This is a genomic window from Corynebacterium sp. CCUG 51687, assembly GCF_024453995.1.
In the GTDB taxonomy this organism is placed as follows: Bacteria; Actinomycetota; Actinomycetes; order Mycobacteriales; family Mycobacteriaceae; genus Corynebacterium; species Corynebacterium pseudogenitalium.
In genome coordinates, this window is record NZ_JAGPYT010000013.1 from 1 (window position 1) to 55,808 (window position 55,808).

The window sequence follows — 55,808 nt, forward strand, 5'->3', positions numbered from 1 at the left end:
CCCAACCCCTGAAAAAGCACACATTTTGTCACTTAAGTCGACACGCCGAGAAAAGCACACATTTTGTCGCTTAACCCACAAAACCCCAGGCCGCCAACGACCTGGGGTTTTACGGAACTGTGGAGCTAAGGGGAATCGAACCCCTGACCTTCGCATTGCGAACGCGACGCTCTACCAACTGAGCTATAGCCCCTCGCTGGAGAAGACGTTACTCCTCTTCTCCGCTGATGCTAAATCGTCCGGTTACCCAGGCGATTTAGCTCGCTCGTGGGGCACGGTTGTCATCCTCGCCGTATGGGTAGTGGGGGGAATCCGTGTGGTCCTCGAAGATTGCGGAGGATGCTTCGGGGAGGTCGGTGAAGTCGGGGTGGGCGTCGTCAAGGTCGAGGGCTACGGATTCTCCGTATCGACGCGGCCACTCCTGCCTGGGGTGCGTCGAATCTGCAGTGGCGACGCCGAGGCGCGCGCGGCGCAGCTGGCGCATGCGGCGGCGATGCAGCGCACGCTCCTGACGGACGACGCTGCGCAGCACAACCATGAACCAGGTGGTCAGGGCGACGGAGGCCGCAGGCAGGATCCATGTCCAGCCGCCTGCGACGAACGCGATCACAAACGTGACCACGCAGGCGATGATGAGGCCCAGGAAGGTGCGCTGACGGCGCATAAAGCGGTCTTCGCGTGCCCGGCGTGCACGGTCTGGGTCCCAGCCGCCACGGCCGCGGCGGGCCTCTGCAAACGCGAGATCTTCGTCGGTGACTGCGACCTCTTCATCTGGAGCGTCCTGCTCGTCCTCGGTTTCCTCGGCAGTGAGCTCTTCGGCGTCCATCTCTGCCGTCACGCCAGTGTCGTATCCGAAGTCAGCTGCGGAGTAGTACGAGTCGGGGATGCTTTCGGCTTCTGCTACCGAGGCCTCCGGATCCTCCGCAGTCTCGAGTGCTACCGCATCGGCGTCGTCTGAAGAATCGTCTGAAGCCTCATCCACTTCATCGGCGGACTCAGTCTCAGCCTCAGCGGACTCCGCTTCAACTGCCGCATCCTCGACTGGCTCCGCTTCGATGACCTCTCCCTCAATAACGTTTGAGTCGGCATCTTCTTCGGAGCCAGCGTCTTCCTGGTTCTTCGAGAAGAAGTTTCGGATGACCGCACTGTCGTCGATGAGCACTTCGCTGGCAGCTGGCTCGTGTTCGACGGCTTCGACGAGTTCCACGTCCGCAGCGTCCTCGTCGTGCAGGTGCACGTCCGCAGCGGTCACGCGTGGGCGGCGACGAACCTCCATGGGTTCCGTACCACCGGTGTGCAGGACCCTCGTCTCGTCGTACCCTTCGCCGGAGCGACGAATTGGTTTGTTGTTGCCAAATACGAGTGGTGCCAGCACGATGACCCACACGACGATCATCAAGATAATGATCAAGCTCGGGCTACCCATACAGCGAAGCCACCTTCCTAAAACTACCCTCGAAACTGACCTTTAACGGTAGCGAGCAATCCGCTCTTCCTGCCCGAGCCACGCCGGGGCCGCGTCATCGAATTCGGCCGGAACGCCGCAGCCTGTCTACAGCCGTGGTCGGGTAGTCATCTTCGGTCATTGCGACGAAGTAGTGGTCACGCCAGCGGCCGTCGATATGAATGTTTCCCCGCATGAATCCTTCTTCGCGGAAACCCACGGTCTGCAGGACGTGGCCGCTTGCTGGGTTGTCTGGAAGGTACGTCGCAGTCACGCGGTGCAGGCCCACCCGCGCAAAGGCGTGGTCAACGCCCAAGGCGCACGCGGCCGTGGCGACGCCGCGCCCTTGATACGGGCTGTGCACCCAGTAGCCGATCCAGCACTCGTCGACGGTTCCGCGCTGAATACCGCCGAGGGTCAGTTGGCCGGCAAAGTGGCCGTCGACCTCTATCACCATCGGTACGACGGTGCCATCTGCAGCCATTTCTTTGAGCATCGTCCACTGCCCCGCCCAAGCGCTCTTGGTGTGAGCAGCTTCCCATGTGGAATGGATCGTTGGTTCTACCGGCTGCAACCACTGCTGGTCAAGCAGGCGGGTACGGCACCATTCCCCGCCATCCTGCAAGCGTAGGGGCCGCAGCGTGACGGTTTCCCCGCTAGGAAGTCTCACGAACGGAGTGCGTTCGGGCCAACCAGGTGTGGGTCCGTGCAGCCAAGTTTCAATCCTTCGCAGCAGGCCCAACGTCTATCCCCGCTGCTGGAGGAATTCGACGTCCACCACGTCGCCTGGGCGGATCTCCGCGGTGGACTCCGGCAGGCGAATCATGGCGTTGGCTTCCGCGAAGCCTGCGAAGAGGTGGGAGGTTTCGCCACCGGCACCGCCGAGGCCTTCGACTAAGTAGTCGCCGGTCTCCGTGTCTCGCATGAGGCGTGCACGGATGTAACCACGCCGCCCCGGCTGCGAGGTAATTGCCCGCATCGAGCGTGCGCGAACCACCGGGCGCTGCCAAGACTGCTTGCCCAGCGCTTGGCGGATTGCCGGTCGCACGATGGTTTCGGCGATCACGAGCGCGGCCGTCGGATTGGACGGCAGCAGGAAGACCGGCACATGTTCCTCACCCAGCGTGCCGAAACCCTGGACGGACCCGGGGTGCATGGCCACTCGAGTGGTGTCGATTTCCCCGAGGTCATGCAGCACTTCTTGGAGTGTCTGCGCGCCTGAACCACCAACAGCGCCGGTGATCACGATCATCTCGCTGCGCCCAATGTAGCCAGCCAGGGTTTCCCGCATCTTCCGCGGCTCAGCGTTCATGATGCCGACACGGTGTACATCTGCACCCGCTTCCTCGGCGGCAGCAGAAACGACGTAGGAGGCGACGTCGATAACTTGGCCCAAGCCTGGCTCTCGTTCGATGTCAACGAGTTCCATGCCGAAACTCAGCACGGTGACTCTCGGCCGGGGATACACCAGTACTTTTGTGCGCCCAGCAGCGGCTAGCAGCCCAATTTGTGCAGGTCCGAGGACCGTGCGGGGGCGCACTGCGATGTCGCCTGGCTGGATATCAGCCCCCGGCTTACGTACGAACTCGCCACTTGCAACTGGGCGTTGCGGCGTAACCCGCTTGGTGCCCCGGTCGCTCCATTCCAGTGGCAACACGGCGTCGGCAAGTGTGGGAAGCGGGGCACCTGTTGCAACCCGCACCGCTTGGCGTGGCTGCAGGCGCAACGGCTTCTGGGAACCGGCGGGAACCTCCCCCACCACGGGTAGAGCACGATCGGCGTTGGTGCGTGGGCGCGAATCGCGCTCCGGCTCGCCGTCTTCTTCCGCCTGGCGCGGCTTCACCCGCAGGCCTGCGGATCCTCCGACGTCGACCGCGCGGACGGCGTAGCCGTCGATGGCTGCTTGCGAAAAGCCGGGCAGCGCGCGTGTCGCTACGACTTCCTCGGCGCACATCAGCCCCAGCGCGTCGTCGATCCCCACTCGGATCGGCTCGGGGGTCCGGATTGCGTCGCCAATTATGGCAAGCTGCTCATCAACACCGCGCATCAGCCACGCCTCTTTCTACGCCTTCGTTAGCGTTGTTCATCACCCGTGAGTTCGGGGTGTTCGGCCTCAAAGTCGTTCATGATCTGCTTGAGTGCCGTGTACAGTGCAGGTCCGTACTTCGGGTCGTGCAAACCAAAGTCCACATTAGCGGGAATGTAGCCGCCCGGGTTGCCCAAATCGTGGCGCTTGCCGTGGTGCACCACGATGTGCACTGGATGACCTTCCTGGATCATCAGCTCGATCGCATCGGTCAGTTGCAGCTCCCCGCCCTTGCCCGGCGTAATGCGACGCAGCGCATCAAAAATTGCCCGGTCAAGCAGGTAGCGTCCGGTGGCCACGAGCGTCGACGGTGCGTCTTCCACGGCCGGCTTTTCCACCATGCCCTTCACGCGCTTGACCTCGACGCCCTCAATAGTCTCGTCGACGTCTTCGACATCAAACACGCCGTAGTTAAAGACTTCCTCCGGCGTCACGTTGAACGCACACAGCACGGAGCCGCCGAGCTTCTCGCGGGTGCGCACCATTTTCTCCATCACGCCGGTAGGAAGCACAAGGTCATCTGGCAGCATGACGGCAACTACGTCCTCGTTTTCGTCGAGGGCAGATTCCGCACAGCTCACCGCGTGGCCAAGGCCCAACGGCTTCTCCTGCGTCACGGCGACTGCATTAATAAGGTCCGCGGCGCGGGCGACCTTCTTCACCTGGTCGTCTTTCCCGCGCGCCGCGAGGGTCTCGCGCAGCAGCTCGAACTCGCCGAAGTGGCGCATGATTTCTTCTTTTGCCGGAGCTGTCACGATCACCAATCGGCGAGCGCCGAGCTCTGCCGCTTCCTCGGCAATCAGCTCGATACCGGGTGTATCCACCACGGGCAGGAGTTCCTTAGGAACAGTCTTCGTAGCTGGCAAAAACCGTGTACCCATGCCAGCTGCCGGCACCACGACGGTCTTCACGCCACGCGACGCAGGCTGCTGGGAGGTTTCTTCATTAGACTTCCGCATAAAGATCTACTTTACCTCTGTATGGCCCGACTACCGTTTCCGACTCGTGAGGAGGCTCCCCCACTTGCACACCAAGCAAACTATCCGCGAAGCACACACTACTTTTCGACGCCACCTCGCCAGCAAACCAGACGAAAAGCGTCAACGCGACGCCAGCATCCTCCAGCACACGCTCAAGGCTCTCGATCACTTCGACGCCTTGGGCAGTGAAATCAGCGCCTACCACCCGCTGCGCACGGAACCCGCTGCCGCTGACTACCCGCTGCAGCTCGCCCAACACGCAAGAACGGTGTGGCTGCCGATTTCGCTTCCTGGCGGTGTGCTGCAATGGGCCGCGTGCGCAGAAGAACAGCAGCCCGGCGCGCTTGGCATCGCGGAGCCAGTCGGTTCCCGGTTCTCCAGCGAAGTGCTCAAAGGTTGCGCTGCACTGGTGATCCCGGCGCTCGCTGTGGACCGCCGCGGGCAACGTTTGGGTAAGGGCGCCGGCTATTACGACCGGGCGCTTGAGCAGGTCCGCGACCACCGCATCCCTATTGTTGCGGTGGTGTTTGACGAAGAAGTCGTCGACACGCTGCCAGCGCAACCTCACGATGTGCCCGTCGATGCAATCGTGACAGACCGCGGATTTTTCCAACTCTAGGGAACCTTCCGGGCCACACCCGCGTCTAAAGACGCATGAAGCCCGCCTCATTCCTTCGCGACCTCCGCATGCCCGGCTACCACCGCACCGTCACAGTGCGCCGCACGATCGCCGTCGTGTTACTGCTGGTAGCAGGCGCAAGCATACTTTTCGACGCCCGCTCCGCCGACCCACCCGCTGTTGTCTTCGCCCGCGACGTTGAGGCCGGCACAGTGCTCACCACGGCGGACGTGGAGCTTCGCAGGCTGCCGCCCTCTGTTGTTCCCGCAAACGCCTTGGGCAGCACAGACCTCGCCGTCGGACAGGTCCTCGCGGCTGGCGCATCCGCGAACGAAGTAGTTACCAACACCCGTCTTGTCGGACCGGACCTTAAAGCTTCGCTGATCGAAAGCGATGACGACCCGCACGACTTCACCATGGTTCCGGTCACGCTCGCGGAACCGGAGCTCATCCCGATGCTGCATCACGGCGCCGGCGTAGACGTAGTCGCGCCAGGCCCGCGAGTTATTGCGCGTGGCGGAAGGGTGGTCACGACGAACGAGGAGGGGTCAATCCTGGTACTGCTGCGCAGTGTCGATGCAGCCAACGTTGCGGCCGCATCACTGACGGACCCGTTAACAGTTGTATTGACCACACGATAGTTTGTTGCCTATAGTTTTTAGGTCCAAATCCAAACCTTACAAAGGAGACCCTAATGCTTGAGGGCTTTAAGAACTTTATTCTGCGCGGCAACGTTATTGACCTCGCAGTCGGTGTTGTTATTGGTGCTGCGTTCACCGCAGTTGTTACCGCTTTCTCCGACAACATCATCAACCCGCTGATCGCTTCCGTCGGTGGCGCTGATTACTCCGGCCTTGGCTTCCACATCATTTCCGGCAACGACGCAACTTTCCTCGACTTCGGCGCGCTGATCACTGCAGCGATTAACTTCCTGCTGATCGCGGCAGTCGTCTACTTCGTGATCGTCGCTCCGATGAACAAGCTCGACGAGATGCAGAAGCATAAGCGCGGCATCCAGCCAGACGCCCCGGCTCCGACCGAGACCGAGCTGCTCACCGAAATCCGCGACCTGCTCTCCGAGAAGCCCGCGCAGCAGTAGTACTGCTATTCTCCGTAATGGGGTGGTCGCTCGTACTCATAAAAGGCTTTGCCTGTGAGTTCTGGCTCGCCGTCGCCGTCGATATCGACGCTGCGCCCGGCATCATAGCCCGTCCGCCCAGAAGCCGCGTCACCAAATAGTTGCGTGCGTTCAGGACTACGGTCGTACTCTGCTTCCGACCGTCGCTCCACGCGCCTCCGCTGGTGGCGCGGCTTTTTCATGCTCGCCATCGTTCCTGATTACGCCTGTACGGAGTAGGTATTCAGCTCGCCGATCAGGTGCTGGACTAGTGGTGCGATCGTCGATACGCCGTCGCGTATCGCTTGGCGGCTTGCGGCGAGGTTTACCACGACGGTCGAACCAGAGACGCCACACACACCGCGCGACGTGCAGGCATCCACCGCTCCACACGCCTGGCCCGACGAACGAACCGCCTGCGCTACACCGGGCACGTTCTTGTCGATCACGGCCTTCGTCGCCTCTGGCGCCGTATCACGTGGCCCGACGCCAGTGCCACCGACGGTCAGCACCAGGTCAACCCCACCAACGACACCGGTTTCGATCGCTTTGCGGATCTCCGCCTCGCTCGAATTGACGTGCACCACCGCGTCAACGGTAAACCCGAACTCGCTGAGCAACTCGACGAGCATGTCACCCGTGGTATCCCCTTCTGAGCTGTATCGGCGGTCCCCAACCAGCACTGCGATGGCCGCAGGAGGCGTCGGAGTCTGCTCGGCGAGCTCTGCGGCCTTCAGCGATGCTTCGTCGGGCTCCCCAACCGTGTCAAGCAATACTTCTGTCGTTGGCATGCCAGGTCTCCTGTCGTGTCGTTGCGAAATCGCACAGTTTCATTTTCATTGTTTGCTTCAAAACTTACCCGTTGCTCAGGGTTACATCTACGGAATGAGGAGCTTCTTCTCCCTCCCGCAAGACTTCAAGCTGAACGACCTGCCCGAAGTCCTTCGACCGCGTCGCCGCAATCAACGCATCCGCTGAGTCAATCAGCCGACCGTCCAGCTTGGTAATCACATCACCTTCTCGGATACCGGCCTTTTCTGCTGGACTACCAGGCTCAACTCCGGCGACCACGGCGCCGTCGATACGAGTGCCGCGAATCGAAACGCGGACGCCCAACATCGGCTGCGACGCCTTGCCGGTTTCAATGAGCTGCTGCGCGACACGCTTGGCAAAATTCGACGGAATCGCGAACCCGAGACCAATCGAGCCCGACGACTGCTCGCCACCAAAGCCGCCCGCCGAGAGCGAAGCAATAGCCGAGTTCATCCCGATCAGGTGCCCCTGCATATCCACGAGCGGACCACCCGAGTTACCAGGGTTAATCGCAGCGTCTGTCTGCAGCCCGTCCATCAACGAGCTCTCCCCACCGCCCTGGGCCGCACGCACCGGGCGGTTCTTCGCCGAGATGATGCCACTGGTTACCGTCGCCGAGAGCCCAAGTGGAGAACCAACTGCGACAACCTGCTGGCCAACCTTCAGCTCGTCCGAGTTGCCGAAGTCAAGCACAGGGAGATTTTCGACGCCATCAACCTTCAGCACGCCAATATCAGTGTTGACGTCCGACGCTACAAACGTAGCCGAGTGCTTCGAGCCGTCGTTGAACACCACCTGAATCTCGGACCGTTCGGTCGCCGCAGCGCCGATCACGTGGTGGTTCGTCAAAATGTAGCCGTCGGAGGAAATAATCGACCCCGACCCTTCCGCGATACCATTCGGCGTCGCCACAGTGATGGATACAACCGAAGGCAGCACTGCGGCCGCAACCTGCTCAACGGAGCCATCAGGCGCAGTCTCTGGCGATGCGAGGCTCGGGTTCTCAAGTGCGTTGTAGTGCTGCTGTTCGCCGTTATCGTTCGCAGCGACGACTGCGTACCCGGCGCCGGCGCCGGCCAACAGCGAAAGCACTACGGAGCACGCCACTGTAGCCGCCCCCAGCCCACGCCGCTGCTTTTGCTGCGGTGCAGACTGCACGAATGCGGTTTCCGGGGAGGCCTCCTGTGGATAGGAGGCCTCGTACGGGTTTTGTTGTGGCGTATTTGATTGTGGTGAATACGGGTTCGTCATGTGCAGTAGTATGCACGACGCCACTGTGGTAGCACTAAAAAGTAAACTCGTTCTCTCGCAATGTTTCCTGAATGTTCACTGTGTTAGCTGAGCTGGGATTTGTTCGGCAATCGCGGAATTTCGATGCCTTCTTCTTCCAGATAAAAATCCTCATCAGCATCCGGAGCCTTCCCCGGGAAGACCACACGGAAGCGCGCCCCGTGGTCATCCGACTCCTCCACGAAGATCCGGGCACCATGCCGGTCCATCACCTGCTTGACGATCGCAAGCCCCAAGCCCGAACCAGGCATCGAACGCGACTCCGCCGAACGGTAGAAGCGCTCAAAAACCCGCTCGCGCTCCTCCGGAGCAATGCCCGGGCCGGAATCGTCGACAACCAACACTGCGTACTTCTTCGCTGCCTTCAACGAAATCCTTACCGTTCCGCCTTCTGGCGACCACTTGGCCGCATTGTCGATCAGGTTGAGCGGAGCGCGGCCCATCGCGAACCGATCACCCATAATCAGCCACGGGTCAGCGTTGAACTGGAACGTAACGTCAGGCCGACGACGCTCAACACGGCGCACGGCCTCCTCCAGGATCACATCCAGGCGGATCTCCTCAAACTCAACGTTCGAGGAATCCTCCCGCGCGAGATCCACCAGGTCTCCGATAAGCGTCGACATTTCTGTCATCTGCGCCAGCACATCCCGCTCAAGATCGGCGCGGTCCTCCGCACTAATCTGATCCTGCCGATCAGCGGAGTACATCATCATGAGCAGCTCAATGTTGGTGCGCATGGAGGTCAGCGGCGTTTTCAGCTCGTGGCCGGCGTCGGCAACAAGCTGTGCCTGCCTGGTGCGCGAATCCTGCAACGAAGCCATCATGTCATTAAACGCGTTCGTAATACGCGCCATCTCATCATGGCCCTGCACCGGAAGCGGCTTCAGCTCCTTCGTCCTGGTCACTTCCTTCAGCGCAAGGTGCAATTTACGCAGCGGGCGCATACCGGAACTCGAAACCAGGAACGCCACCAGCGTCGACACTATCCAGCCCAAGCTGAGCAGCACCAACAGCGCCGCGGCAATACTGCGCTGCAGCTGACGCGTCGGGTCGACCGCCTTCGACAGGGCCACGACTGTTCCATCATCCAGCCTTGTAACCAGCACACGGTTACCGTGCAGGGTGTGTGCGGAGACGTCCGCTCCGTAGTTCATTCGAGCAAAGTCCCCACCCACGGGAATTTCATCTCCCACGAACCGGTTCGACTCCGCGCGTGAAGCCGTGGCGAGGATGTGAGGGTTGCGGCGTCGAAAAGTCTCGACCTCAGCCGCCAGCTCCTCATCGCTGGACATTTCCTGCGAGTCGTACGCGAGCATCGCGCCCTGCGTGCGCAGGTCGTTGTCCATCATGCCGATAATCGACGTCGACGACGCCCAGTAACTCACCGATGCCGTGACCAAAATCGTGAGGGCCACGAGCACGCCGGTCAGCACCGCGAGCTGCTGGCGAAGCGTCATCTCCGACCCGAGGTACGCACCACGAATATAGGTATCGAACAGGATCGTCGGCAGGTTCGGACGCGGGGGTTCCTGATCTTGCTCGGCTGCCGACACTTGGCGAACCACCCCCTCAAGGGACATGCCGGTAGTGCGCTCAAAGTGATCCGCCGACTGGCGCAAAATCACAGTGCAGTCTCCCGAAGCACGTAGCCAACCCCACGGACTGTATGGATCAGGCGAGGCTCCCCGCCCGCCTCAGTCTTCTTACGGAGGCACCCGATGTAGACCTCCAAGGCGTTGCCGGACGTCGGGAAGTCATATCCCCACACCTCTTCAAGAATCTGCTGGCGCGACAGCACCTTGCGCGGGTTCTCAATCAAAACGAGAAGGAGCGCGAACTCGGTACGGGTCAAGGAAATAGCGCGGTCGCCACGGAAGACGTCACGGGTATCGGTCTCTACAGACAAGTCCTCAAACTCGTACTTTGTTTTCGGAGCAGACTGCGACTGGATAGCGTCAGCCTGAGCGCGGCGCAGCAGCGAGCGTACGCGTGCCAACAGCTCCTCAAGCGCGAAAGGCTTCGGCAGGTAGTCATCAGCGCCGGCATCCAAGCCCGCCACACGGTCCGCGACACCATCTCGCGCTGTCAGCATCAACACAGGACGGTCGTATCCCGAGGAGCGCGATGTGCGGCACACATCGAGCCCATCGATCTTCGGCATCATCACGTCCAGAATCGTCAGATCGGGTTGTTCGTCACGGATGACGTCGAGCGCCTCTTCGCCGTCGGAAGCAAGCAGTACATCATACCCGTTGAAGCGAAGGGAACGCCGCAGGGATTCACGAACGGCTTGCTCATCATCGGCAACAAGAATCTTCATACGCCCATTATTGCCTATCTGAGAGACTTTTAACACCGGACTGTCAAAAAGATGAAAAAGCCGGGCCCGTTGGGCCCGGCGAACGCTTATAGTAAGGCGCTTTTAGAACTGCTCGACGTCAATCAAGCCAGCCTGTGCAGCCTTGAGCAGGCGACGTGGGATACGTACTTCCTGGCCGTCAACCTTCGCGGTGATCAGCGGCGCATTGTCAGCCTTCCACTGCGAACGACGCATACGGGTGTTCGCGCGGGACTTCTTAAACTTAGGGGTTGCCATTGTTGTTTCTCCTTACGCCCTATTTTGCGGTCTTCTTCTTGCGGCGAGCCATACCGCCGAAGCGCTGGTTGAACTTCTCAACGCGGCCAGCGGTGTCCATGAGACGCTGTGCGCCGGTCCAGAACGGGTGGGACTCAGCGGTCACATCAACGACGATGAGCGGGTACTCGTTGCCGTCTTCCCAGGTATCGGTGCGGTCGGAGGTCTTGGTGGAGCGCGTCAGGAACTTGTGGCCCGTGTTCGCGTCCTGGAAGATTACCGGGTGGTAATCCGGATGGATATCCTTTTTCATATGTGAGTTCGTCTCCCTCAGGATTGATACTTCAGGTCGGTTCCCCGCTTGGGGATCGTGCCTGAGTTGGGTGCGAATGATTCATGTCCGCCCAGCTGTTCACTGGACAACTTTGCACATATTACAGGGTGAATCCGGTTTTACATAATCAAGTTCCACCAACGCCACCGACAAACAACCGGTAGGTGTGCGAAATAGAATTATGCATTTCCTTGCTGGACGTGTATTGTTGACTCTCGCTGTTGTCGAAGTACACGTATACGCCTACGTCAACCGATTACTCAGATACTTTGTCGCGGACCCTCACTCCGCATTTCCGTATCTAACTTTTCAGTGATCAGTGCGTGGGCGGCAGAAGAGAAAGAAGTCAACCCATGTCGGCACATTGCCAGGTCACGGGACGGAAGCCGCAGTTCGGCAAGACCGTCTCCCACTCGCACCGCCGCCACTCGCGTCGTTGGAACCCCAACGTACAGAAGCGCCGGTTCTACCTGCCCTCCGAGGGCCGTACCATCACTCTGACCGTTTCCACGAAGGGTCTGAAGGTCATCGACCGCGACGGAATTGAGTCCGTCGTCGCTAAGATCCGTGCACGAGGTGAGAAGATCTAATGGCACGCAACGATATTCGCCCGATCATCAAGCTGAAGAGCACTGCGGGCACAGGTTTCACCTATGTAACCCGTAAGAACAAGCGCAACAACCCAGATCGCATCTCCCTAAAGAAGTACGATCCGGTTGTTCGCAAGCACGTCGAATTCCGCGAGGAGCGATAAGTTATGGCTAAAAAGTCCAAGATCGCCAAGAACGAAAAGCGCAAGGAGATCGTCGCTCGCTACGCTGAGCGTCGTAACGAGCTGAAGGCAATCATCCGCAACCCGGAGACCTCTGACGAGGACCGTCTGGACGCTCAGTTTGAGCTGAACCGCCAGCCTCGCGACGCCTCCCCTGTTCGCGTGCGCAACCGCGACTCCCGCGATGGTCGCCCACGTGGTTACCTCCGTAAGTTCGGTATTTCCCGTGTCCGTATGCGCGAGATGGCTCACCGCGGTGAGCTGCCTGGCGTCCGTAAGTCTTCGTGGTAAGGAGGATGACCAATGAAGCGCAATAATAACCATCGCAAGGCGCGCATGGAGCAGTCCCGCCGCCCGAAGAAGAACCCGTTGAAGGCCAAGGGCATCGAGAAGGTCGACTACAAGGACCTCGACACCCTTCGTCTGTTCATCTCTGATCGTCACAAGATCCGTTCCCGCCGTGTTACCGGTCTTTCCCCACAGCAGCAGCGTGAAGTTGCTACTGCGGTGAAGAACGCACGCGAGATGGCTCTTCTGCCGTTCACCAGCCGCTAAAGTTCGGTTGACGATAACAGCGTAGAGTCTTTCGACGAACTCCCGCCCCTGGTCTCCAGGCGCGGGAGTTTTTCATGCCCTGTTGAAGCTGACGCACGGCACGACAAAAGGCCCCCACGACCGTGGGGGCCTTCAGTATGTCTCGGGTTAGGCGATACTAGTGCGCAAAGTGGCGCGTACCGGTCACGTACATTGCGACGCCAGCGTCTTCTGCGGCCTTAATGACTTCCTCGTCGCGGATGGAACCACCAGGCTGCACGACGGCACGCACTCCGGCGTCCGCGAGGATCTGGAATCCATCTGCGAATGGGAAGAACGCGTCGGAGGCGGCGACGGCACCGTTGGTACGGTTGCGGCCCTCGTCGAGCGAGTTAGCGCGGTCGACGGCCAGCTTCGCCGAATCGACGCGGTTGACCTGCCCCATGCCGATGCCGACGGTAGCGCCGTCGTGCGCAACGAGGATTGCGTTCGACTTCACGCAGCGTACTGCACGCCACGCGAACACGAGGTCCGACATGGTTGCGTCGTCGACGGCTTCGCCTGCCACTAGCTTCCAGTTTTCTGGGTTATCGCCCTCGGCCTGGAACGCGTCGCGCTCCTGGAGAAGGAAGCCGCCGGAGATCTGCTTGATCTCTTCGGTGTCTTGGCCTGGCTCCACTTCGAGGATGCGAAGGTTCTTCTTGGTCTGCAGCAGCTCGAGCGCATCCGGCGCGTAGGAAGGCGCGATGATGACCTCGGTAAAGATTGGCTTGACCTGCTCGGCAAGCTCGAGCGTGACCTCGCGGTTCGTCGCAATGACGCCGCCGTACGCAGATACAGGGTCGCAGGCGTGCGCCTTTCGGTGCGCGTCAGCGATGGACACCCCAGATACTGCGACGCCACACGGGTTGGCGTGCTTGATGATTGCGACGCACGGTTCTTCGTGGTCCCAGGCTGCGCGCCACGCGGCGTCGGCATCCTGGTAGTTGTTGTAGCTCATTTCCTTGCCGCCGTACTGAGTGGCGTCGGCAAGGCCCCAGCCCTCGTTGATGACGCTTGCCGCCTGGTGCGGGTTCTCACCGTAGCGCAGCGCACCGTCCTCGTCGTCGCCGAGCTGCTCCGCAAACCAGTCTGCAACGGCGGCGTCGTACTCTGCGGTGTGCGCGAACGCCGCAGCCGCCAGTTCGCGGCGCTGCTCGAGGGTGAATCCACCCTGCTCAACTGCTTCTTGCGCCAGCTGGTACTGGTCCGGGGAGGTCAGGATCGCCACTGATGGGTGGTTCTTCGCTGCTGCGCGGACCATGGAAGGACCGCCGATGTCGATCTGCTCGACGCATTCATCGAACTCCGCGCCGGACGCAACCGTTTCCTCGAATGGGTACAGGTTGACCACAACGAGCTCGAACGGTGCAACTCCGAGTTCCTCGAGCTGTTGCTTGTGGCTGTCCTTGCGGAGGTCTGCCAGGATGCCTGCGTGCACGTGTGGATGCAGCGTCTTCACGCGGCCTTCAAGTACCTCTGGAAATCCGGTGACTTCCGATACTTCGGTGACGGGCACACCGCTTGCGGCGATCTTTTTAGCAGTCGAACCAGTAGAGACAATTTCCACACCGGCCGAGTGGAGCGCCTTTGCAAGCGGCTCAAGATCGGTCTTGTCGTACACGCTCACGAGCGCTCGACGAATAGGTGTGCGTTCGTTGTTCATTCGAAAGTGACCTTTCCTTCATGTATCGAAGCAGTAGCTAGTAGCTCAGTAACCTGACGGCGCTCTTCTTGCTTAATCCGTTCGTGCAGCGAGGACTCCGTATCCCCTGGCTGCACCAGCACGGGGCGCTGCGCAATGATGCGGCCTGTGTCCATCCCGTCGTCGACAAAGTGGACGGTGCAGCCGGTGACCTTGACGCCGTAAGCGAGGGCGTCGCGCACCGCGTGCGCTCCTGGGAAAGCAGGCAAGAGCGAAGGGTGAGTGTTAATTGTTTTACCTTCGTAGACATCCAAGAATGGGCGCCCCAAAATGCGCATAAACCCTGCGGAAACAACAAGGTCCGGGCTGCAACTAGAGACGGTTTCCGCAAGGTGGGCATTCCACGCGTCGCGGTCCTTTTCCATTTCTACGATTGCAGTCGGGATGCCTGCGTTCTTCGCCCTCTCGATTGCCGGACACACTTGGTCCGCAACAACTAGGTCAACACGGTATGCACAAGGGTGGGCGTCCTGGTAGTCCATAATCGCCCGCAAGAGCGTTCCAGTACCAGAAACAAGGACGGCCACAGATAAAGCTTTATCAGCACTCACGGTTCATCAGTGTAGTCATTCTTCTTCCGCGTGTGAGCGGTTCAAGAAAGTTCGCACAAAGCGCACAAGCCACACCAATCCGCCCACGCCGACGGTCCATATAAAGAGGAAAAGCACTGCGGAAGCTAGGTCAGCGCCAACGACGCCGTACGCCCCCGCGTGCCCACGCGCGAGTAGGAGACAGACGGCGAACATCGCTGCACTCCACGAGCCAATGGCGGTCACTTCTACCATCGTTGACGTCCGCCGCACGAAGAACGCGCACAGGATGGTCACGGGCACGACGAGGAGGACGGCTGCCCACGGCGCGACTGTCGCAGGGATTGTCGCGAAGAGTGGGAACGGGGGTAAGGGGACGGAGAGGACGTCGAAAAGCGACACTTCCCCACTGCCGACGTGGAAGGAACCGCCGAGAAGCACTGCGAGCGTGCCCACGACAGCATTCGGAAGGTACAAGATGCTCAGGAGGAGCAGCATGATGGCGCTCCCCCACCCGGAGTTGGGGTATGCCGCGTAGGCTTCGCCAATGCTCTGGTAGCGCGCGGCGAGCACGAGGAGCAGCACAAGTCCGCTCCCCGCGCATAGAAAGAGGAGAAGCAGGCTCGCAGCGCGGGCCGTATCGACGGCCACCACCGGCACACGGACCGTGGTGGCGAGGGCCTGCCAAAGCACATGCCGAATACCAAAGAGGAAGCCGATGAGATGGATGCAAGGCGGTAGCACTAGCGCTTGCCATGCGGGTGGTGGTTCTATCGCGAAGACTGCGGAGGCGTCAGTCACCATGAACAGCGCCATCGCGCTTGCAAGCAGCGGCAGCACAATCACCAGGCCAGCGATCACCGCGAGATCCAAGATGCTGACCTGCTTCGCGGTTGCGGCACGTACTCGCCACGCCATGAGGGCGGCGATCCCAATGGCTGGAAGCAGCGGCACCTGAGACAAGTACACGCCGTCGATCGTGAGGGATACTCCGTGAAGGGCAAACCATGTTTGCCCGATTGCGGCGGGCAGGTACGCAGTCTTCCATCCACCAATCAGGAGCGTCGCGGCGCAGACTGCAACGATGCCAAGGATGACATCGAGCGTCGGGATACCTATATAAGGGAGGTACGTCCGAATACGCGTCTTCCAGGTGCGCTCCTCCGGCGGAACGGTGTCGGCATCAGGCTTTCTTTTCGACGCCCACTTCGCACCGCGCCGTGCATTACTCAGGAAACCGCGACCGCTGCCCCGCGAGGAGCGGTCCACCGGTGATGATTGAGGTCTTGTTTTCTTCGACATTGCGCCTTATATTGCCATTGGTTGACCGTTTTCTGCCGTTCGACACTACCGCATTCCACTCACTGCCTGGCGTTTTAGGCGATGTAACGTAATACGCAAAGAAAACGATTAAGAAATACTCAGGTTATAGCTTGCCTTAGCGCATTCGATTCATTACAGTTACCTCTCGTAGATAACAGGAAGGTTACAATCGTTACAGTTCTGTAACCAACGGGAAGTCTAAAGAGGGTCCATGCTCCACTCAACGAAATCAGCTGGCAAGCACCGCAAGCAGTCCCCTAACAAGGGTCGCGTCGCAATGGTTGCCGTTGCCACTGGCGCCGTCTCCACTGCTGGGCTCTCTGGCGCTGCCGCAGCTGCGCTTCAGGGCGATAGCTCCCAGCAAGCTGGCAGCTACACCCTCGCCGCAGACACCGACCAGCTCACGGCACTGACCGATGAGGCTGCGCCACAGATCCTCGCTATCGCGGAATACAAGCCGGTTGAGAACCTTGCGGATCAGCTCGTGAAGGCAGTCGCACATTCCGAGGAGGTCGCACGCGCCGATGAAGCCGCTCGCGCACCGCTGGTTGTGAAGCCAGCTGAGGGTGTGTTCACCTCCGGTTTCGGCCCACGCTGGGGCTCTTTCCACTCTGGCGTCGACATCGCCAACGTGAATGGCACCCCAATCCTGGCCGTCATGGACGGCACCGTCATCGACTCCGGCCCGGCACAGGGCTACGGTAATTGGATCCGCATCCGACACGAGGATGGCTCTGTCTCCGTATACGGCCACATGGATTCCCTCTACGCAACCGTTGGCCAGGTTGTGCACGCCGGAGAACTCATCGCAGGTATGGGTAGCCAGGGCTTCTCGACAGGTTCCCACCTACACTTCGAGATTCATCCCGACGGCAACACCCCTGTTGACCCGGCGACGTGGCTCGCAGAGCGAGGTATTCAGCTCTAACCCCAAGGTTTCAAACCGTCGTGACTCGTACATGAGTTGCGACGGTTTTTCTTTTTCGACACACCAGCCGGGGGTACCGTCACCTACCCCCGCCATAAACCACATTGGCACCATTGTTCCCATCTGTCACATTCGTCACGGGCGCCCAGCCAGCGAGTTTGCGGTTATTCTAGAAGCATTCGAACATACTTTTCCCTCCCTACCTGCAGTTACGCATTGCTAAGCCCACGGGAGGTGACTAAGTTTTTTCGCTGTATGTGGCTGCAGCGTGGCCACCCGGATTTTTTAGAAAAGGTTGCTTCTCCGTATGAATCGCACAGTACTTTCGGCACTTGCCGTCGCGACTGCGTCCATGCTCACTCTCACCGCTTCCCCTGCGAACGCTGTAGGTCTCACGCTGAACGGCGCTCCGATTGACCACAATCAGGCCGTGAAGGCCGTTGCGCAAGCAGCAGACACGATTCTGGATAGCGGTGCAACCCTGCGCGTCGGAGACTACTCACTCGTGTACGACCCGCGCGTCATTCAGGAAAACCTCGGTCTCTCCTTCCAGCAGGAAGGTGCGAACGGTGGCGTCCGCTACCAGCGTGGCCGCACCGCCGATGGCCGCACGGTCGTCACCCCGGCAACGGGGACGTTTACGTCCGGGTTCGGCCCACGCTGGGGCACCGTCCACCAAGGCATCGATATTGCGAACAACCTCGGCTCCCCGATCTACGCCGTGATGGATGGCACCGTCATCAACGCCGGCCCGGCCCAGGGCTTCGGCAACTGGGTCGTAATCAAGCACGACGGCGGCGAGGTCTCCGTTTACGGCCACATGGCGGTCTACAATGTCAGCGTCGGCCAACGCGTGACGGCCGGCCAGCAGATCGCGCAGATCGGCAACGAAGGCTTCTCCACCGGGCCGCACCTCCACTTCGAGATCCACCCAGATGGCGTGACACCAGTAGACCCTGTGCCGTGGTTCGCGCAGGCCGGTATCCGCATCCAGTAGCTAGAGCTTTTCCATCGGGACGCCACTGATCAGCATCAGGCGGACTGTCCCGGAGGACCCGAAGTCAATCGTCACTGTTTCGCGCACGCCGGTGCCATCGACGGCCAGTACGGTACCCAGCCCGTACTTTGCATGGTTGACCCGGTCCCCGACCGCCAGCTGCAGGTCCTTGTTCACCTTGGTCCTGCTGCTACCGCCGCGCGACTGCGACCGCCCAAATCCGTTGCTACGGCTCCGGCCACCAGTTGACCACGGTGAATGCGAAGAGCCCGAAGAATACGTGGGCTCCTCACGCTTCCAATCGATGAGTTCCTGCGGAATCTCCCCAAGGAATCGGCTCGCCGGGTTTGTCACCGGGCTCCCCCATGAGGACCGCACCATCGCGCGCGTCAGGTAAAGGCGCTTGCGCGCACGGGTGATGCCGACATACGCCAGGCGACGCTCTTCGGCGAGCTCCGCCGGATCCCCCAAGGCGCGCAGGTGCGGGAACTGCCCGTCTTCCCACCCAGTCACAAACACGACGGGAAATTCAAGCCCCTTTGCGGTGTGCAACGTCATCAACGTGACCACGCCCTGATCGTTTTCCGGTAGCTGGTCAGCGTCGGCGACGAGCGCCACCTTCTCTAAGAAAGCCTGCAGCGTTCCTGGTAACGGTTCGCCTTCGTCAAAGATCTCTGAGATCTCCTCATCGCTGAGGTACGCCAGCTGGAGCGCGGACTCCGAGGAGTACTCGCGCGCGACCGACACCAACTCATTCAGGTTGTCCAAGCGCGTGGCATCCTGCGGGTCGTTCGACTGCTCCAACTGCGCTTTGTACCCGGTGACGTCCAGAATCGTGGAGACCAGCTCCCCGAGGTCAGTGTTGCCAGCCTCTTCTCGCTGGTCCGCTGCCATTTCCTCGCGCAATTCATCCATCATGGTGACAAAACCATTGATGGCGTTCTTCGCGCGCGTACCCAGTGCGTCAATGCCGCCATCTGCCGCAACCCGCAGCGCTTGGCCGAAGCTCACCGAGTAGGTCTGCGCGTACAGCGCCACCGTGGACTGCGCCTTATCCCCGATGGCACGCTTTGGCTCGTTAATAATCCTGCGCAGGCTGACCGTATCGTCCGGGTTTTCTAGCGCCTTGAGGTAGGCCACGATATCGCGAACCTCTTTGCGCTCATAGAAGCGCGTGCCGCCTACCACCTTGTACGGGATCCCGGTGCGAATGAAGATGTCTTCCAACGCACGCGATGCATTGTTGGTGCGGTACATGATCGCGATGTCGGAGTAGGGCACTCCACTGTCTGTGAGCCGGTCGATCTCGCCAGCGATAAACCGAGCCTCGTCGTGCTCGTTGTCCGCGACGTAGCCGACGATCTGGTCGCCGGTGCCGTGGTCCGTCCACAGCTTCTTCGGGCGCCGACCGGTGTTCTGGGAAATCACCGCGTTGGCAGCGTCCAAGATGGTTTGCGTCGAGCGGTAGTTCTGCTCCAAAACGATGGTGGTTGCGTCGGAGTAGTCGCGCTCAAACTCCTCGATGTTGCGGATCGTCGCGCCACGGAACGCGTAAATCGACTGGTCGGAGTCGCCAACTACGGCAAGCTCAGAAGCCTCAGGCCCCTTGCCCACCAGGGTGTGGATGAGTTCGTACTGCGCATGGTTCGTGTCCTGGTACTCGTCCACGAGTACGTGGCGGAAGCGGCGTCGATAATAATCCGCAACCTGCGGGTGCTCCTTAAAAATCCGCACGACCTCCCCGATGAGGTCGTCGAAGTCGACAGCGTTTGCCGAGCGCAGGCGGCGCTGGTACTCAGCAAACACCTTGGCAACAGTGGAGTCGAATGGGTTGTGGGTGCGCTGCGCGTCATCGGCCGCCTGCTGCTCGTCGATGAGCTCGTTCTTGAGGTTCGAGATCGCGTTCGCGAGCACCCGGGGTGAAAACTTCTTCAGGTCGAGATTGTTCTCTTTAGCAATCATCGAGAGCAGCCGGCGGGAATCGTCGGCATCATAGATACTGAAGTTCGTGTTCAGCCCGGGGACGAGTTGGGCCTGCTGGCGAAGGATCCGCACGCAGATCGAATGAAAGGTTGCCACCCACATCCGCTCGGTCTGCGGCCCGATCAGCGCCTCGACGCGCTCTTTCATCTCCGCGGCGGCCTTGTTGGTAAATGTGATCGCCAGGACCTGCCAGGGTGCGACACCGCGCTCCTGTAACAAGAAAGCGATGCGCCTGGTCAGCACTGCGGTTTTGCCGGACCCAGCGCCCGCGACAATTAGAAGAGGCGAGCCGCTGTGGCGCACGGCGGCTTCCTGTTGGGGGTTGAGTCCTAGCGTCAGATCATTCATGTCACACACCCTAACTCACACCCCGGACACAACCGCTGGAGCAGTGGCATAATGAGCAACCATGAGTGACTTCGAAATCCGCATGCCGTCCGGGACGGACGATCCGCTCTCCGATGCGGAGATCCAGCAGTACCGCAAAGAGATTGACCGTCTCGACCGTGTGATTTTGGACGCGATTAAGCGTCGCACCAAGGTGTCGAAGGCGATCGGCAAGACGCGGATGGGGTCAGGCGGCACAAAGCTTGTGCACACCCGCGAGGTCGCGATCATTAACCAATTCCGCGATGAGCTTGGGGAGGAAGGCCCGGCGCTGGCAAATATCTTGCTGCGCCTGGGACGCGGAAAGCTGGGCTAGCCCCAACAACGCACTCCCCAACTTTCGTAGTACCATATCAAGGCAGACAACCATCCGTTTCAAGGAGGAACTATGTCCGATATCACCGCCACGCCAGCCTGGTCTAACTTGGAGAAGCTCCACGCCTCCAAGGCTGATACGACCCTGCGCGAGCTCTTCGACCGCGACGCAGACCGCGCGAAGAAGCTCACCTTCGACGCAGCAGGACTGCACGTTGACCTTTCCAAGCAGCTTATCGACGCCGACGTCGTCGATGCGCTCGTCTCCCTCGCAGAAACCGCACAGCTTCGCACCAAGATCGACGCGATGTTCGCGGGCGAGCACATCAACGACACCGAGGACCGCGCGGTGCTGCACACGGCGCTGCGCCTTCCGGTAGAGGCCAACCTTGAGGTCGACGGCCAAGACGTGGCGGCGGACGTGCATGAGGTGCTGGGCCGGATGCGTGACTTCGCATCGGCGCTGCGTTCCGGCGAATGGCTGGGCCACACCGGACACACCATTAAGAAGATCGTCAACATTGGTATTGGTGGTTCGGACCTGGGCCCTGCGATGGCAACCAAGGCGCTGCGCGCCTACGCAACCGCGGGCATTACCGCAGAGTTCGTCTCCAACGTCGACCCGGCGGACATCGCCGCAGTCCTCGACCGTTGCAACCCTGAAGAGACGCTGTTCGTCATCGCATCGAAGACGTTCACCACCCAGGAGACCCTAACCAACGCACACGTGGCGAAGCGCTGGCTCATCGAGCAGTTCGACGGCGACGCCTCCGCTGTGGCGAAGCACTTCGTCGCAGTGTCTACGAACGCGGAAAAGGTCGCCGAGTTCGGCATCGATACCGCGAACATGTTCCCGTTCTGGAACTGGGTCGGCGGCCGCTACTCTATGGACTCCGCGATTGGCCTGAGCCTGATGGCCGTCATCGGACCGATGGACTTCATGCGCATGCTCGAGGGCTTCCACGCCATGGATGAGCACTTCCGCACCACCGAGTTCTCCCAGAACGTGCCGGTGCTGATGGGCCTGCTCAACGTCTGGTACCGCAACTTCTACAACGCCGAGACGCACGCCGTCCTGCCGTACTCCGAGGACCTTTCTCGCTTCCCTGCCTACCTGCAGCAGCTGACCATGGAGTCCAACGGCAAGTCCGTGCGCCACGACGGCACCGCGGTGACCTACAACACCGGCGAGATTTTCTGGGGCGAGCCAGGCACGAACGGCCAGCACGCATTCTTCCAGCTGCTGCACCAGGGCACCTCGCTCGTGCCGGCGGACTTCATCGGCTTCGCCACCCCGAAGGAAGACTTCCCGACCATGACCGGCGAAGGCTCCATGCATGACCTGCTGATGGGCAACTTCTTCGCACAGACGAAGGTGCTCGCGTTCGGCAAGGACCAGGCCGCCATCGAGGCCGAGGGGGTCGACGCCACGCTGGCCCCGCACAAGGTCATGCCAGGCAACCGTCCGACCACAACTATCCTGGCCGAGGAGCTGACCCCGTTCACGCTCGGCGCACTCATCGCGCTCTACGAGCACATCGTGTTCACCGAAGGTGTGATTTGGGACATCAACTCGTTTGACCAGTGGGGCGTCGAGCTCGGCAAGCAGCAGGCAAACGACCTGGCCAAGGCAGTCGCGGGCGAAGAAACTCCAGCAACCGGCGATGCTTCCACCGACGCACTGATTGGCTGGTACCGCGAAAACCGTCGCTAGCGCTTGGTGCATCACTCCTTAGTAGGGCAAGATAGGCAGTTGTTTTACCTACAACTAAGGAGTGAACGTGCAAGCCATCATCGACTGGATTGTCAACCTGATGGAGCTTCTCGGCGCCCCCGGCGTCGGGATAGCAATTTTCCTGGAGAACGTCTTCCCACCGATCCCCTCCGAGGTAGTGCTGCCGCTGGCCGGCTTCACGGTCGCGCAGGGCTCGCTGAGCTACCCGGCGGTGTTCATCTGGTCGGTGATGGGTTCCGTCGCGGGCGCGTTCTTTCTCTACGGCCTCGGTGCCTGGCTGGGCGCCGAGCGCCTGCGTGCAATCGCTGACTGGATGTGGTTGGTGAAGGCGTCAGACGTCGATAAGTCCCTCGAGTGGTTTGATAAGCACGGCCGATCCTCAGTCTTCTTCGGCCGCCTGATTCCGGGGGTGCGCTCCCTCATCTCGATCCCAGCAGGCCTGGACCGCATGAACCTCGCGATGTTCGCTCTGTGGACCGGGCTCGGCTCCGCAATCTGGAACGCAATCCTGATCACGCTCGGCATGTACCTCGGTGAAAGCTGGGAGACGGTCTCCCATTACGTGGATACGTACTCGACCGTGGTCTACGTCCTGCTGATCCTGATCATGCTCGGCTTCCTGGCGTACTTCATTCGCCGCTCCATGAAGGAGAAGGCGGCTGGCACTGAGGGCACCACCAAATAACTCGTTCTAAGTCGCCCGCTCCCCCGAGGAATCCTTTCTCGATGAGCGTGCCGCACCGCCGACACGGCTTGTTGTTCCTTCCAAATACGTAGCTGGTCTCCCCGGCGCGTTTGATCCCCGTGGTCACTCGCACCGGGGAGTCTTTGTTTGCCCACATGAGGCGCCGCGCGATCGCCACATGCTTTTCGACGTCCACTTCACCCACCGTGCGCGACGGGTGCGTACCAGCGATGAAGTGAATTTCTGCGCGGTACTCATTGCCGATGCCCGCGACGAAGCGCTGATTGAGCAGCGCGCGCCCCATCTCGAGGTGCGGGTGCTCGCTGATCCTGCGCACGACCTCTTCCTGGTCGAAGTCGCGTGCCAGCATGTCCGGGCCCAGGTAGCCCATCCGCTGCGGGTACTCGCGCGCGGGGAACACCTCAACGAGGCCTAACGAATGCCCGACGAGCTCGATATCAGGCTTCGGCGCGTCCGCGAGGCGCAGCACCACCCGGGCAGTGTGGCCGGGCTTGCGCCAGCGGGTGCCCGCTCGATGGATCGCCCATGTGCCTTCCATCTTGAGGTGCGTGTGTAGCACTTGTGATTCGTGGCCTTCGCGGGAAAACTCCATGAAGAGGTGCTTGCCGTAGGGCCAGACGCGCTCGCAGATCATGCCGGTGAAATCGACGGTGGCGAAGCGCGGCACGCGAACACTCGTGGCAGTGACCTCACGGTGTTGCATCCACTGCAGGCGCTTTGACAGCTGATAGACGGAATCCCCTTCAGGCATAGTGGTATCCATGTTCCGCTTCTTACAAAACCTTTTCAACTACGGCCCCACGCCGGAGGAGTCGCTCGTCGGGTTCTTCCCCGACATGGATGCCGCCACCGAGTGGGCGCGGGGTGTGCTGGCAGAGACCGGCACCGACCCCGAAGCCGAGTTTGTTCGCGCCGTGAAAGACGTGCGCGTGGCGAACCCGCGCATCGGCCTGGCCGCGGCAGCACACCTGGTCAAGCAACTGCTTTAGAATCTTTGTTCGAGTCTCATTTTTTCATGTCTGACACGTCTGTATAGTCGCCCTTAGCTACTTGAAGGAGGGGACATGAACGACGTGACCAAGCTCGTTGACCAGGTCATTAACGGCCTGACGCAGCTACGCATGCTTTTCGACGACCCCTCCGCCTTTCCGCCATCGCCGAAGACATCGCACGCCTCGAACACGCGATGGACAAGAAGGCCTACATCGATGCCGCCTTCGCGCAGGTCTGCGCTATCGCCGACGCCGGCAAACTCGTCGGCGCCAACTACCCGGATACCTACCTCATGGAGAAGTTGGGCATCTCCAAGGGTGAGGCATATAACCGGCTCGCGCGCGCCAAGGCGATGTTCGCTCCGGTGACGGAGCCGGACCGTGGCGATCTGCTCGATGTGGAGGAGGCGGAGCGGCGTCGTAAAGACCAGGTCCAAGCTCGCCGCCACGCCGACGCGGTTCCCGCGGCCAAGCAGGACATCATCCGGCGCGAGACCGACAGGCTGCTCAAGGCCGCCGAGGGCGAGCACATGAGCATTTACGCCCACGCCATGGAGGAAGCGAAGACCCGAGACGAGCAGGACCTGCGCCTCACGGTCAAGCGCCTCGTGGATAAGGCGAACCGGCCACACGCGAAGAAGAACCCCAACGCGGGCTTTGAGAAGCGCGAGGCCACCCTGGGCAAGGAGAACTCCGATGGCACCTATTACGTGCGCCTGGACATGACAGCAGGCGATTACGCGCTCTACAAGGCGCTGACTGACAAGGGGCTTGCGCCAAACTCCAATATCCCGCCCGATCGCCAGCAGGACCGCGACCCCCGCACCCGTGGCCAGCGCCGCTACGACCAGTTCATGGCCATCATGCGCCAATACGAGCACGGCGAGCAGGCCACTCACGGTGGCGCCGCCTCCGTGGTGGTCTCAGTGACGCTCGACGACCTCGCCGACGCCGACGCCACCACACTGTTCCAAACCAACGTCGGCGTGGAGCTGGACGCCTTCGAACTCGTGCGCCTCGGCATGGATGGCACGTCTGACTTCCTGCTCACCGTCGACGGAATCACCGGCGTGCCGCTGCACCTGGGCAGGTCCAAGCGGCTCGCCTCTGTTGGGCAACGCATCGCCATGTTTGCTATCCAGGGCGTGTGCTCCTGGGCCGGCTGCACCACCGCAATGAGCGAGTGCGAAGCCCACCACATCATTTCCTGGCTGCGCCACGGCGGCACCGACATCACCAACCTCACCGGCCTGTGCCCCACCCACCACCGGTGCAACAACGACCACCGGGACGGCTCCTTCAACAAGGGCTACATGGACTACGACCCCACCACCGGCACCGCGTTGTTGGTCAAGGCCGACGGCACCCGCCACACCAACACCTCGGACCCCGCCATGCACTCGGCGGTGAATCGGATCCGGAACAAACGGGCGATGCGGGCAGGGCCACCGGGGACTACTCACCGGCCGGTGCCTCGCGTGATACTGCGACCCTAAACCCAGCCGAAACACTAATCGTCGAAGGAGAGCCCGTCCAGATCCCCTAGAGCCTCCGTCATGCTGCGCCCGCGCCGCTTCGGAGGCGCGGCCTGCTTGCCTCCGATTCTTACGCCCTTGTGCGTCACCGCCACGCCAAGATCGCGGAGCCGGAACGCGGGCTCGCCGTTGACGGTTTCGACGTTGAGCTGGCGCATCCTCCCGGCGGCGACGGCATCCGATAGTGCGTCGATGACAAGTGGTAGCGGATCTTCGATGCCTTCCGGGAAGGTCTCGAAGAAGGTGGTGAGCTTCTTGCCGCCACGGGTGATGTGGGCCGCCAACAGCCCGTCCACGAGCACCACCATCGCGCCTGCCGATCTGGTCGGGCCGGTCACGGGCCACGGCAGCGCGGCCCCGTAGGGGTTGGCCGGGTCGGTGGCGGCGAGCACGTACACCTTTGGCTCACGCGCACCCGATGGCCAACCGGCGACGTCGTCGCTGTCCTGCTGGCCACGCAGCCGATCAATCGTCGCAGGGGTGGAGAACTGCGCTGCGCCAAGCCCCTCGATGAGGTAGCCGCGCAGCGCCTTGCCGGAGTCCTCGAACCCGGAGAGCACCTTGTACGCCAACGCGAAGCCGCCGATGACATTCTCTGCGACGACGGCGCCCTTGGTCACCACCCCGTAGCGATCCAGCCATGCCTCCCCAAGCGCGAGCGAGCGCCGGGTCGGGTCGGTGTCGGGGTGCGGGGTGGCGGCCCAGCGTCCCACCATGTCTGGCGGGGCGGTTTGCGTAAACGAGGTCCTGCCGGAACGGATGCGGGAACGGGACGGCCGCCGCTTCGCGCGGTACGCGGCCTTACCACCCGCAAGGCGTGCGCGCAGCGGCGCGAAGGAATCCGGTGAAACGTGGCCGGCCTCGACGAGGTCCCACATGGATTCGCGTAGCTCCTCAGAAGTCGTCACTGGCGTGAGCAGGTCGCTGAACAGGTAGCCGCCACCTGCTGCGAGCGTATCCATGATGTGCTGCTGCGTGAGCGACAGCAACGGCGGGTCGACTTGCGGCATGAGCTGCGCGGCGTAGTCACTCGGCAGCAGCATGATCCACGGATCGTTCGCCCCCGCCGACCCGGTGCCCACAATGATAACCTCGCCGGAGGCAGTCAGCTCGTCCAGCATGATCGGCGAGTAGTCCCCCACCCGCGACGGCAAGATGTGGGACTCCCACGCAGAGGCCGGCAGCCGCACGCCCGCGAGCTGCTCGATGACGGAGTACACCCCGTCGGCGCCGCGTAAGGGAGGCACCGTTCCCGCCGCGGCGACGTTACTCCACGCCGGCAGGAAACGCCCGTACGCCGATGCCGATACCGGCCGGGCCTGCGCCCGCGCGACCGCCAAGGAGCGGGAGCGGATCACGCGCAGGACCTCGTGCGCGACGTATTCCTGGTCGTCGACGCCTTGGCGGAAGCGCCCCTCGATGACGGAGTTGGCGTCGACAAGCGGTTGGAGCACCGCGTAGGCAGCGCCGAGCGCGAGCCCGAAGGCATCGGCAAGCGCGCGCAGCGTGAAGGGGCCGCGGGTGCGCACCCAGCGACGCACGAGCTGGGAGAGCGCATCGGGGATGGTGGCCACCTGCGCTGCCACCCCGGGAGGGACCGGCACGCCAAGGCCATCGCGCAGCAGTGGGGCGTCGAGCGCCTGCGCAACGTGTTCCCTGCCGCCGATGCGCACCCGCATCACGCGTGGCCCGAGCGACGCCTCCACCCCCGCGAGCGGCACCGAGGTGTACACCGCGAGCTCGTCCACAGGCACCGGGCCGGTCAGGCGCAGGGTGTCGGCGAACTGCTCCGGTGTCTCGGCGCGGCCGACCCGGCGCAGCGACGCGTCCACCTCGGCGATCACCTCCGCGTCCAACAGCTCGCGCAGCTCCACGGTGCCCAACAGTTTGGCTAGCAGTGACGGGTCCAGCGCGAGCGCCGCCGCCCGCTTCTCCGCGAGCGGGGTGTCGCCTTCGTACATGAACGCGCCGGTGTAGTTGAACAGCAGCGATGAGGCGAACGGGCTCGGCTGCTGCGTGGTCACCTCCGCGATGCGCACCCGGCGCGTCTGCAGGTCACGGATCACTTCTTGCAGCGCTGGCAGGTCGTAGACGTCCTGGAGACACTCGCGCACCGTTTCCAGGATGATCGGAAACGACGGGTAATTCCGGGCCACATCCAACAACTGCTCGGCGCGCTGGCGCTGCTGCCACAGGGGCGCGCGCTTGCCGGGGTTGCGGCGCGGCAGCAAGAGGGCGCGGGCGGCGCACTCGCGGAACCGGGAAGCGAACAGGGCGGAGTTTCCCACCTGCTCGGTGACGATGTCGGTGATCTCGTCGGCGTCGAATTGGAACAGGGCCCCGGAGGGTTCGTGGTCGCCTTGGGGCAGGCGCAGAACGATGCCGTCGTCGCCGGCCACGGCCTGGGCGTCCATCCCGGTCTCCTGCGCGATCCGCCACCCGGCGGCCAGCGCCCACGCGGCGTTCACACCCTTGCCGAACGGCGTGTGCAGCACCACGCGCCAGTCCCCGAGCTCGTCGGTGAAGCGCTCGAGCACCAGCGTCGTCTCGTCCGGCAGCACGCCGGTGGCTTCCTCTTGCTCCTCGAGGTAGGCCCGCAGATTGTCGCGCGCGTACGCATCGAGCGAATTATCGACGCCCGCTCCGCCGCGCACCTCCCTCCTGAACGCGCCGAGCGCCTTGCCGAGTTCGTACGGGCGCCCGACGCCCTCCCCCGACCAAAACGGCAGCCTGCCGGTATGCCCCGGCGCGGGAGAGACCTGTACTTGGTCGCGCGTGATGTTTTCGATGCGCCAGCTCGTCGCCCCGAGCGTGAACACGTCGCCGACGCGGGACTCGTAAACCATTTCCTCGTCTAGCTCGCCGACGCGGCGCGGCGCCCCGCCTTCGGCCTCGGAGCCGACGAGGAACACGCCGAACATGCCACGGTCCGGGATGGTGCCTGCGTTGGTGACCGCGACGCGCTGTGCACCCTGCAACGCCTTGAGCACGGTGCCGTCGAGCCAGGCGCGCGGCTTGAGCTCCGCGAAGTCAGTCGAGGGGTACACGCCGGTGACCAGGTCGATAACCGCGTTGAACACATCACGGTCGAGGTTGCGGTAGGGCCAGGCGCGCGTGACGGTCGCGTACCAGTCGTCGAGCTCGAGGTCCTCGACCGCCACTGCAGCCACCGTCTGCTGGGCCAGCACGTCCAGCGGGGAGCGTGGCGTGCGCAGCTCCTCGATGAGCCCGTCGCGCATCCGCGGCACGGTCACGGCCGTTTGCACCAGGTCGGAGCGGTGCTTCGGATAGAACGAGCCGTGCGAGATCGCGCCCACCGTGTGCCCGGCGCGCCCGACGCGCTGCAGCCCGGAGGCGACCGACGGCGGCGACTCCACCTGGATCACCAGCTCCACCGCACCCATATCGATGCCGAGTTCCAGCGAGGACGTCGACACGACCGCTTTGAGCGTGCCCTCTTTCAGCATCGTTTCCGTCGTGGCCCGCTCGTCTTTGGACACGCTACCGTGGTGCGCCCGCACGATCACGGGCGCTGCCTCCCCCGCGAGGTCGACCCCTTTGCCCAGCTGTGCAGGGGGGCGTCGAGTAGCGGGGCTAAGCGCTTCGGGGTCGTGCTCTTTCGCCCACAGCTCGTTGAGCTGGCTGGTGAGCCGCTCCGCCGTGCGCCGCGAGTTCACGAAGACGATCGTCGAGCGGTGCGCCATGACCTCCTGGTACACCGATTCCGCGATGTGCGGCCAAATCGACTTCGGCGCCGGTGGCATCAGCGCCGCGGTCTCCCCTTCGAGGTCCAGCGTGTCGTCGACGATGGCGTCCCCAATTGTCGACGCCTCCTCCGGCACCGGCAGGTCACTCATATCGGCCACCGGCACCCGCACCGCGAGGTCCCAGCGCTTCTCCCCCGGCGGCTGGATGATCGTCGTGCGAGGCCCGAGGAAGTCCGCCACGGCCTCCAGCGGGCGCACCGTCGCAGACAACCCGATGCGCTGAAAGTCCCCCGCGAGGCGGCCGAGCCGCTCCAGCGACAGTGCCAGGTGCACGCCGCGCTTCGTGCCCGCGAGCGCGTGAATCTCGTCCACGATTACGGTGTCCACGGTCCGCAGGATGCCCGCGGCCTTCGACGTCAGCATCAAATACAGCGACTCAGGCGTGGTGATCAGGATGTCCGGCGGCTTGCGCACCTGGCGGGACCGCTCCGCTTGCGGGGTGTCGCCCGAGCGCACCGCCACCGACACATCCGGCATGTCCAGCCCCATGCGCTGCGCCACGCGCCCAATCCCGCCGAGCGGGGCCCGCAGGTTATTTTCGACGTCCACACCAAGGGCCTTCAGCGGCGAGATATATAAGGTGCGCACCCCGCCGTGGCTGCTGGCGTTCGCCCCATCGATTGGCAGGGCCTGTTGCCCGTCGCGCTCCACGAGCGAATTCAACGACCACAAAAAGGCCGCTAACGTCTTACCAGAACCGGTAGGCGCTACCACCAGGGCGTTGCCGCCGTCGGAAATCGTGGCCCACGCCTGCTCCTGCACTGGCGTTGGCGCCTCGAATACTTCTTCAAACCAGGTCGCCACCTGCGGTTTGAAGCGTTCGAGGATTCCTTTGGCCATGCCCGCCAGAATACAGATAGTGCAGGCAGGCGAAAAGAAATGGTTCCTTTGGCTGGTTTCGCGCTAAAGTCGAAGCCATGACTGCTCAGTATTCAGACTCTCGGCTGACAAACTTAATCGCGCAAGGCACCGGCGAGATCCTCAAGGGTATTCGCGGTGTTGGCCTTCTCCGCGGACGTGAACTTGGAGAAGCCGGCGACGACCTGGCACAGAACTGGATCGCGCGCGTGCTTGAGCAGCACCGCCCGGGCGATGCATTTCTGTCCGAAGAGGCAGCCGACGACCACTCCCGTCTTAGCAACAACCGCGTCTGGATCGTTGACCCCCTCGACGGCACCAAGGAGTTCGCAACCGGCCGCCAGGACTGGGCCGTGCACATCGCGCTCGTCGAAGACGGCGTCCCTACTCACGCGGCGGTAGGTCTGCCGGACCTTGGCGTCGTATTCAAGTCTTCCGACGTGCGCCACGTCTCGGGGCCGTTCGCGAAGAAGATCGCTATGTCACGCAACCGCCCGCCGGCGATCGCTCCGTTCGTTGCCGATGCCCTCGGCTTCGAGACCAGCCCGGTCGGCTCCGCAGGCGCGAAGGCAATGCACGTCCTGCTCGGTGACTTCGACGCCTACGTACACGCCGGCGGCCAGTACGAGTGGGACCAGGCAGCACCAGTTGGTGTGTCCATGGCTGCGGGCCTGCACTGCTCGCGCCTCGACGGCTCGCCGCTGAAGTACAACAACAAGGACACCTACATCCCGGACCTGCTCATCTGCCGTCCGGAGCTTGCCGACGACATCCTGGAAGCCTGCGCGAAGTACTACGACGAGCACGGCTCCTTCGAAGGGGTCGTCGCGAAGTGAGCCTGGTGACTCCGTACGAAGACCTCCTGCGCGACGTCCTGGAAAACGGCACCGATAAGGGCGACCGCACTGGCACCGGCACGCGAAGCGTCTTCGGCCGCCAGCTGCGCTACGACCTTTCCGAGTCCTTCCCCCTGCTGACTACCAAGAAGGTGTACTTCAAGGGCGTCGTGGGCGAGCTGCTGTGGTTCCTCCGCGGCGACTCCAACGTGACCTGGCTGCAGGAACACGGCGTGCGCATCTGGAACGAGTGGGCCGACGAAAATGGCGAGCTCGGCCCTGTCTACGGCGTGCAGTGGCGTTCCTGGCCCACCCCCGATGGGCAGCACGTCGACCAGATTTCACGGGCGCTCGAGCTTTTGAAGGACGACCCCAATTCGCGCCGCAACCTGGTGTCCGCGTGGAACGTCTCCGAGCTCGAGCACATGGCGCTGCTGCCGTGTCACCTGCTGTTCCAGCTGTATGTAGCTGACGGCAAGCTGAGCCTGCAGGTGTACCAGCGCTCCGCCGACATGTTCCTGGGCGTGCCGTTTAACATCGCTTCCTACGCGCTGCTCGCGCACATGTTTGCACAGCAGGCAGGTCTCGAGGTCGGCGAACTCATCTGGACCGGCGGCGACTGCCACATTTACAACAATCACTTCGACCAGGTGCGCGAGCAGCTCTCCCGCGAGCCTCGCCCCTACCCGCAGCTCAAGCTGCGGAAGGCAGAGTCGCTGTTTGACTACGACTTCTCCGACATCGAAGTCGTCGGCTACGACCCGCACCCGACGATCAAAGCGCAGGTGTCCGTCTAATGCTGGGCGCGATCTGGGCCGAAAGCATCGACGGCATCATCGGCGACGGCGTGGGCATGCCCTGGCACCTGCCTGAGGACCTGCGCCACTTCAAGGAGATCACGCTGGGCCACCCGATCATCATGGGGCGCAAGACTTGGGACCACCTCCCCATCAAGCCGCTGCCGGGCAGAACAAACCATGTGTTGTCCTCGCGCGAGCCCGGCGAGTGGTCCGACGGCGCCTTCGTGTCCCGCGACATCCCAGATTTGAAGACGTCCGCCTGGATCATCGGCGGTGGCCAGATTTACGAAGCAACCATCGACGAAGTAGACGTCATTGAACGCACGATCGTCGATGTCCACGTCGCAGACAAGCTCGGAGCGTCCGCCGTCCGCGCGCCCCGCGTCACCGATGACTTCGCTATCGTTTCTGATGGACCGTGGCAAACCTCCGCCAATGGCACCCGTTTCAAGTACCAACGCCTCGAAAGGTTAGGCCCAAAATCATGACCACTCCCGAAACCTCTTCCCACGTCACCATCTTCGCAACCGATTGGTGCCCGTTCTGCAAGAAGCTTCGCGAGCGCCTCGACCGTACCGAAACCCCTTACGACGTCGTTGACGTCGAAGCCGAAGGCGCCAAGGACGCCGCCGCGTGGGTCGAGTCCGTCAACGACGGCAACCGCGTCGTCCCCACCGTCCTCTATTCTGACGGCACGCACGCGACCAACCCTGCCGCGTCCGCTGTTCGCGCGAAGCTGCGCGAACTGACCGGCGAAGAGGCCTAGCACCCGGGCAAATAGCGATGCCGTCGCGGGCGCCCGCGACTTTGGCATCACTTCTGTCCTGCGGTACTGTTAGTCGAGTTGCCCCAGTAGCTCAGGGGATAGAGCACGGCTCTCCTAAAGCCGGTGTCGGAGGTTCGAATCCTCTCTGGGGCGCAAAACACCCCCGCGGCCTGCGCAAATAGGCTGCGGGGGTTTCGCATTTCTGCAAAGAACGCGAATGCACTAACTTATCTACCCTCTTTGCGCAAGATTTGGCCGGCCCAGGAACTCCTTGACCACGGTCATCATGTCCGACTTCTTCATGTCCGGCAGGTAACAGTGAATGACTGCCAGCGAGATATTGGCGAGTGACATTTCGTCTTCGTACAGCAGGTACCAGCCTTGGTGCGTCGGGTGGAATTTGTGCTTCGAGGCAGCGAGTGAGCGGAAGCCGTAGAGTGGCTCGATCGTCGCACCGGCCTTATCCAGGATGATTTCTACGAGTGATTCCGGCGCATCCGTTCGAGCCAGCGGCGCTCCGGAGAGGGAGACCCATCCAAGTCCTTGCTCGGCAGCGATGCGGGCGCTTTCCGCAAGGAGGAATTCGATGGCCGGCCGGAACCCGTTCGCGTCGCGGCGCATGAAGTCAAGGGTGTAGCCGACGAGGGCGCCGCCTTCGTAGACGGGCAGCCAGCTCGTCACTGCGTGCAGGCTGCCGTCGTCGCCCACTGCGAGGAGGAGTTTGGTGTCCGGGTCGCGGAGCTCGTCGAGCCCTCCCAAGGTGAAGCCCATTTCTGGAAGCGCTTTATCCGCGACCCATTGTTCTGAGAGCGCGACGATGCGCTCACGCATTTCCACTGGGCTTTCGGCCCAGCTAGTCCACACGGCGCGCACTCCCTCTTTTGCTGCGCGGTTGCGCGCGGTTCGGATGTTTTGAAATTTCTTGCCTTTGAACTCGATGTTATCCGTCAACAACATGGATTCTTCGGCGACGTGGATCCGTCGGAAGTCGGAGCGAGCAAAGGTGCCGGGCACTGAGTACCACGCGACTCTCCAGCCTTGACGTGCGGCGAACTCTTCAAACGCACTGGCAACGGCTTCTTCTGTCATCGTGCCGCGGTACACGGGACTTCCAACCGTGACAGCGACGTTGTAGGAGACGCGGTACGCGACGACGCCTTCTCCGTCGCCGGAGTCCGTCCCGCAGAAAAAGTAGCGGTTTCTTTCCCACAGCCCCATCCACGCGAGGTGGTCACCGGACCCATGGACCAGAATCTCCCGGGCTCGCTGGCGGTCCTGCGCGTGCGCTTCGGACGGCGGCGCGGACAGCACCTCAAACAGTGCAATCAACGCGGTAATCCAGAATATGATTCCCACCCATTCGTAGAAGATCCACGCCACGGAGCTGATGGGGAACGCATGCGTTGGAGCCAGCACAGCTACCACGGGTGGGAGGTACCTGTTCGGCAGCTCAGCAAGCAGCGCGCTTATCGACGCTCCTCCGAGGAAGCCGTCTCGCACAACCCAGGCTCCGCAGGTCCACAGTGCTGCGGTTGCTAACCACGTCCCTCCTATGATCGCCGCGCCACGGTACCAGTTGGACGGAACCGTGAACCGGCGGCGAGTGGCAATGAGGACTGCAATGGTGACCAGCCACGGGAGAACTACCAGTATTGTGTTCACAGCGGTAGAGCCGTCTGCTCCCCCACCGATTGTTTGCCAGCAGATCACCGCAATGGATCCAACGCTGACGAGGACGGCTGCCCACCATGCCAGTTTCCTGCCATGCACGAGCCCCAGCGCAAGGATGGCTGACAAAACGATAGGCAAGGCATTCATCAGCAAGGGACCGAGGCCATGCTGACTGTTTACCGCCATCGCTTCCGCGCAGGCGACGGATGTAGCGTCAGCGCACCGCTGGGCTACTAAATGCCCTGCGACTGTCGGCTCCCACATCAGCTTGCTCACTCCTGCGAAAGGCCCCTGTGCAGCGGGGTTGATCGCCGTGATAACTGGTCCGATTGCAACACTGAGAAACAGGGCAGCCACCAGGACCCGTGCTTCCCGCAGCGACATTCTGCGTGGCGTACCTGTGTCCGTGACAAGGACGCCAGCGACGGTCCCTGCGACAATGGCGACAAGTGCAACGACGCCTGAGAGTGAGCCGTCGTAGAGCACAAGGGTCGCCATCATCGCAAGCATCACGAGGCGGAGGCGGCGTCGCCACAGCACGCCCATGAAGGCAGTGGCGAATGCGGCGGGCCCGAAGATCCACGCGACCGGAGACACAAAGGTCTCGTTGGCAAGGTCTGGGCCCCACAGGTTAAAGCCTGCTCGCTCGATGGCACTACCGATGATGAAGCCGAAAGGAAGCGCTACAAACTCGGAAGCCGTCGCCACAACCGCGAAGCGAGCAGAGCCAAGTCGCACCTCGGCTGGAACTGCGAATAGCAGCGCTGCGACAGTGGCCAGGATGAGCCCGACGAGGTTACCTGCGGTCAGCCCTGCGGTGGCCCAGTGCCAAAGGTCGGGATCAACGGGAAGGCGCAATCCGAAAGCCTCCCGCGGGGCCGCACCCGACAATACGCAGGCTAAATACGTGGCCCACGCAATACTCAAGAGGCCGAGCGTGACTGGAACTTTCCTCAAACAGGTGCTGATCAAGTGTTTCATTGAATTCCTCCGCGTTGAGCAACGAAGTCAATGTCTTGGCGTAGCGCCACTCGCCACACTTCGAAGCTGTGTCCACCTGGCAGCGAGCGGAATGTGGTGCTCATCCCGGCTTTCTGCGCGAGCTCGTTTTGGTGCGGAAGCGCTGCCATAGCCTCTTGGTCACGCTTGCCGGCGGCGAACCTGCCAGCGATTCCCTTGTAGGTCGCCGTCCCGATTGCTTCCTGAAGAAGCGTTTCCGGGTTCACGGATTGGAACGCGGCCTCGTCGCCGCCGAACAGCACGTCGACGGTCCGTTGGTGCCCGCCTAGGTTCGGTTCCGCCTCACCCGAATAGTCGAGGAACGTCCCGTAGGCCGTGGGATCGTTGGTAATCACTTGGAGTGCGCACGTGCCGCCGTAGCTTAACCCACCGATTGCCCACGTGCGTTGGTCTTCTTCCACACGGAAATTGTCCTTGACCAGCTGTGGAATTTGCTGGGCCAGGTAGCTTTGGATTTGCAGATCCGGGCCGTCCACGCACCCGGGATTCCCCGTGGTTGTTCCTGTGCCGTCCGCGCTGACGACAATGGGGGCTACGCCGTCGTGTGCAACTTGGTAGTCGTCGAGCGTCTGTTGCGCCCCGCCTTCGTCAAACCACCGGATTGGGCTGCCGGGGCTTCCCGCGAGCAGCACGAGGACCGGTAGGTGCTCGCCATGCCAGTAGGCGGGCGGAACGTACACAATTGCATCGCGCAGCGGTGGGGCAGGCAGGGGCACTAGGGCGCCCACTTCCCTGCCGTCAAGGATCGGGGCGGTCGTCGTTTCGCGGAACTGATCCAAATTCATGGACACGGTGACCGGGACCGGGCGGAAGGACCCGAGGGTCGGGTACTGCTCATAGACAAGATTCACTGCCAGAAACGCTAGAACCAGGGGAACGACTGCGAGCGGGGCGAGACGCCACCGCCACCGCGGTGCCAAGAAGATGGATGCCACGACGAACACGGCAGCCGTGCCACTGGCGTAAATGTGCCACGGAATGGCATCCGGGAACGGTTTCGGCCAGACAGTAAGCGCCAGGTACGCCATCGCGAGCAATACCCCCGCAACGGCGAGCGCGGTGCGCCGACGCTTGCGGCCGAGCCAGAGCGCAACAATCACGGAAGCGGCTAAGGAGAGGTAGATCGTCCAGGCCGCGCCTGTGCCGACCACGGATATCGAACGGATTGCATCCACGGCGAGTAGTTTAAGACGCTATGGCGTTGCTTTCCTACGTGCCACGGATACTTCCATCCCCTTCGACAGTGAACTCCCAGACAACGGGCCGGATTGTGGTCGCCCTCCACGGCACTGGCTCTTCCCCATTCGTGTTCCGCCGGCTCTCACGCGCGCTCGATACGCATGGGATTGGATTGATTGCGCCCGCATACGGTCGCAGAGCTACCGCGGGTATCGACGCCTCATCCCATGAAGTCGCGGCGTTCCTCGACAGCCTGGCTGCGCAGCAGATCGATGTGGTTGGGCACTCGTATGGTGCGCTCATCGGCCTCCGAGCCGTGCAGTTGAGCTCAATCGCGGCGCGGTGCGGCACGATCGTGGGCCTCGGAGCGTCGTGGCGCGGCACGAACGGCATTGCGCGCCTGTTTCCGCCCCGGCTCGTTCGGGCAGTGGCTGGCGACGCGTTCGTCGAGTTGGAGCATTTCCGGGAGGAGCCGGTGGCCCCTTCCAACACCGGCATTGTCTCTATCGTTTCGGATGCTGATCGCATTGTGCCGTCGTGGTCGTCCCGGTGGGGAGATGTGATCGAGGTATCTGGCGTATCGCATGCGGCGCTGGCGTTGCGGACGAATGAGATCCTGGCGGCGCTCGGGGTATGCCCTTCCGGCACCGGCTGAACAGCAACAACCCTACATTGTTGATACGTCACCAATAATCACCCACACTCGCACCTGCAATCATTTTTGATGACACGTCAACGAAAGTAGGAATCATGTCTCAGCTCACCGGTACATACAAGCTCGACCCGGCACACTCCTCCATCGGCTTCACCGTCCGCCACGCGATGGTGACGAAGGTCCGCGGCGAGTTTACCGACCACGACACCACCATCACGCTCACCGACGATCTGGCAGCAAGCACGGCACAGGGCACGGTCCGGACCGCGAGCGTCGATACCCGAAACGAGGACCGCGACGCACACGTGCGCGGCGAGGACTTCTTCGATGTGGAGAAGCACCCGGAGATGACGTTTACCTCGACGGCGTTCAACGTAGACGAGGCCGGCAACGGCACGGTCACGGGTGATCTGACCATCAAGGGCACCACGAAGCCAGTCACGTTCGAGGTTGAGACCTTCGGCGTCGAGGAGGACCCGTTCGGCAACACGCGCATCGGGTTCGAGGCCAGCACGTCAATTAACCGCACCGATTTCGGTATCGATTTCCAGGCTCCGCTCAACTCGGGCGGCATGCTCGTGAGTGAGAAGGTCGCCATTGAAATTGAGGGCTCCGCGATCAAGCAGGGCGCCTAGTCTCTGCCGTACCATCGGGGTATGAGCGCTACCAAGATCCCAACCATGTCGGTCCCTGTACGGGACTCTCGCGGGCCATACGTCCTCGGCATCGACGTCGGCTCGACGGCGAGCCGCGGCGGCCTTTACGACGCCACCGGCCGCCCCGTCAAGGGCGCGAAGCAGCGCGTTGCGCACGCGTTTACTACCACCGCTGACGGCGCGAGCACCATCGACGCCGACCAGGTCGTCGCCGAGGTCCGCAAGGTTATCGACGACACCGTCGCGTTCGCCGCAGCGCATGACCTGCGCATTGAGGCCATCTGCATGGACTCGTTCGCCTCGAGCCTCCTCCTTGTCGACGCCCACGGCGACGCCCTGACCCCGCTGTACACCTACGCGGACTCACAATCCCGCGACTACGTCGAACGGCTCCGCAACACAATCGACGAGGCCGAGTACCACCAGCGCACCGGCGTGCGCCTCCACACGAGTTACCACCCGGCGCGCCTCGCCTGGGCCAAAGAACAGCTGCCAGAGTTTTCGCGCGCAGCCACGGTCATGACGATCGGCGAGTACGTGTACCACAAGCTCGCGGGCATCCATGGCCTGGCCGTCTCTACCGCGGCGTGGTCGGGCGTCGCCAATGCGCACACCGGGGAGCTCGACACCGAGATTCTCGACGCCATCGACATCCCGCACGACATGATCCAGCCGCTGCGCTTCCCCGACGAACCCGACTACCCGGATGACACCGCGTGGCCCGCGCTCAATGGGGTTGCGTGGTTCCACTGCATCCCAGACGGCTGGCCGTCCAATGTCGGCCCCGGCGCGACCGGCCCCGACACCATCGCGGTAGCCGCGGCAACCTCTGGCGCGATGCGCGTCATCCTCCCGGAGGTGCCAGCTCGCATCCCAGAGGGACTGTGGTGCTACCGCATCGCGCGCGACAAGGCCATCTTGGGCGGCGCGCTCAACGATGTCGGCCGCGCCGTCACCTGGCTTGAGGAAACGATCCAGCCGGTGGCCCCGGACGACATCGTCGCCGTGCTTTCCTCCGGACCGGGGCGCGCCCCACTGGTGCTTCCGTTCTTCACCGGCGAGCGCTCCACAGGCTGGGCAGCCACCGCGCAGGCGCAACTCTTGGGCGTCACTGCGGCAACGACGCCAGCTGACCTGTGGCGGGGCGTTTTTGAGGGCATCACAATGTCGTATCTGCGCGTCTACGAGCAGCTCAAGGAGGCGGGCGCGGTCCCCGAGCGCGTCGTGGCCTCCGGCCGTGTCACGGCTGACCATCCGACGTGGCTGTCGGTGCTCGCGGATGCGCTCGGCTGCGAGGTCGTCCCCCTGGAGATGAAGCGCGCCACCCTGCGTGGCACCGTGCTCATCGCTCTCGATGCGATCGCTCCCGATGTGCAACGGACCACGCCGCCGTTCGGGCAAGGTTACCGAGGCGTGGGTGAACACGGCGAGTACTTCAGGCAGCTCCACGACCGTTTCGAAGCAGCGTATGGCGCGCTTGTCGCGAAGTAGTTTTAGAATCAGTCTGATTGTCTCAGTACTGATCTCACAAGGGAGCTTCGTTGGCACGCCACGCAACCCAGTCATCGCCATCCCCGCTGCGCACGGCACGCGGCGCGCTAGTAGCGTTCCTCGCGATTGTCGGCATCGCCACGGTAGTGGGCCTCGCCCTACTGTGGCCGGGAGGCAAGCAGCCAGAGGTCCTGCCCGGGTTTGAGCAGACCCAGACGTCGACGGCGGAAACCGTCAAGGCCACCGTCATTGAACACTCGGTGGCTTCCTGTGGTGGCGTCGCAACGCCGAACCACCCTGAGTGCGACTTCCTGCGCGTCGAGCTCAAGTCCGGAGGCACCACCACGATCGAGACAGCGCAGCAGCCGGGCACCCCGGAGCTTTCGGTCGGCGACCGCGTGGTGCTCTCGGTGCACCACAGCCCCGAGACTTCGTACTCCTTCCTTGACATGGATCGCTCGATACCGCTTGGGCTGTGGCTCGCACTCACGCTGCTGGTCGTCGTCGTGGTTGGGGCATGGCGCGGGGTGCGCGCGGTTTTCGGCCTACTGTGCACCTTGCTCGTCATCTTCGGCTTCCTGGTCCCCGGGCTACTGCTCGGCTACAGCCCCGTAGGGCTTTCCCTGGTGACAGGGGCGGCGGTGCTCTTCCCTGTCATCTTTGTTGTGCACGGCAGGAATTGGAAGTCCGCGTCAGCCCTGGCTGGCACCTTGACCGCGCTGGGGCTCGCGGCGCTCGCGGCACGCCTCGCCATCGATACGACGCAGCTGCGCGGCCTTGCCGACGAAAACAACCTCCTCATCCACATGTACCTCCCCCAGGTGCAAGTGCCAGGCATCATGCTCGCCGGATTCATCATCGGTGCCCTCGGCGTGCTCACCGACGTCACCATTGCGCAGGCTTCAACGGTGCAGGAGCTGTATGAGACTTCGCCCGACGCCCGGCCCCGCACCGTGTTCACCTCCGCGATGAAGGTCGGCCACGACCACATTGCGTCGATGGTCTACACCCTGGTCCTGGCGTATATGGGCGCTGCCCTCCCCCTGTCGATGCTGCTCCAGGTCGCCGACCGGCCGCTGACCCAGGTGCTCACCTCCGACGTGGTGGCCACCGAGATCATGCGTTCGAGTATCGGCGCGATCGCGTTGGTCCTGGCAGTGCCGATCACCACGGCGATTGCCGCGTGGACAATCCGCGCTCCCCAACCCCAACAGTAATGTTGCTAGAGTTACGGGTGTGACTACTTTTAATCGACGCCGCTTCCTTCAAACCACCGCACTCGCTCTCACGGGCGCAACCCTTGGCTCCACCGCGCAAGCCCACGCCCAGGGCCGCATCCTCGGCACCGTGATCGACTACGCGGGCGGGGTTCCGTCCGGTCGCGCAGTAAAGGCCGCCGGGCACCTCGGCGCTGTCCGCTACGTGTCGGAGCGCCGCCCCGGCGCGAACTGGATGCTGGGCAAGCCCGTCACGCTGGGCGAAACACAGGACTTCGCCGCGAACGACCTCGCCACGGCGTCCGTCTACCAGTTCGGCCGTGCCGAGACCGCCGACTGGCTCGGCGGCGCCGCTGCTGCCGCCCGCCACGCACCGGAGGCGATGCGCCTCCACGCCTCCGCCGGCGGCCCAACCGGCCGCCCGATCTACATCGCGATCGACGACAACCCCTCGCGTTCCCAGTACCTGAACCAGATCCGCCCCTACCTCCGGGCGTTCTCCGCGGCGCTGACGCTTGGTGGCTACCAGACCGGTGTGTACGGAAACATCAACGTGATCCAGTGGTGCATCGAGGACGGCATCGGCTCGTTCTTCTGGCAGCACGACTGGGGCTCCGGCGGCAAACTGCACCCGCGCGCAAACATCCACCAGAAAGCAAAGTGGACCGGAGTGATCGACGGCGTCACGGTGGACATCAACAACGTCTACAGCGCCGATTGGGGCCAGTGGACTCCTGGGCGACGCGGCCCCGGCTTCACCCTTGGCGACCTGGGCAGCTCCCAGCTTTCATCGCGCTTTGATTGGCGCGCGCTGCTGCCGAAGTAGCGTCACGCAAAGTAGCGTCACCAGGACATGGCAAAACCCCGGTGCACAGAGCGTTAAGGCTCGCCGCACCGGGGTCTTTGCGTTTGTGCTAGCTAGGGTCTCCCGGGAACTCGCGCGGGTCATTCGACATCCGCTCGCCGCTCAACGCGTCGAGCGCTGCGATATCTTCCTGCGAAAGCTCGACCTCGACCGCCCCGAGATTCTCCTCGAGGCGAACTGGATTCGCCGTCTTCGGCACAACCGAGCATCCCAGGCTCATCACGTACGCGAGCGCAATCTGCGCCGGGGTCCGGCCGTGCTTCTCGGCGAGGCGAGTAAACACCGGATCGTCAAGGTTCGCGCCTCGCGCGAGCGGCGCCCACGCCTCGGTGACAATCCCCTTTTCCTGGTGATAGGCGCGCAGCTCCTGCTGAGTAAACCCTGCGTGCAGCTCCACCTGGTTGAGCACTGGCGCGACGCCGGTGTGCGCGATGATCTCATCGAGCACCTCTTCATAGAAGTTCGCCACGCCTACCGACTGCAACCGGCCCATGCCCTGCAGCTGCACCAAAGATTCGTACGCTTGCACGAAGGTCCCGTGCTGCGGCCACGGCCAGTGCACGAGGAAGAGATCGATAAACTCGAGCCCCATCCGCTGCAGCGACTCCTCGTAGGCTTCCGCTGCACGAGTCTGGTCATCGTTCCATAGCTTCGAGGTGATGAATAGCTCTTCGCGAGTCACATCACCGGCCGCAATCGCGTCGGCGACCGCGCGCCCAACCTGCTCCTCATTGCCGTAAAAGGAGGCAGTGTCGATGTGGCGGTAGCCCAACTCAATAGCTCGCCGCACGATGTTGACGCAGTCTTCACCTTGCAGCTTGTAAGTGCCCAGACCTAGCAGCGGAAAATCATAACCGTCGTTGAGTGTTGTCACTGGAATGCGCATATCGAATCCTTAGCGCGCGTCAAGCAGGTCGATAATGAACACCAGCGTCAGGCCGGAGAGCGGGTGGCCGCCACCAGCAGGGCCGTACGCCTCCTCCGGCGGAATCGTCAGCTTGCGGCGACCGCCAACCTTCATCCCCGGGATGCCCTCTTGCCAACCCGCGATGAGGCCAGCCAACGGGAACTCCGCGGCCTCGCCGCGGTCCCACGAAGAGTCGAACTCTTCACCGGTTGCATAGTCAACACCCAGGTAGTGCACCTGCACATAACCGCCTGCTACAGCTTCGGCTCCGTCGCCGACTACGAGATCCTCGATGACAAGGTCCGTTGGGGCAGGTGCTTCAGGTACCTCAATCGTGGGCTTTTCCATACGTGAATACTCCTTGCGTCGTTCATTCATGGCGAAACCGCCGGGTACATATCCCCAAAGTATAAAGGAAGATACGTACCCGGCGGTGAACGCTAGAGATTATCGCTGGTCACGCGGCACAAAGTCGCGCTTCGTGTAGCCGGTGTAGATCTGGCGTGGACGGTTGATCTTGGAGTTCATCGCCAGCTGCTCGCGGTACTGTGCGATCCAGCCCGGGAGACGGCCGATGGCGAAGAGCACGGTGAAGAAGTCCGTCGGGAAGCCCATCGCGCGGTAGATCAGACCGGTGTAGAAGTCTACGTTCGGGTAGAGCTTGCGCGAGATGAAGTAGTCGTCCTTCAGCGCGATCTCCTCGAGCTTCATCGCCAGGTCCAGGAGCTCGTCGCCACCGAGGTGCTCCAGCACCTCGTGTGCGGTCTCCTTGACGATCGCTGCGCGTGGGTCGTAGTTCTTGTACACGCGGTGGCCGAAGCCCATTAGGCGGACGCCCTTTTCCTTGTTCTTCACGCGGTTCATGAAGTCGGTGGCGTCGCCACCGTGGTTGTCCTTAATGTCCTCGAGCATCTCGAGCACAGCCTGGTTTGCACCACCGTGCAGCGGGCCTGCCAGCGCGTTGATGCCGCCTGCAATGGAGACGAACATGTTCGCCTGCGCGGAAGCAATCATGCGGACCGTGGAGGTGGAGCAGTTCTGCTCGTGGTCTGCGTGCAGAATCAGCAGCTTGTCCAGAGCCTTCACCAGGATCGGGTCAACCTCGTACGGCTCGGTTGGGTAGCCGAACATCATGCGGAGGAAGTTCTCGCGTGCGTTCAGCGAGTTGTCTGGGTACATGTACGGCTTACCGCGGGATGCACGGTATGCGTACGCCGCCAGCATCGGCACCTTCGCCATCAGGCGAACAGTTGCCTTGTCTAGCTGCTCCTCGTCGAGCGGATCCAGCTGGTCCTGGTAGTAAGCAGAAAGAATGTTCACGGACGACGCCAGCACCGCCATTGGGTGTGCGTTGCGCGGGAAGACGTTGAACGCGGCCTTGAAGTCTTCGTCGAGAAGCGTGTGGTGACGAATCTCGGAGTTGAACTTCTTGTACTCATCCGTCGTTGGAAGCTCGCCATTGATGAGGAGGTACGACACCTCGTTGAACGTTGCGTTCTGCGCCAGTTCAGCGATGTCGTAGCCACGGTAACGCAGAATGCCGTTGGCGCCATCGATGTAGGTGATCTTCGACTCGGTCGAGCCAGTAGACACGTAGCCCGGATCGAAGGTGACAAGCCCAGTCTCCCCGAGGAGGTTGCCTAGCACCACTCCGTCGTTGCCCTCGGTGGCGGACTTGATGTCCATTTCGAATTCGCCACCTGGGTAGTGAAGTACAGCTTTGTCTTGACCTTCAGAAGCCATAGCAAACCTTTCTCAGAAGTTTCGGAAACCCTATTCCTTGCGGGATGCAAGGAGGTTGCAATTTACTCCCGCAATGCTAGCAAAAAATGTGACTCGCCCGACACAACTCAATAAATCTATTGACCACCACACCCCCATTTGTTCGATTTTCAAGTATCCGGAAAAGAGCTGGCGAAAGGCGCCCCGGGCGCGTCGTTGGGTAATAAGATGCAGTGAGACGCGAGTGGCGTCGTCAAGTTTCTCTACCCCCTGTTACAGGAAAGGCTGTCATGCAAACATTTCCGGTTCTTCCCCCAGCTCTGCTTCCTAGCGATGGGCGTTTTGGCTGCGGCCCTTCAAAGGTTCGCCCGGAGCAGCTCGAGGCTATCGCGAAGGGCGCGGACATCATTGGTACCTCTCACCGCCAGCCAGCTGTGAAGAATCTTGTGGGTGAGGTCCGCCAAGGTTTGCACGACTTCTTCAGCCTTCCGGAAGGCTACGAAATCGTGTTTTCGCTCGGAGGTGCGACCGCCTTTTGGGACGCCGCTACCTTCGGCCTCATCGAGACGAAGTCTGCACACCTGACGTTCGGTGAGTTTTCTGGAAAGTTTGCGAAGGCCTCGGCCGCCGCTCCATGGCTGGCTGATCCGCAGATCGTGGATTCCGCACCCGGCACCGCACCTTCGCCGCACGAGCTCGACGGCGCCGACGCCGACGTCGTTGCGTGGGCACACAACGAGACTTCCACCGGTGCGATGGTCCCTGTTCGCCGCCCGGACACCGATGCACTCGTAGTTATCGACGCTACCTCCGGCGCCGGCGGCCTCCCCGTCAATGTGCACGAGGCGGACGTCTACTACTTCTCGCCGCAGAAGTGCTTCGCTTCTGACGGCGGCATGTGGTTCGCCGTGATGAGCCCAGCCGCCCTGGAGCGCATTGAAAAGATCCAGGCGTCTGGCCGCTTCATCCCCGCGTTCCTGAACTTGCAGACGGCCGTCGATAACTCGCGGAAGAACCAGACGTACAACACCCCAGCAATCAGCCCACTGCTGATGCTGGCGGAGCAGGTTCGTTGGATGAACGAGCTCGGCGGGTTGGATGCGATGGTTGCTCGCACGACGGCTTCGTCCTCCTTGCTGTACAAGTGGGCTGACAACCACGAGTTTGCAACGCCGTTCGTCGAGGACCCTGCTGCCCGTTCCAAGGTCGTCGGTACGATCGATTTCGACGAGCGCATCGACGCAGCTGAGCTGGCTAAGGCGCTTCGCCAGAATGGTTACCTGGATACGGAGCCGTACCGCAAGCTTGGCCGCAACCAGTTGCGCATCGGTCTGTTCCCTGCAATCAAGTCCGAGGACGTCAAGCACCTGACCAAGTCTATTGACTATCTAATCGAACAGGGCGTGGGCCAGAAGTAGTCCAGAACAAATGGGCTAAGCTGGTGGAGGTATTTGTCAGCGGAAAGGAGCCACATGCGCGAGTTGTACCTCATGGATGAGGAGTCCACGGAGACTTTTTTCGTCCTCCGAGATGACGAGGGCATCCGTTACCAGCTCGCGCGTTCCGAGATGCAGGCCGTGGCTGAGGAGGAATCCACCAAGCCTGAGCTTGAGGTTGCACCGGACGCGCAGGAACCATCCGCAGACGCTGACAATGCACACGGTGATGAGCACTCCGAGGACGCTACAGAGACAGCCTCCGAGGAGAAGCCCCGCAGCCTGCCGGAACCGGACCCGCTGTACTCCACCCCGCTTTCGATGCGCCCGAACCAGATCCAGGCGCGCATCCGCTCCGGCACCCAGCCGTCCGAATTGGCTGAGGAGATGGGGGTAGCTGAAAGCCGGATCGACCCGTACGCCCACCCGGTGCTCCTGGAGCGCTCGCAGGTTGCCGAGGCCGCAAAGCAGTCGCACCCGATGCGCGAGGACGGCCCAGCGAAGCTGACGCTGTTCGAAATCCTCGCCACCGCTTTCGCTGCCCGCGGGCATTCGCTTAGCGATGCCACCTGGGACGCAACCCGTGAGCCCGGCGATGATTGGGTGGTGCATGTCCGGTGGCAGGCAGGCTTGAGCGAAAACGAGGCCCTGTGGTCCTTCCACCGTCAGATGGGTTCCGCACCGACGACGGAGGCGCGAAACTCCATCGCTGCAGACCTCACAGACCCGGATTTTGTGCAGCCAGTTCGTTCACTCACGGCTATCGATCAAGACGTCGATGAGGGCGAAGACGCCACCGATGCCCCCGCTGCTTCGGACGAGGATGCAATCGCGACCGGTGACTTCTTGCAGCACCCGGATGAGGCACCGCAGCCGCAGAAGAGGCGTCGAAAAGCTGTAACTCCGCACTGGGAAGATGTCCTGTTGGGGGTCCGGACAAACACGAAGCGACCGCGAAAGTAGGGCCCCGCTATGTCTCATAACGCCGTGGTTACCTGCTGGTTTGTCAACGTCGCACACCCGGAGGAGGTGCTCGAGGGCGAGCCGAAGGCGGACCGTGGGTTCGGCCGAAAGCTGCTCGCACAGGTTAATCCGGCGTGGCCTATTACTCCGATTGGCCAGTTCCCGCTGAATCGTTCCTCGGTTCCTGGTGTGGACGAGTATTACATCGCGGGGTACCCGGGAGTTGCGGTTGTCCGTTTCTTTGTCACGGACGCCGAGCGCATCAGCGAAACCGCCAAGGCGCTGCGCACCGCACTGCCTAGCGCTGACACCTACGTCTACGCGGAAGGCACCGATTCGGACTACGCGGCGATCGCCCACTACCAGGGTGAGACGCTGCGCCGCGCGTTCTCTGCCACCCGCGACCACGTCTTCGAGGACGTCGGCTTGCCGGACCCGTTCGAGGCCCCGTACTGGGCCGGGGAAACCGCACCCCAGCTCGGCGGCATTTCGCTACCGTTCGAGCCGCCAGCGCTGATGCGCGAGGCTGAGCGCGCATGGTTGGGTATCGAGGTCGGCGAGGACGGTCCGGATGTGCACATCATCGGCTACGCGGTGGATGGCCGCCCGGAGCCGAAAGTCGAGGCTCCTGCCCCACGCACCAAGACTGTCAACGAGGTGGCGGCAAAGTTCGCCGAGCAGACCAACACGTACGACGATTACGAGCAGCACGACGAAGAGACAGAGCATGACGAGTTTTCCGAGCTTGCCGACGCCTCCGTCGCAGCAGCAAAGCGCGTTGGCCGCGGGCTACGTCGCCGCGCCCGCGACCTGAAGGCTACGATTGCGGAGAAAATCCGCCACGCAGACCGCGGCTGATGAGGTCGCGCTGGCGCTCGTAGAACGCAATCGCCGCAGCCGTGGCCACGTTGAGTGAATCCGTTCCGGGCGCCATGGGGATTTTCGCGCGCACATCGGTCGCGCGCATTGCGTGCTGCGTGAGCCCAGGGCCTTCCCCGCCGACGAGAAATGCCACCTTCTCGTGATCGTTGAGTGCCTCTGAGAGGTACACGGCATCGTCCGCAGGGGTCAGCGACACCAGCCACCAGCCCTGTTCCTGCAGCTGTGCGAGCTCGCGCTGCCACGTGGTTGGGGTTCCGCCGAAGTGCGCAAACGGGGTGCGAAGCACATGGCCCATTGAGACGCGGACGCTGCGCCGGTAGAGCGGGTCGGCGGTGGCGGCGCCGAACAGCACGCCATCAACGCCCATGCCGGCGGCGTTGCGAAAGATGGAGCCGATGTTCTCGTGGTCCCCCACTCCCTCAAGAATCACCAGGGTGCGGGCATCTGCCACGACGTCTTCGACGCTCAGCGGTTCGGGTTTATCCGCGGAGACTAGCAGTCCGCGGTGCATGTCATAGCCGGCGACCTCCCCCATCACTGCGCGGCTGATCTCGTAGACCGGTATTCCTTCCGCTTCGAGGCGCTCGCCGTACTGTTCCAAAAAAGACTGGAGGCGGCCACCGAAGCCGAACACCGCGCGGACAGGAAAGCGGGACTCCACAAGGCGTCCCGCAACAAGAGGCCCCTCCGCAAACACCAGGCCTTTCTCGCGGTCTGAGTGCTTCAGGTCGCGGATATCGTCAAGCCGGGAGTCGGAGGGGTCGTCGATAACTATGCTCACGCTTTACGAGATTAGCGACATCAACGGTCCTTGTGCGAAATAGATCAGGAACAGCGCAGAAATCAGCCACATGATCCAGTGGATGTCCTTACGCTTGCCAGCGAAGAGCGCCATCACGGTAAACGCGATGAAGCCGACGCCGATGCCGTTGGCAATCGAGTAGGTCAGCGGCATCATGATGATGGTTAAGAAAGCCGGGAAGGCAACGTCGAAACGGGTCCAGTCAATGTTGCTGACCTGCATCATCATCAGCGCGCCAACCACGACGAGGACCGGTGCGGCGGCCTCGATTGGGACGATTTCGTACAGCGGGGTGAGGAACATCGCCAGCAGGAACAGGATGCCGGTGACCACGTTTGCGAGGCCGGTGCGGGCGCCGTCAGCAATGCCGGCGGACGAGTCCACGAACACCGTGTTCGAGGAACCAGAAAACGCGCCACCGACTACTGCGCCGAAGCCTTCAACAACGAGGGCTTTCTTCATGCCTGGCAGGTTGTCGTTCTCGTCGGTCAGGCCGGCCTGGCGGCCGAGCGCCGTCATGGTGCCCATTGCGTCGAAGAAGTTCGCCAACACGAGGGTGAAGACCAGGAGGCTGGCGGCGACGACACCGACCTCAACGAAGGCACCAACCATGTCGATTTTGCCCACGAGGGACAGATCCGGGATGCCACCCAAAGAATCCGGAAGCGCAGGGACCGCGAGCGACCAGCCGTGGTCATTCTCAGCGGACGAGCCTGCACCGACGAAGGACTCCACAATCATCGAGATGATCGTCGTCGCGACGATGCCGATGAACAGCCCACCCGGAATGTTCCGGATCACCATGAAGCCACAGATGAGCAGGCCGATGACAAACACAGCCGTCGGCCACGAGGCGATCGAGCCACCGAAGCCCAGCTGCACCGGGACAGTGGTGTGTGCCTCGTCAGGGATGCGGCGCACGAACCCAGCGTCCACCAAGCCGATCATCGCGATGAACATGCCGATGCCGACACTCATTGCCACCTTCATCGAGTTCGGGATGGCCTCAAAGACGGCGGTGCGAAACCCGGAAATCGCAAGAATGCAGATGATAATACCGTCAATCACGATGAGGCCCATGGCCTCTGGCCAGGTCAGGCCCTGTTGCCCAACGAGTGTCACTGCAACGAGTGTGTTCAGGCCAAGGCCCGCAGCGATACCAAACGGATATTTAGCAATAACGCCGAACAAGATACACATCACACCGGCGGCAAGGGCCGTCACCGCAGCTACCTGCGGGATACCAAGCACGACACCTTCGCGGTCGGGGCTCGTGCCCAGGATCAAAGGATTCAGGAGCACGATGTACGCCATCGCAAAGAAGGTCACGATACCGGCGCGGATTTCGCGGCCGACGCTCGAGCCTCGCTCACTGATATGGAAGAATTTATCAAGCCCGCCAGCGGGCTGCTTCGTTGAAGATTCGCTTGGAATACTCACTGCGAAGATCCCCTTTAGTTCGTTGAGGAAGTTATGAAAGAGAGCAAAGTTGTTGCATGCATCGGCTGAAATCTATCTGCCAAAAGCCTGCAATAGACTTTTACCTTAGTGCACACACTTCCTAATAATTTCGACTTGGAGCCCAAAGTGGATGTATTCAGCTTTGTCATTTCGCAAGGCATGGTTGCAGATGCAGATCTGCTCACCTCGAAGCTTCGCGGCTGCGGCATCTCGCACTCGGAGTTTGAACGCCTCCGCGTTACGGTCAGCCAGGTTACGGGCCCTCGCAAAGCGGTCGTCCACGTCACGGGAGGCCATGCGTCCTTGACGCTTCGCCCGGCGCCTGCGCCCTCCACGGAGATCACCATGTTCGCGGAGCCAATCCGGGATCAGCGCGCGCAGCCGAACAGGCACGGGCCGGACCTCGGGTGGCAGTTGCACGCATCGGCAACGCTGGGCACCAACGACGGATTGCTTGCCGACGCCAGCGGCCGCATCATCTCCGCACTCCTCCAACCACTGATCACATTTCCAAGCGCCACGCGGGCGGTCATCTCCGGGCACCCTGCTACCGCGGGGTCATACGCGCTGGAGGGGGTTGTGCGTGTGTTGGAGGAGGCGGGCGTCGAAACGCATGAGGCGCACGACGGCTTCTCACGCTTCGATCTGATGCACCAGGAGACGTGGGCCGTCGATGCTGTGCAGGGTGCCCGGCTTGTCGAGCAATGGCAGGAGTATGGCACACCCAAGCCTGGCCCCCGAATGATTTCGCGCGGTTTACTGCCGACGCACCGCGAGATCAATGAAACCCGGCGGCTGCGGGCATCACTGCTCTAGCGGGTTACTTCCCGTCGTGGCGCGGCGCCTTGGTATCTGCGTGGGCACCGCAGCCGTAGGATGCAGCGACGATGCGGCCATCAGCTGAGTATTCGTTGGTGCACACCCCGAAGTTCTCCCCCACTGGGTGCTCCATTGGAATGTAGAACGCGCAGGTCCGGCAGTGCAGCGTTGCCTGCTCGGCGAACGCAGAATTAGGGCCAAACTTGCCCTTCCGCCACCGCGTCTTCGCCGCATTGAGGCCTTCTTGCGTGAGGTAGTGGTCAGTTTCCCTGCCTGGGAACGTCACTGCATCCTTTGCAAAGGAGTCTGTGGTCAGGCGCTCGTCGTCAGGCGCTGGCTCCATGATGTCGCCGGGGCCGAGGTCGCCGGGGCGAAGACGCTCGGAGTACGGCACCCAGTCCGGCGCCTGCAGCGCGTCACGAGCCGGCATGAGCGCGACCTCGTTGACGGTCACCCATGTTGAGCCCGTGGCACACGCGACGACCGCGTTCCATTCCCACCCGTTGTAGCCAGGCACGCTCGCTTCGAAGCGGTGCGTGGCCACGTTGCTCGAGAGCCCAGCGACACCGATGTGCGCGCCGACCTCGCCTTCCGCGATCTCGAGGATGGCCTCTCGCGCGACTTCAATTGCTTTGTCGCTCAGCAGTGGTGAAGAGTTCTTGTTCTGAGACACGCTCTCCATTATGGCCCATTTCTGGGGAAATGCTGCATGATGGACGTATGCGTGTTCACTCCCGACGGTTTTGGTCCATCCTGATGTGTCCTTTGGTGCTGCTCACCGTGAGTGGTTGCGATGAAGCTGCCACCGAGGTGGAGCAGCTGAAACCCGAAATCGTACAGCGCTACGACTACGACCCTGCCCTGTTCACCCAGGGCCTCGAAGTCGATGAGGACGGCACGCTCCTCGTCAGTACCGGCCAATATGGAGCGTCCGGTATGTATCGGCTCACGACAGAAGGCGACGTGTTGGGCGAGGTTGCCTTGCCGGACGTGTTCTTCGGCGAAGGCATGACCCGCGTCGGAGATTCGGTTTGGCAGCTGACGTGGCAGGAGGGCACTGCGTTTCGCCGCGATGCAGCGTCCCTAGCAACTGTCGATACCGCCCACTACGACGGCGAAGGGTGGGGGCTGTGCGCCACCGATGATGCACTTATTTTCTCCGACGGTTCCGCCGAGCTGCGCCGCATGGACCCGGACACGCTCGCCGAGCTTGCGCGGTTCGAAGTCACCGACCAAGGCAAACCCGTCGAGGGTCTCAACGAGTTGGAGTGCGTCGGCGACGACGTCTACGCAAACATCTTCACAACCACCGACATCGTGCGTATCGACGCCACCTCCGGCCACGTCACGGCCAGGATCGATGCGTCGTCTCTTCCCAACAACGCCGACGAAGACATAAACAATGTGCTCAACGGGATCGCGCATATCCCTGGCACCGACGAGTTTTACCTCACCGGCAAGCGTTGGCCCGACCTCTACCGCGTCCGGTTGGTCCCTTCCCAGTAGAATTTCGCTCATGACTGCTTCCCGCCGTGCTTCCTCTCGCCTTGCGCTCCAACTCGGTGCGACGGTTCTCGCCGTCGCTATCCTGCTCGCTGGGGTGTACGCGTTCATGAACTGGCAGCGCTCGCAGCCAGGTCTTCCCGTAGAAGACCTTCGGATTCACGTCACTGCATCCGACGGCGAGCACGAGATCGCCCCCTACACGCTCTGCCCCCTCGATGAGCAATGTGACGGCGGTGAGCCACCGGCACTCACACGTGATGGCTCCGACGAACTCACATTCCGCATCGACCCAGATATCGCTGCGGGCAGCTGGCGCCTCCTCCTCATTTACGACGACCCCTCCGCCAACGAAGAGCGCCTCCACCAGGCGGGCGAGACCACCGAAGAGACCGCTCCTGCCGTCAAAGAAGGCGGGGCGAAACTCCTCGTTGCTGAAATCTCGACGCTGGCCGTAAAAAATGACGACCACGGGGAAGAAATCCCGGTGGTCGCCACATGGTCGGTCGCGTTTGAATAACGCTTAGGCGTCAAGCTCCTTCGCCACTGCGCGCAGGATGCCCGCAACCTGTCGAGCCTCTTTGCGCTCAGGGTAGCGCCCAGCCGTCAACGCCGGTTGCACGTCGGACTCGATGAGCGTCATCACATCGGCAAGCATGCTTCCGAGTTCTTCTGGCTTCCTACGGTGCACGGGGCGACGCTTCGGCGTCTCCAAGATGGCGACGCGCAGCGCCTGCGGGCCCTTTCGGCCTGCGGCAAAGTCGAACTCGATGCGCTGTCCAGGCACAAGCTCATCCACACCATCCGGGAGCACCGACTTAGAAATAAATACGTCGTCGTCTCCAGGGTTGGATGCGAAGCCGAAGCCCTTGTCGGCGTCGAACCACTTCACCTTTCCAATTGGCATTAGTCTTCGTTCCTTCTCTGTTCTCTATGCAGACTCAGCAGTGGCTATCCATCATAGTCGTATCGCCCGTTCGAGCCCCAACACGAAAGAAAGTGCCACAAATCACACTCGCGCTAATTTGGCTCGTGAACAGGCCAAACGGCCCTACCAGTCTCCCCGCGTCCGCGACACCGACCCCAAAAAGTGCCCGGAGCGTGACTAAATCGTTATAAAGCGTTAGGCTGTCCCGCAGCAAGAAAACGAGGCACGCTGAGTTCTGTTCGCCTCGCACAATTACACAAACAACAGAAGCGGAGGACCCAACCTTCGGAAACTCCCCTCCCGGAGCTTCCTTGGGGTGAAGTTGCTACTGCAACCGGGCGCCTCAGCCCGAACCCGACAGCTTACTTCGCAAGCGACAACAAGAGAGGACATCGTATTTCAATGGGACGCCATTCCAAGCAGACCACTTCCCTGACCAAGAAGGCACTCGCCGGCGCAGCCGCAACCGCGGCGTTCGCTGGACTGATGGCCCCAGAGGCCACGGCAGCGCCTGACTCCGACTGGGATCGTCTCGCACAGTGCGAGTCCGGCGGCAACTGGGCAATCAACACCGGCAACGGCTACCACGGCGGCCTGCAGTTCTCCGCGTCCACCTGGCAGGCATTCGGTGGCGGCCAGTTCGCTCCAACCGCGAACCTGGCAACCCGTGAGCAGCAGATCATCGTTGCAGAGCGCACCCTGGCACAGCAGGGTTGGGGCGCATGGCCAGCATGCTCCGCTCGCCTTGGACTGAACTCCGCTGCGACAAATCGCGACGCACAGGCTGCCGCACCGGCACCTGCTCCTGCACGCGCTGCCGTTGCATCCCCGGACGCAGCCCAGCGCCAGGCAGAGAACCCAGTTGACGCCCTGTACCGTCAGCTCGGCAGCTCCCTGAGCAACTATGGTTTCGCGATTCCGGCGCACATCCAGCAGTCCTACGCTGCGAACCGCGCGAACTACGATGCGTTCTACAGCCAGAACGCTGCACTGATCAACGCTGTTCGCTCGGGCGATCTCGCCGCTATCGGCGCAGCACTGCTGAACCGCTAAGCACTCAATAGAACGTGCCCGCCACAGAAAGCTTGTGGCGGGCACGTTTGTTTTGCTTTATGAAAGGGGCATAGGGACTGGCCAGCCCACTCTTTCAGGGCTGGCCGAAAGGTTGAACGCTTAGCGGTTGATTCGCGTCGTTGGGTGGACGTACCCGATTTCTTCCGCTGGGAGTGGGAGCACGAGCTCGTCCCCAAACGGGCTAGATGCACCGGTAAGCTGCGAGGACAGCTCGGTGACAGGCGAACCATTACCAGGGGTGTTGCTGGGCCACGCCGGGTTCGCGCGACCGATCTTCTCTACGTCTTTAGCCATGCGTACTATTCTTTCACGCCTTGGCAAAAATCGCACGTACACTAGCCAACGCTATGACTACGTTCCAGGAAGCGCTCCGCACGATGCGCCCCGAACAACTCCGGGAGCTCATTTATCTCAGGCCAGACGCCTTTTACCCCACCCCGCCATCCTGGGGTTCGCTGGGGACGCGGCTGTCGCTGGCTGGGTCTGCAGCACGAGCGTTACGCCGTCTCAACGCTGCCGAGTTGCGGCTTCTGGAAGCGCTCGGGGACGTCGGCGCCGAGCTCTCTCCCGTCGACACCAACAGTGTCCCAGCAGCGCGTGTTCCCGGGGCCGTCGAGCGTCTCCGTGCGATGGCGCTCATCTATGGCCCGGATACTGCTGTACAGGTCGCACCAGGGGCACTTTCCGCGCTGCCGTCGGGGTGGCGCCTCGGGGACCAGGCCCCACCGAACCTCGACGGGCTGCTGGAAGGACTCAGCGCCCGCGAGCGCTCAGTGCTGGATACGCTAGCGGCGTCAGGTTCCGTCGGCACGACGAGGGCCGCCGCGGCGGACGCGGATCCCACGACGCCAGTTGCAACACTCATTGCGAAAGGGCTGCTCATCCGCGTCGACGCCACAACGGTCCGCCTACCTCGCCCCGTCCGCGACGTCCTCCGTGGCCTGCCACCGCGCGAGTTCCCCGAGCACGCCCCCGCTGTCGACGAGCCAGATCAGCCGACGATCGACCGCAACGCGACTGGCGCGGGCCTCGACGCGGTGCGCAAGCTCCGCCAGCTGCTGCTCCTGTTACTTGAGTCCCCGGTCGCACTGAACAAGGACGGCTCCCTGGGGGTCCGCGCACATGCGGGGTTAACGCAGGCCCTCGGTTTCGATCCTGCGCTCCTCATTACCACGGGCGAATCCGCCGGCCTTCTCGGCCGTGGAAGCACCGACGAGGCCGACGTACTCGCGGCCACCCACGACGCTCTTTCCTGGTTGGACGCCACGATCGCCGACCAGTGGGCTATCCTCCTCGCCGGCTGGCTCGCCTCGCCCTGGCGCACCGACAAGACGCCGGAGCACCGCCTCCTTTCCGAGCCCACCCACAACCCCGACGTCAGGCACGCCCGGAGGCGCATCGTCGAGTTCGCAGGCCCCGACCAAGAGGCCCGATTACTGTTCCACGTACCGCTCATGGCAGCGAATTTCTCGCCCCAACTTATCGACGCCACCATCGCCGAAGCCGCATTCGTCGGCGCGATTGGCGGCGTGGGGAGCTCGGCGTCGACACCCCTGCTGGCACTCCTCAACGACGGCGACGTCGTCGAGGCCACGAAGCAGCTCGTCCCCGCGGAGGTCTCGCAGCTCATCGCGCAGGGCGACATGACACTGCTCGCCCCGGGGCCGCTCGATGCGGCGACCGCCGCCGTCGTCGAAGATATCGCCGACCTTGAATCGCCGGGCCTTGCCAGCATGTGGCGCATCAGCGACGCCTCCCTGAAGCGCGCCCTCGACCGTGGGCACGACG

At 62.3% G+C, this 55,808-nt stretch carries 58 protein-coding genes, 2 tRNA genes and 1 riboswitch (1 of these 61 running past the window's edge); of the genes, 32 read left to right on the forward strand and 28 right to left on the reverse strand.

The features are described from left to right. Positions 1-120: 120 nt before the first annotated feature. The 5 genes from KBX13_RS10100 to KBX13_RS10120 all read right to left on the reverse strand — a co-directional run bounded on the left by KBX13_RS10100 (position 121) and on the right by KBX13_RS10120 (position 4,489). Positions 121-193, reverse strand: a tRNA-Ala gene (locus KBX13_RS10100). A 63-nt stretch (positions 194-256) separates the two neighbouring features. Next, positions 257-1,426 carry a gephyrin-like molybdotransferase receptor GlpR gene (gene glpR, locus KBX13_RS10105; protein ID WP_256000365.1) on the reverse strand — a complete coding sequence of 390 codons (1,170 nt, stop codon included), beginning with the start codon at positions 1,424-1,426 and terminating at the stop codon, positions 257-259. 94 nt (positions 1,427-1,520) lie between these two features. Continuing rightward, a complete protein-coding gene (locus tag KBX13_RS10110; protein WP_370687339.1) occupies positions 1,521-2,114 on the reverse strand; it encodes a GNAT family N-acetyltransferase in 594 nt (197 codons plus the stop codon). A gap of 75 nt (positions 2,115-2,189) precedes the next feature. After that, complete coding sequence (glp, locus tag KBX13_RS10115) at positions 2,190-3,491, reverse strand: gephyrin-like molybdotransferase Glp (RefSeq protein ID WP_070362818.1); 1,302 nt, start codon at positions 3,489-3,491, stop codon at positions 2,190-2,192. Between the two features lie 26 nt (positions 3,492-3,517). After that, entirely contained in the window at positions 3,518-4,489 is a 972-nt protein-coding gene (locus KBX13_RS10120) for a UTP--glucose-1-phosphate uridylyltransferase (protein ID WP_070362819.1), read from the reverse strand. Between the two features lie 64 nt (positions 4,490-4,553). Between KBX13_RS10120 and KBX13_RS10125 the strand changes: the two genes are divergently transcribed. From KBX13_RS10125 to mscL, 3 genes are read left to right on the forward strand one after another with little or no spacing between them, the layout of a single operon-like run. After that, a complete protein-coding gene (locus KBX13_RS10125; RefSeq protein ID WP_256022047.1) occupies positions 4,554-5,129 on the forward strand; it encodes a 5-formyltetrahydrofolate cyclo-ligase in 576 nt (191 codons plus the stop codon). Between the two features lie 35 nt (positions 5,130-5,164). Further along, positions 5,165-5,770 carry an SAF domain-containing protein gene (locus KBX13_RS10130; protein WP_070362821.1) on the forward strand — a complete coding sequence of 202 codons (606 nt, stop codon included), beginning with the start codon at positions 5,165-5,167 and terminating at the stop codon, positions 5,768-5,770. 53 nt (positions 5,771-5,823) lie between these two features. Further along, positions 5,824-6,228, forward strand: a complete 405-nt coding sequence (gene mscL, locus KBX13_RS10135; protein WP_070362822.1) for a large-conductance mechanosensitive channel protein MscL — start codon at positions 5,824-5,826, stop codon at positions 6,226-6,228. A 5-nt stretch (positions 6,229-6,233) separates the two neighbouring features. Here mscL and KBX13_RS10140 read toward each other — a convergent pair whose 3' ends face one another. The 7 genes from KBX13_RS10140 to KBX13_RS10170 form a co-directional block, all read right to left on the reverse strand. Then, positions 6,234-6,449: a hypothetical protein gene (locus KBX13_RS10140; RefSeq protein ID WP_255366152.1), complete on the reverse strand. Its 216-nt coding sequence runs from the start codon at positions 6,447-6,449 to the stop codon at positions 6,234-6,236. Between the two features lie 18 nt (positions 6,450-6,467). Next, a complete protein-coding gene (locus KBX13_RS10145) occupies positions 6,468-7,037 on the reverse strand; it encodes a molybdenum cofactor biosynthesis protein B (RefSeq protein ID WP_070362823.1) in 570 nt (189 codons plus the stop codon). A gap of 64 nt (positions 7,038-7,101) precedes the next feature. Continuing rightward, positions 7,102-8,310, reverse strand: a complete 1,209-nt coding sequence (locus tag KBX13_RS10150) for a S1C family serine protease (protein ID WP_083290956.1) — start codon at positions 8,308-8,310, stop codon at positions 7,102-7,104. 83 nt (positions 8,311-8,393) lie between these two features. Continuing rightward, the gene (locus KBX13_RS10155) at positions 8,394-9,977 is read right to left on the reverse strand and encodes a HAMP domain-containing sensor histidine kinase (RefSeq protein WP_256022050.1); all 1,584 of its coding nucleotides are present in this window, start codon (positions 9,975-9,977) and stop codon (positions 8,394-8,396) included. After that, positions 9,974-10,672, reverse strand: a complete 699-nt coding sequence (locus KBX13_RS10160) for a response regulator transcription factor (RefSeq protein ID WP_256022051.1) — start codon at positions 10,670-10,672, stop codon at positions 9,974-9,976. Before KBX13_RS10160 ends, KBX13_RS10155 begins: the two co-directional genes overlap by 4 nt. Before the next feature lie 102 nt (positions 10,673-10,774). Continuing rightward, positions 10,775-10,948: a 50S ribosomal protein L32 gene (gene rpmF, locus KBX13_RS10165; RefSeq protein WP_070362826.1), complete on the reverse strand. Its 174-nt coding sequence runs from the start codon at positions 10,946-10,948 to the stop codon at positions 10,775-10,777. A 19-nt stretch (positions 10,949-10,967) separates the two neighbouring features. Beyond that, entirely contained in the window at positions 10,968-11,240 is a 273-nt protein-coding gene (locus KBX13_RS10170) for a type B 50S ribosomal protein L31 (RefSeq protein ID WP_038589209.1), read from the reverse strand. 374 nt (positions 11,241-11,614) lie between these two features. Between KBX13_RS10170 and rpmB the strand changes: the two genes are divergently transcribed. From rpmB to rpsR, 4 genes are read left to right on the forward strand one after another with little or no spacing between them, the layout of a single operon-like run. Then, positions 11,615-11,851, forward strand: coding sequence for a 50S ribosomal protein L28 (rpmB, locus tag KBX13_RS10175; protein WP_070362827.1), 237 nt, complete (start codon positions 11,615-11,617; stop codon positions 11,849-11,851). After that, the gene (rpmG, locus tag KBX13_RS10180) at positions 11,851-12,015 is read left to right on the forward strand and encodes a 50S ribosomal protein L33 (RefSeq protein ID WP_070362828.1); all 165 of its coding nucleotides are present in this window, start codon (positions 11,851-11,853) and stop codon (positions 12,013-12,015) included. The genes rpmB and rpmG overlap by 1 nt, the downstream gene beginning before the upstream one ends. 3 nt (positions 12,016-12,018) lie before the next feature. Continuing rightward, positions 12,019-12,324 carry a 30S ribosomal protein S14 gene (rpsN, locus tag KBX13_RS10185; RefSeq protein WP_070362829.1) on the forward strand — a complete coding sequence of 102 codons (306 nt, stop codon included), beginning with the start codon at positions 12,019-12,021 and terminating at the stop codon, positions 12,322-12,324. Positions 12,325-12,336: 12 nt separating this feature from the next. Continuing rightward, the gene (gene rpsR, locus KBX13_RS10190) at positions 12,337-12,588 is read left to right on the forward strand and encodes a 30S ribosomal protein S18 (RefSeq protein WP_070362830.1); all 252 of its coding nucleotides are present in this window, start codon (positions 12,337-12,339) and stop codon (positions 12,586-12,588) included. Between the two features lie 157 nt (positions 12,589-12,745). Here the strand turns inward: rpsR and purH are convergent, their stop codons facing one another. From purH to KBX13_RS10205, 3 genes are read right to left on the reverse strand one after another with little or no spacing between them, the layout of a single operon-like run. Continuing rightward, entirely contained in the window at positions 12,746-14,272 is a 1,527-nt protein-coding gene (gene purH, locus KBX13_RS10195) for a bifunctional phosphoribosylaminoimidazolecarboxamide formyltransferase/IMP cyclohydrolase (RefSeq protein WP_070362831.1), read from the reverse strand. Then, positions 14,269-14,862 (reverse strand): phosphoribosylglycinamide formyltransferase, encoded by a 594-nt coding sequence (purN, locus tag KBX13_RS10200; RefSeq protein ID WP_070479243.1) that lies wholly within the window; start codon positions 14,860-14,862, stop codon positions 14,269-14,271. Before purN ends, purH begins: the two co-directional genes overlap by 4 nt. A gap of 15 nt (positions 14,863-14,877) precedes the next feature. Then, positions 14,878-16,143: a DUF6350 family protein gene (locus tag KBX13_RS10205; protein WP_256022053.1), complete on the reverse strand. Its 1,266-nt coding sequence runs from the start codon at positions 16,141-16,143 to the stop codon at positions 14,878-14,880. 232 nt (positions 16,144-16,375) lie between these two features. Here KBX13_RS10205 and KBX13_RS10210 point away from each other — a divergent pair, with 232 nt between their 5' ends. Both KBX13_RS10210 and KBX13_RS10215 read left to right on the forward strand, forming a co-directional pair. Beyond that, positions 16,376-17,092 (forward strand): M23 family metallopeptidase, encoded by a 717-nt coding sequence (locus KBX13_RS10210; RefSeq protein WP_256022055.1) that lies wholly within the window; start codon positions 16,376-16,378, stop codon positions 17,090-17,092. 307 nt (positions 17,093-17,399) lie between these two features. After that, a complete protein-coding gene (locus KBX13_RS10215) occupies positions 17,400-18,089 on the forward strand; it encodes a M23 family metallopeptidase (RefSeq protein ID WP_070976111.1) in 690 nt (229 codons plus the stop codon). On the opposite strand, the gene pcrA is transcribed toward KBX13_RS10215, so the two are convergent. Continuing rightward, positions 18,090-20,420 carry a DNA helicase PcrA gene (gene pcrA, locus KBX13_RS10220; RefSeq protein WP_256022057.1) on the reverse strand — a complete coding sequence of 777 codons (2,331 nt, stop codon included), beginning with the start codon at positions 20,418-20,420 and terminating at the stop codon, positions 18,090-18,092. Between the two features lie 61 nt (positions 20,421-20,481). Here pcrA and KBX13_RS10225 point away from each other — a divergent pair, with 61 nt between their 5' ends. The 3 genes from KBX13_RS10225 to KBX13_RS10235 all read left to right on the forward strand — a co-directional run bounded on the left by KBX13_RS10225 (position 20,482) and on the right by KBX13_RS10235 (position 23,194). Beyond that, positions 20,482-20,775: a chorismate mutase gene (locus KBX13_RS10225; RefSeq protein ID WP_070362837.1), complete on the forward strand. Its 294-nt coding sequence runs from the start codon at positions 20,482-20,484 to the stop codon at positions 20,773-20,775. Between the two features lie 72 nt (positions 20,776-20,847). Beyond that, a complete protein-coding gene (pgi, locus tag KBX13_RS10230; RefSeq protein ID WP_071573782.1) occupies positions 20,848-22,488 on the forward strand; it encodes a glucose-6-phosphate isomerase in 1,641 nt (546 codons plus the stop codon). Between the two features lie 67 nt (positions 22,489-22,555). Then, positions 22,556-23,194 (forward strand): DedA family protein, encoded by a 639-nt coding sequence (locus tag KBX13_RS10235; protein ID WP_141742262.1) that lies wholly within the window; start codon positions 22,556-22,558, stop codon positions 23,192-23,194. Here the strand turns inward: KBX13_RS10235 and KBX13_RS10240 are convergent. Next, a complete protein-coding gene (locus KBX13_RS10240; protein ID WP_256022059.1) occupies positions 23,139-23,966 on the reverse strand; it encodes a DNA-formamidopyrimidine glycosylase family protein in 828 nt (275 codons plus the stop codon). The two genes, KBX13_RS10235 and KBX13_RS10240, sit on opposite strands and share 56 nt — an antisense overlap. A 10-nt stretch (positions 23,967-23,976) precedes the next feature. Between KBX13_RS10240 and KBX13_RS10245 the strand changes: the two genes are divergently transcribed. Both KBX13_RS10245 and KBX13_RS10250 read left to right on the forward strand, forming a co-directional pair. After that, positions 23,977-24,204, forward strand: a complete 228-nt coding sequence (locus KBX13_RS10245; RefSeq protein ID WP_070362839.1) for a hypothetical protein — start codon at positions 23,977-23,979, stop codon at positions 24,202-24,204. Between the two features lie 197 nt (positions 24,205-24,401). Then, a complete protein-coding gene (locus KBX13_RS10250) occupies positions 24,402-25,703 on the forward strand; it encodes an HNH endonuclease signature motif containing protein (protein WP_256022060.1) in 1,302 nt (433 codons plus the stop codon). A 14-nt stretch (positions 25,704-25,717) separates the two neighbouring features. On the opposite strand, the gene KBX13_RS10255 is transcribed toward KBX13_RS10250, so the two are convergent. Beyond that, the gene (locus tag KBX13_RS10255) at positions 25,718-30,349 is read right to left on the reverse strand and encodes an ATP-dependent helicase (protein WP_256022062.1); all 4,632 of its coding nucleotides are present in this window, start codon (positions 30,347-30,349) and stop codon (positions 25,718-25,720) included. 77 nt (positions 30,350-30,426) lie between these two features. Here KBX13_RS10255 and KBX13_RS10260 point away from each other — a divergent pair, with 77 nt between their 5' ends. From KBX13_RS10260 to KBX13_RS10280, 5 genes are all read left to right on the forward strand, one after another. Beyond that, on the forward strand, positions 30,427-31,203 hold the full coding sequence (locus KBX13_RS10260; protein ID WP_070362842.1) for a 3'(2'),5'-bisphosphate nucleotidase CysQ: 777 nt from the start codon (positions 30,427-30,429) through the stop codon (positions 31,201-31,203). Further along, a complete protein-coding gene (locus tag KBX13_RS10265) occupies positions 31,200-32,000 on the forward strand; it encodes a thymidylate synthase (protein ID WP_070362843.1) in 801 nt (266 codons plus the stop codon). Before KBX13_RS10260 ends, KBX13_RS10265 begins: the two co-directional genes overlap by 4 nt. After that, positions 32,000-32,491: a dihydrofolate reductase gene (locus tag KBX13_RS10270; protein ID WP_070362844.1), complete on the forward strand. Its 492-nt coding sequence runs from the start codon at positions 32,000-32,002 to the stop codon at positions 32,489-32,491. The genes KBX13_RS10265 and KBX13_RS10270 overlap by 1 nt, the downstream gene beginning before the upstream one ends. Then, positions 32,488-32,769: a mycoredoxin gene (locus tag KBX13_RS10275; protein ID WP_256022063.1), complete on the forward strand. Its 282-nt coding sequence runs from the start codon at positions 32,488-32,490 to the stop codon at positions 32,767-32,769. The genes KBX13_RS10270 and KBX13_RS10275 overlap by 4 nt, the downstream gene beginning before the upstream one ends. Before the next feature lie 80 nt (positions 32,770-32,849). Next, a tRNA-Arg gene (locus KBX13_RS10280) sits at positions 32,850-32,922 on the forward strand. 78 nt (positions 32,923-33,000) lie between these two features. On the opposite strand, the gene KBX13_RS10285 is transcribed toward KBX13_RS10280, so the two are convergent. Together KBX13_RS10285 and KBX13_RS10290 are read right to left on the reverse strand one after the other, a co-directional pair. Then, the gene (locus KBX13_RS10285) at positions 33,001-35,421 is read right to left on the reverse strand and encodes a bifunctional lysylphosphatidylglycerol flippase/synthetase MprF (protein ID WP_256022064.1); all 2,421 of its coding nucleotides are present in this window, start codon (positions 35,419-35,421) and stop codon (positions 33,001-33,003) included. Next, entirely contained in the window at positions 35,418-36,635 is a 1,218-nt protein-coding gene (locus tag KBX13_RS10290; protein ID WP_256022066.1) for an alpha/beta hydrolase-fold protein, read from the reverse strand. Before KBX13_RS10290 ends, KBX13_RS10285 begins: the two co-directional genes overlap by 4 nt. Positions 36,636-36,703: 68 nt before the next feature. Between KBX13_RS10290 and KBX13_RS10295 the strand changes: the two genes are divergently transcribed. From KBX13_RS10295 to KBX13_RS10315, 5 genes are all read left to right on the forward strand, one after another. Then, entirely contained in the window at positions 36,704-37,294 is a 591-nt protein-coding gene (locus KBX13_RS10295; protein WP_256022067.1) for an alpha/beta fold hydrolase, read from the forward strand. A 95-nt stretch (positions 37,295-37,389) separates the two neighbouring features. Further along, complete coding sequence (locus KBX13_RS10300) at positions 37,390-37,929, forward strand: YceI family protein (protein ID WP_256006338.1); 540 nt, start codon at positions 37,390-37,392, stop codon at positions 37,927-37,929. Positions 37,930-37,950: 21 nt separating this feature from the next. Then, positions 37,951-39,441, forward strand: coding sequence for a gluconokinase (locus KBX13_RS10305; protein ID WP_256022069.1), 1,491 nt, complete (start codon positions 37,951-37,953; stop codon positions 39,439-39,441). A 50-nt stretch (positions 39,442-39,491) separates the two neighbouring features. Continuing rightward, positions 39,492-40,658 (forward strand): YibE/F family protein, encoded by a 1,167-nt coding sequence (locus KBX13_RS10310; protein ID WP_256022070.1) that lies wholly within the window; start codon positions 39,492-39,494, stop codon positions 40,656-40,658. A 19-nt stretch (positions 40,659-40,677) separates the two neighbouring features. Next, positions 40,678-41,484: a DUF1906 domain-containing protein gene (locus tag KBX13_RS10315; RefSeq protein WP_256022072.1), complete on the forward strand. Its 807-nt coding sequence runs from the start codon at positions 40,678-40,680 to the stop codon at positions 41,482-41,484. A gap of 88 nt (positions 41,485-41,572) precedes the next feature. Here KBX13_RS10315 and KBX13_RS10320 read toward each other — a convergent pair whose 3' ends face one another. From KBX13_RS10320 to KBX13_RS10330, 3 genes are all read right to left on the reverse strand, one after another. Further along, positions 41,573-42,409 (reverse strand): aldo/keto reductase, encoded by an 837-nt coding sequence (locus KBX13_RS10320; protein WP_070362853.1) that lies wholly within the window; start codon positions 42,407-42,409, stop codon positions 41,573-41,575. Positions 42,410-42,418: 9 nt separating this feature from the next. Further along, positions 42,419-42,778: an FKBP-type peptidyl-prolyl cis-trans isomerase gene (locus tag KBX13_RS10325; protein ID WP_256022073.1), complete on the reverse strand. Its 360-nt coding sequence runs from the start codon at positions 42,776-42,778 to the stop codon at positions 42,419-42,421. Positions 42,779-42,877: 99 nt separating this feature from the next. Beyond that, positions 42,878-44,173 carry a citrate synthase gene (locus tag KBX13_RS10330; RefSeq protein ID WP_070362855.1) on the reverse strand — a complete coding sequence of 432 codons (1,296 nt, stop codon included), beginning with the start codon at positions 44,171-44,173 and terminating at the stop codon, positions 42,878-42,880. 269 nt (positions 44,174-44,442) lie between these two features. On the opposite strand from KBX13_RS10330, the gene serC reads away from it, so the two are divergent. Genes serC through KBX13_RS10345 form a run of 3 tightly spaced genes read left to right on the forward strand, consistent with a single transcriptional unit; the run spans position 44,443 to position 47,409 of the window. After that, positions 44,443-45,570, forward strand: a complete 1,128-nt coding sequence (serC, locus tag KBX13_RS10335) for a phosphoserine transaminase (protein ID WP_070362856.1) — start codon at positions 44,443-44,445, stop codon at positions 45,568-45,570. A gap of 54 nt (positions 45,571-45,624) precedes the next feature. After that, positions 45,625-46,551 (forward strand): septation protein SepH, encoded by a 927-nt coding sequence (gene sepH, locus KBX13_RS10340; RefSeq protein ID WP_070479219.1) that lies wholly within the window; start codon positions 45,625-45,627, stop codon positions 46,549-46,551. 9 nt (positions 46,552-46,560) lie between these two features. Continuing rightward, positions 46,561-47,409, forward strand: a complete 849-nt coding sequence (locus KBX13_RS10345) for a hypothetical protein (RefSeq protein ID WP_256022075.1) — start codon at positions 46,561-46,563, stop codon at positions 47,407-47,409. Here the strand turns inward: KBX13_RS10345 and KBX13_RS10350 are convergent. Both KBX13_RS10350 and KBX13_RS10355 read right to left on the reverse strand, forming a co-directional pair. After that, the gene (locus KBX13_RS10350; protein WP_256006327.1) at positions 47,369-48,214 is read right to left on the reverse strand and encodes an RNA methyltransferase; all 846 of its coding nucleotides are present in this window, start codon (positions 48,212-48,214) and stop codon (positions 47,369-47,371) included. The genes KBX13_RS10345 and KBX13_RS10350 overlap by 41 nt on opposite strands. Before the next feature lie 3 nt (positions 48,215-48,217). After that, positions 48,218-49,675: an NCS2 family permease gene (locus KBX13_RS10355; protein ID WP_252931145.1), complete on the reverse strand. Its 1,458-nt coding sequence runs from the start codon at positions 49,673-49,675 to the stop codon at positions 48,218-48,220. A gap of 180 nt (positions 49,676-49,855) precedes the next feature. Here KBX13_RS10355 and KBX13_RS10360 point away from each other — a divergent pair, with 180 nt between their 5' ends. Next, entirely contained in the window at positions 49,856-50,512 is a 657-nt protein-coding gene (locus tag KBX13_RS10360; RefSeq protein ID WP_256022076.1) for a hypothetical protein, read from the forward strand. A 4-nt stretch (positions 50,513-50,516) separates the two neighbouring features. Here KBX13_RS10360 and KBX13_RS10365 read toward each other — a convergent pair whose 3' ends face one another. Next, a complete protein-coding gene (locus KBX13_RS10365) occupies positions 50,517-51,188 on the reverse strand; it encodes a DUF3027 domain-containing protein (RefSeq protein ID WP_369822037.1) in 672 nt (223 codons plus the stop codon). 47 nt (positions 51,189-51,235) lie between these two features. Between KBX13_RS10365 and KBX13_RS10370 the strand changes: the two genes are divergently transcribed. After that, positions 51,236-52,021: a glutaminyl-peptide cyclotransferase gene (locus KBX13_RS10370; protein WP_070363560.1), complete on the forward strand. Its 786-nt coding sequence runs from the start codon at positions 51,236-51,238 to the stop codon at positions 52,019-52,021. Between the two features lie 10 nt (positions 52,022-52,031). After that, the gene (locus KBX13_RS10375) at positions 52,032-52,538 is read left to right on the forward strand and encodes a DUF2771 domain-containing protein (RefSeq protein ID WP_256007898.1); all 507 of its coding nucleotides are present in this window, start codon (positions 52,032-52,034) and stop codon (positions 52,536-52,538) included. A gap of 3 nt (positions 52,539-52,541) precedes the next feature. Here the strand turns inward: KBX13_RS10375 and KBX13_RS10380 are convergent, their stop codons facing one another. Next, entirely contained in the window at positions 52,542-52,925 is a 384-nt protein-coding gene (locus KBX13_RS10380; RefSeq protein ID WP_070362863.1) for a cold-shock protein, read from the reverse strand. Between the two features lie 237 nt (positions 52,926-53,162). Beyond that, a riboswitch (cyclic di-AMP (ydaO/yuaA leader) is annotated at positions 53,163-53,339 on the forward strand. 9 nt (positions 53,340-53,348) lie between these two features. Between KBX13_RS10380 and KBX13_RS10385 the strand changes: the two genes are divergently transcribed. Next, the gene (locus KBX13_RS10385; RefSeq protein WP_071573769.1) at positions 53,349-53,999 is read left to right on the forward strand and encodes a resuscitation-promoting factor Rpf1 domain-containing protein; all 651 of its coding nucleotides are present in this window, start codon (positions 53,349-53,351) and stop codon (positions 53,997-53,999) included. A 120-nt stretch (positions 54,000-54,119) separates the two neighbouring features. Here the strand turns inward: KBX13_RS10385 and KBX13_RS10390 are convergent, their stop codons facing one another. After that, positions 54,120-54,314, reverse strand: coding sequence for a hypothetical protein (locus tag KBX13_RS10390; protein ID WP_256022078.1), 195 nt, complete (start codon positions 54,312-54,314; stop codon positions 54,120-54,122). Between the two features lie 53 nt (positions 54,315-54,367). On the opposite strand from KBX13_RS10390, the gene KBX13_RS10395 reads away from it, so the two are divergent. Beyond that, a protein-coding gene (locus KBX13_RS10395) for a helicase-associated domain-containing protein (RefSeq protein ID WP_256022079.1) crosses the window boundary here: on the forward strand, positions 54,368-55,808 show its 5' portion. 635 nt of this gene lie beyond the right edge of the window; 1,441 of the gene's 2,076 nt are visible here — the first part of the coding sequence; it begins with the start codon at positions 54,368-54,370; its stop codon lies off the right edge, out of view.

Bases quoted from the DNA above. Each gene is read 5' to 3' on its own strand.
- glpR (WP_256000365.1), bottom strand. From the start codon at position 1,426: ATGGGTAGCCCGAGCTTGATCATTATCTTGATGATCGTCGTGTGGGTC.
- glp (WP_070362818.1), bottom strand. From the start codon at position 3,491: ATGCGCGGTGTTGATGAGCAGCTTGCCATAATTGGCGACGCAATCCGG.
- KBX13_RS10120 (WP_070362819.1), bottom strand. From the start codon at position 4,489: ATGCGGAAGTCTAATGAAGAAACCTCCCAGCAGCCTGCGTCGCGTGGC.
- KBX13_RS10130 (WP_070362821.1), top strand. From the start codon at position 5,165: ATGAAGCCCGCCTCATTCCTTCGCGACCTCCGCATGCCCGGCTACCAC.
- mscL (WP_070362822.1), top strand. From the start codon at position 5,824: ATGCTTGAGGGCTTTAAGAACTTTATTCTGCGCGGCAACGTTATTGAC.
- KBX13_RS10140 (WP_255366152.1), bottom strand. From the start codon at position 6,449: ATGAAAAAGCCGCGCCACCAGCGGAGGCGCGTGGAGCGACGGTCGGAA.
- KBX13_RS10145 (WP_070362823.1), bottom strand. From the start codon at position 7,037: ATGCCAACGACAGAAGTATTGCTTGACACGGTTGGGGAGCCCGACGAA.
- KBX13_RS10150 (WP_083290956.1), bottom strand. From the start codon at position 8,310: ATGACGAACCCGTATTCACCACAATCAAATACGCCACAACAAAACCCG.
- KBX13_RS10160 (WP_256022051.1), bottom strand. From the start codon at position 10,672: ATGAAGATTCTTGTTGCCGATGATGAGCAAGCCGTTCGTGAATCCCTG.
- rpmF (WP_070362826.1), bottom strand. From the start codon at position 10,948: ATGGCAACCCCTAAGTTTAAGAAGTCCCGCGCGAACACCCGTATGCGT.
- KBX13_RS10170 (WP_038589209.1), bottom strand. From the start codon at position 11,240: ATGAAAAAGGATATCCATCCGGATTACCACCCGGTAATCTTCCAGGAC.
- rpmB (WP_070362827.1), top strand. From the start codon at position 11,615: ATGTCGGCACATTGCCAGGTCACGGGACGGAAGCCGCAGTTCGGCAAG.
- rpmG (WP_070362828.1), top strand. From the start codon at position 11,851: ATGGCACGCAACGATATTCGCCCGATCATCAAGCTGAAGAGCACTGCG.
- rpsN (WP_070362829.1), top strand. From the start codon at position 12,019: ATGGCTAAAAAGTCCAAGATCGCCAAGAACGAAAAGCGCAAGGAGATC.
- rpsR (WP_070362830.1), top strand. From the start codon at position 12,337: ATGAAGCGCAATAATAACCATCGCAAGGCGCGCATGGAGCAGTCCCGC.
- purH (WP_070362831.1), bottom strand. From the start codon at position 14,272: ATGAACAACGAACGCACACCTATTCGTCGAGCGCTCGTGAGCGTGTAC.
- KBX13_RS10205 (WP_256022053.1), bottom strand. From the start codon at position 16,143: ATGTCGAAGAAAACAAGACCTCAATCATCACCGGTGGACCGCTCCTCG.
- KBX13_RS10210 (WP_256022055.1), top strand. From the start codon at position 16,376: ATGCTCCACTCAACGAAATCAGCTGGCAAGCACCGCAAGCAGTCCCCT.
- KBX13_RS10215 (WP_070976111.1), top strand. From the start codon at position 17,400: ATGAATCGCACAGTACTTTCGGCACTTGCCGTCGCGACTGCGTCCATG.
- pcrA (WP_256022057.1), bottom strand. From the start codon at position 20,420: ATGAATGATCTGACGCTAGGACTCAACCCCCAACAGGAAGCCGCCGTG.
- KBX13_RS10225 (WP_070362837.1), top strand. From the start codon at position 20,482: ATGAGTGACTTCGAAATCCGCATGCCGTCCGGGACGGACGATCCGCTC.
- pgi (WP_071573782.1), top strand. From the start codon at position 20,848: ATGTCCGATATCACCGCCACGCCAGCCTGGTCTAACTTGGAGAAGCTC.
- KBX13_RS10240 (WP_256022059.1), bottom strand. From the start codon at position 23,966: ATGCCTGAAGGGGATTCCGTCTATCAGCTGTCAAAGCGCCTGCAGTGG.
- KBX13_RS10245 (WP_070362839.1), top strand. From the start codon at position 23,977: ATGTTCCGCTTCTTACAAAACCTTTTCAACTACGGCCCCACGCCGGAG.
- KBX13_RS10250 (WP_256022060.1), top strand. From the start codon at position 24,402: ATGGACAAGAAGGCCTACATCGATGCCGCCTTCGCGCAGGTCTGCGCT.
- KBX13_RS10255 (WP_256022062.1), bottom strand. From the start codon at position 30,349: ATGGCCAAAGGAATCCTCGAACGCTTCAAACCGCAGGTGGCGACCTGG.
- KBX13_RS10260 (WP_070362842.1), top strand. From the start codon at position 30,427: ATGACTGCTCAGTATTCAGACTCTCGGCTGACAAACTTAATCGCGCAA.
- KBX13_RS10270 (WP_070362844.1), top strand. From the start codon at position 32,000: ATGCTGGGCGCGATCTGGGCCGAAAGCATCGACGGCATCATCGGCGAC.
- KBX13_RS10275 (WP_256022063.1), top strand. From the start codon at position 32,488: ATGACCACTCCCGAAACCTCTTCCCACGTCACCATCTTCGCAACCGAT.
- KBX13_RS10285 (WP_256022064.1), bottom strand. From the start codon at position 35,421: ATGAAACACTTGATCAGCACCTGTTTGAGGAAAGTTCCAGTCACGCTC.
- KBX13_RS10300 (WP_256006338.1), top strand. From the start codon at position 37,390: ATGTCTCAGCTCACCGGTACATACAAGCTCGACCCGGCACACTCCTCC.
- KBX13_RS10305 (WP_256022069.1), top strand. From the start codon at position 37,951: ATGAGCGCTACCAAGATCCCAACCATGTCGGTCCCTGTACGGGACTCT.
- KBX13_RS10320 (WP_070362853.1), bottom strand. From the start codon at position 42,409: ATGCGCATTCCAGTGACAACACTCAACGACGGTTATGATTTTCCGCTG.
- KBX13_RS10325 (WP_256022073.1), bottom strand. From the start codon at position 42,778: ATGGAAAAGCCCACGATTGAGGTACCTGAAGCACCTGCCCCAACGGAC.
- KBX13_RS10330 (WP_070362855.1), bottom strand. From the start codon at position 44,173: ATGGCTTCTGAAGGTCAAGACAAAGCTGTACTTCACTACCCAGGTGGC.
- serC (WP_070362856.1), top strand. From the start codon at position 44,443: ATGCAAACATTTCCGGTTCTTCCCCCAGCTCTGCTTCCTAGCGATGGG.
- sepH (WP_070479219.1), top strand. From the start codon at position 45,625: ATGCGCGAGTTGTACCTCATGGATGAGGAGTCCACGGAGACTTTTTTC.
- KBX13_RS10345 (WP_256022075.1), top strand. From the start codon at position 46,561: ATGTCTCATAACGCCGTGGTTACCTGCTGGTTTGTCAACGTCGCACAC.
- KBX13_RS10360 (WP_256022076.1), top strand. From the start codon at position 49,856: ATGGTTGCAGATGCAGATCTGCTCACCTCGAAGCTTCGCGGCTGCGGC.
- KBX13_RS10370 (WP_070363560.1), top strand. From the start codon at position 51,236: ATGCGTGTTCACTCCCGACGGTTTTGGTCCATCCTGATGTGTCCTTTG.
- KBX13_RS10375 (WP_256007898.1), top strand. From the start codon at position 52,032: ATGACTGCTTCCCGCCGTGCTTCCTCTCGCCTTGCGCTCCAACTCGGT.
- KBX13_RS10380 (WP_070362863.1), bottom strand. From the start codon at position 52,925: ATGCCAATTGGAAAGGTGAAGTGGTTCGACGCCGACAAGGGCTTCGGC.
- KBX13_RS10385 (WP_071573769.1), top strand. From the start codon at position 53,349: ATGGGACGCCATTCCAAGCAGACCACTTCCCTGACCAAGAAGGCACTC.
- KBX13_RS10390 (WP_256022078.1), bottom strand. From the start codon at position 54,314: ATGGCTAAAGACGTAGAGAAGATCGGTCGCGCGAACCCGGCGTGGCCC.